Origin of the sequence: Enterobacter sp. GER_MD16_1505_Eko_090 (assembly GCF_003331015.1) — a bacterium.
Classification (GTDB): Bacteria; Pseudomonadota; Gammaproteobacteria; order Enterobacterales; family Enterobacteriaceae; genus Enterobacter; species Enterobacter roggenkampii.
In genome coordinates this window covers 1-57,671 of record NZ_PUQF01000004.1, presented here as the reverse complement: position 1 = coordinate 57,671, position 57,671 = coordinate 1, and the positions used below count along the sequence as shown (strand labels likewise).

Below are 57,671 nucleotides of genomic sequence, written 5' to 3'. Positions count from 1 at the left end.
AATGGCTGGATTGCTGCGGGGAGTTACTTTATAATTCACCGCCACGGCCCCTTAGCTCAGTGGTTAGAGCAGGCGACTCATAATCGCTTGGTCGCTGGTTCAAGTCCAGCAGGGGCCACCAAATAAAACAAGGAGTTAGATGAGAAATCATCTGACTCTTTTTTCTTTGGATGCAATTTGGGTCAGGTAATGGGTCAGGTAAGGAATTAGCCACCCCACCGTCTTCATCTCTCTGACAACATCCCCGGATAGTGCTTCGCCACAATATCATTCATCTTTTCTGTCAGGTCGGGCCGTTTAAAAGTGATGTGCGCAGTTCCCTTCTGGAAGTAACGAACACTGAAAAAATCATCTTCGTACACATCCTTTGAAGGATTGTCCCGAATATGATCCATCAACCGGGTAGTGACATCGCCACGGTTGTCGGGTATCGGTTTACCATCCAGCAGAAATAACATTCGTTCCAGGTCCGCTAGGTGATCCCGTCGCCAACCCCAGTTCAAATTAAATCCCCAGCGGTTATGCGTCACCAGATTGTTGACGATGATTTTCTTACCGAAGCTACAAGGACTATTGGTTTTGTAATCCCATGACAGGCCTTTGAAGACATTGATAATGCCACGCTCAAATACATCCATTTTGTTCCGATGTAGTTGCTCAAAAGTACTGAGGATATTCGCCTCACTGATGGCAGGCAGATCCCCCTTCTCCAGGTTCTTATGCCACTGGTCACGAGCCTGAGCATCCATCAATGCCATCATGCCAGACTTCAACATCAAGTCTCGCCAGATACTACGGTCGATATTACGGGTGATAGCAGGCAGTGCTTTATCAGTATTTTCAGTCATCCAACTGTCGTAACGGTGCCCAACTTTCATTGCCCAATCTTGCGCTGTACCACCGCCGATTTCTGAGGTTAGCCGGGAAATGCTGTCAAGCTGCTGGATAAGTTGCTCGATCTGTTTTAATGCTGTATCACGGCCTGTCACTATGCGTTCAATGCTGGTCGAGCAAATTAGCTCGCTATGATCTGTTAATACTTCAGCTTCTGTTTGCATGATAGTTTGTCCGTAAAAAGCAAACGCGCCCACCAGGTAATGGCAGACGCATTATGCAATGAATAGAAAGAGAGGAAAGTGCAGAGGTAAAAATCAGGAATGAGGCTCGAAGGATTTATGTATTCATCAGCCCGGTAGCGCGTCTGGCTCTGAGAATATCTGTAGCTGTCAGGAGCGGTGTCTGCTCCTGCCAGGTAAATCCTTTGCGATCAGTGCGCACCAGCTCATAGCGTTCCACCAAGAAATTCACTGCATCAGCAAGCGTTATTCCCGCTTCGATATATTCCTGTGTGGATGCGTCATCATGAAATGGCGTATCGTTGAGTGTGAGGCCGTAATGGCGTTCCAGTAGACACGTTAACAGTTGTTGCCGCACCTGGACGCCCCCACCGGTACTGCGCAGGCGGTATTGCCCCCGTCGATACTCCAGGTCCAGATACATCAGCCGTTCGCGAAAATCCCGTCGCAGGGTACGGACTGACACACCAAACACTGCAGCCAGCCGCGCCATGTTAAGCGTTTCACCGGCAACCAGGCGGCTGATTATCAGTGACAGCCTGACAGCCAGCCGGTCATGACGGCGCTCTGCCTGTGTCATCTTAAATCTTCGAAATAGTTAACTGACTGAATATGAAATGATTCTAAATAGGGGGGCGGACAGGGTATGGACGTGGAATGAACTATTTTTTATCTGCCTCCGGAAGCAGCCCCGACGCGGCACACCGTGAAATACGGTGAAAAAACACTTAATCCAATGGGGAGGGAAACGGACAGGGAGTGTCCTTTGTTAACATGGCGGTAAAACTATCAGGGCTGAAATCCACTCAGCATAGCTTCCGCCAAACCCAGAGAGCCCGGTTGAGCTTCACATTTCCGTCGATACCACGCACGGCGCGGGAAAGCACGAAGCCAGACGGGTCATGAGCAGACTCCTCAATATGGGTAAAACAAATAAAGAAAGCCCTGCCGCACTAGCGACAGGGCTCGGGAATGAACAGGCAGGCGTTAAACGTTCAGAAGAAGAAATTCCAGACAGCCCGGGCAACGGACACCACGGTGTTACGGACGGCCTGTATTACGGCCCGTACCGGAGCCGGTATCAGTGGGAAAGCACTTACCGTGTCCAGTACCGCGCCGACCGTTTCACCAAAATCGTCACGTGCTTTTTCCTGGACTGTCGTTGTGTGAAAGGGAGACTGCAGTTGCGCCACCACCGGGCTACTGGCCTTACGTGGCAGACACTTTATCATCCGCTCGGCCATCACCCGTAACCACCACTGCAGACGGACCGACACCGCACACACCGGATGTACAGGTTGAAACAGCTCGTGCAGCAGGCAGATTTTGCGGCTGATATTCTGCTTCTGCGCCGTGGACAATTGACCACTACCGCTGGTGGGTTCAGTCTTGTCCGACTGGCTGATAACAAACAGCACCTTATGCCGGAATGCCTCCCCAATCACCTGATGATAAAAATGCTCATCTACCGCCAGCGCCCAGTCATCTACCTTAATCAACCACAGTACCAGGTCGAGCCGGGAAAGTTGTTCGTGGTACAGCGCAGGATACTCGGTATCGCGAACGCTACTCTCCCCAGGGCCGGGCAGGTCCACCAGCGTCATATAGCGGTCGCCAACCTGCAGGCGAAAGCGCAGTGGTTCACGGGTACAGGCCTCCACATCGCTGACCGGCGATACCTCTCCAGCAAACAGGGCATTGCAAAGGCTACTCTTTCCCGCTCCGGTGTTACCCATAATGCCGATCACCGGTTCATAGTGGATTAACTGATTTATCTGCTGCGATATACGTTCAGACACCCATTGCGGCAGGTCGGAAAGCGAATTCTGCAGCGGCTGCATACTTTCAACATTTTTCATCTCAACTCCCCTGAAAAGCAAAACAAAAAAGGCAGAACCATGAGATTCCGCCGTTAATTAGCTATGTTCAGGAGAATGATATATGTCTGAAAATTTTTATAAGTTGCCGACACAGATTTGCACGCGATTTAGAATAGTAATTAACCTAAAATTTTTGGCGTAAAACTAATATCGCCATGACTCTCTAAGCCATTCAGCACGTTGTAAAATGCCCGGAATTGCATTTGTGGTCCAGAATTCAAACGATATCCAGCCACTACTCATTCCACCGTGGCTAAAGCGTTTTACAAAAACCCCATGCTCGGTTGAAAAGGTCGCATTCATTATAGACTGAGCTGAGTTGAGTAAAATCGTTTCGAGCTCAATTCGATTGTCTGGAACGGGAACTCGCGATAAAGACTGACGCATTTCACGCCACAGTGAAGGATCCCCCCGATAACCCCAGCCATCCAAATCAGGAAACATTAAGTCAGCAACAGTGATCCAACTTTTCTCCAGTGGGATAGTGTTTTTTTGTACAGAAAGTTTTTGAAGGACAGGCATAAATTGATTGAACCAAAATCTTAAATCCAGCCCAGACCTTTGTACTTCTTGATTATTATCAGCAATAACCTCATCTAACTGAATACCTGTCAGCGCAGAAAATGCAGACAAGAATCGATTTGTATCATTATGTCCCAGCTCAAATACATCATACTCATTGAATAAGAAAAGTAGTCGCTCATAAAGCACCATATTTTCATCATAAGTTTGAAAATGAATAAGCTGATCCTCAATCATTTTTCGCATCAGCTGTGAGAGTGTTCTGGGTTGAGGGTGCAGCAAATAAAGAAGATCTTTTCGGGACGGTTTTTTTTCGAGAGCAATATCTAAGGGGGTCTGCAGTTTGTTATACGTTGCGATAGTTTTGTCAGCCCCCATCCTGAGAAGTTTGCCAATAACCGGACGTTTAGCACCATGCCACGCCGCCTGATGCAAAGGTGTATAGCCTTTTTCCGAGGCAGAATTAATGAGAGAGGGATATCTTTCCAGTAGGTTTAACAGAGGCTCCCAGTGGCCCTTGTATGCTAATTCACGGATCTGTTTGGACAGAACATCATTGGCTTGTGTCATACAATCACTCGTACAGTTAACATGGAAAACTCCCGCTCATCTGAATTACCGCTTGTTGCCATCATGACCAGAATGATTCAGCAACCTAATTACACCTGGTCGTGCCAAACGAATCCGTCCGGCATGTCGTAGTACTTCCTTGAGCATCCGTTATTCGCGTAGTACCAAAGCTATCAGTGCGTGATACCGTCCCATCGCTTCCACGAGTGGTACCAAATGAATCGGTACGGTAGGTTGTATTCTCGCCGTTCGCGTTAGTTACCCTCGTTGTTCCAAAGGAGTCAGTACGTGATAAGCTTCCATTACTGCTGCGGCTAGTTCCAAAACTATCTGTCCGCCAGCTATTACCTTTATCATCGCGAGTCGTGCCGAAGCTATCAGTGCGAAAAGTCGTCGCAGTTGCACTGAAGCTGAATAGTAAAGTAGCAATTACAATCCCGTAGTTTCTCATCATTGAGATCAACCTTATTTGCAATTAATTTGTATTAGCTCGGGTAAGTACCGCTTCAAAATCAGCAGCAGTGAGATCGGTTGAAGCTTTGAGCATATCTCTTGCCAGAGCTCTGCGCCGGTTCAGTAATTCATCCAGGGTCTCTTCGAAAGTCATTAACTGACTATCACGCACAGTTGGATAGTAAACGTAGACATCTTTTTGCTGCCCTATGCGGTAAGCCCGGTCAGTTGCCTGATCTTCTTTGGCAGGGTTCCAACAGCGAGTAAAATGGATGACATGATTTGCTTTTTGTACATTGACGCCAAACCCAACGGCTATCGTCGATAGGATGATAACGTTAAAACCCGGCGATGACTGAAAGTTATCGATCAAACTCTGACGGTTTTGGTCACTTCCGGATTTCGTGCTGGTATCACCATTAATGATAAAAGGCTTGAATCCAAAATGCTGCGAGACCAGATGCTGCAATTCGCGTTGAATATCTCGCAGTTCAGTAAAGATAATGACCTTATCATCTGATGACTGGCGAATATTATTTAATGTATCCAAAAGCCATTTCACTTTCGGGGCATCGTTACGTAAGCGTAAATCAGCACTCACGGAATAAGGCCATGCACAAATCAGTTTCAGGCGGTGGAGTAGTCCAAGCATACCTGCCCCACGTTGAGCCAGACCTTCGCTGATTTCCTGTTGGTTCTGCCAACTCACTACCGAGTGAGTATAGAGGTCCCGCTGCAACGGCAACATACTAAGGTGCTTACAGGACTTATCTTCAATTTTTTCAGGAAGATCTTTCGCCACCTCTTCCTTTGTTCGACGCAAAGTCTGCGGTTCAATCAATTTTCTTAATGATTCAAGTACTTTATCATCACTCTGCTGCTCGATCGGCCGCAGGAAATCTTTGCCGAAATTATTCAGAGCTCCCAGGAGACCTGGTTGAACAAAGTCAAACAAGCACCATAGATCGACAAGCGTATTTTCAACAGGGGTTCCAGTACAGGCAACTTTGAATTGTGCCTGGATTGCCTTAGCTGACTGGGTAATAAGGGCTGCTGGATTTTTAATTTTCTGTGCCTCATCGCAAACCATGATGGACCAAGGTTGGCGAGCCAATGAAAATTCCTGATCGCGTAATGTTTCGTATGTGGTCAGTACTATCTGAGCCTCTCCAACCCAGTCATTTTGCAGCAGGTTTTTAATCCCCTTACTCTTTAGTTCGAAAGGAATGCTCTCCTTAGCGCACTTTTTCTCTCTGAGTTCATTGCCGTAAAGCTTTAAAATCGAAACCTGCTCGCGCAGGAAAAAATTACCGACCTCACGCTCCCAGTTGTCGAGTAGCGACACCGGGGCAACAATCAGAGAGGGCGGAGCATCCGGGAAACGCTCACGATGCCAGATGAGGAAGGTTAAAATCTGTAACGTTTTCCCCAGCCCCATATCGTCTGCCAGCAGGCATCCCGTCGTCTCTGTTGGGGATTTAAGGTACAACTGCTGGAGCCAGGCAACGCCTTTACATTGATGCTCACGTAGCTGAATAGAGTCCTTAAGAATCATTGGAAGCTCGGCTTCAGCCAAGTGTGCTTCTAGCAAGGAGGTTCGCCGCTGTTTGACATACAGTGCCTGCTCAATATTCTGTTCGATCAGCAGGACAGCGCGACTCACCGGCTCAGTATTCGCGGTAATACTTGTTTCAGCATCGATTTTCTTTTTCCACTTTTCGTGGAAAACCTCTGCTACTTCTCGTGGTAGAAGGTTATCGTTCCAGGGCATAGCGACTTCAGGAGCATCAGAGGCTTTTGCTTCTTCCAGACGCGTATCTAACTCATGAAAATGCTGATGATTATCCAGGTCCCAGCCCGAGAACATGGCTTCATACATCTCCTTAACGAGGTTGTCTGGAAGCCAATTTTCACTTTCACTTTTGACCAGATACGGTGAACTGATTTTCTCGAACTCTCCTATCCCTATAACTCTGTCGCTGTACTTGTTGAGATCGAGTACGTGAGAAAAATTCAATCCCGCAGCCTGTTGCTGCCAGCCTTCCAGCAATGCCTGATACTCTTGCAATTCATCCTGAGTGAATCTGGACAGCTCGAGGTCATAGCCCTGCCAGACACCAGCAGGAAGATGCGCCGCTAACTTTTGTTCCAGCTCAGTAATCAACGCTGCCAATTCAATTGGTCGGTTAAACACGTATGTTTCATCTGGCACAGGCTGTTCAGTCCTGGGGATCAGGATCAGCGAAACAGACTCAACCTGCATGTTTTCTTCAACCCGAGGCTCCAGACGGAAATCATAAAAATAGATCCCTGCATCCTGTAGATTCTGCTCATATACATCGGGATCAAGTACCTGGCTGGCGTCTTCGCCAATCCAGGTATACGGATTGCGAACAAACGAGAGCGCATCATCGCCAGCGACTCGACGGCCGGTGATGGCATGTACAGAGGTAAGCACATCTTTGACTTCAGGTGAAAGAATGACGTGGCTTAATTCACCGTCATCACCCAAAACGCGATACCGATCTTGTACCTGTTGCGTGCGATCGAAACTCTGCAGCCACTTTGCAGGCTGTTCGTCAAAAACCGGCTCAATTTCCAGAACCCGGGTATCCGCCACGAGTGATTTCCGCAACTTTAACTGCAGTGACTCGGGCCTGATAACTATCGTTTTAGCCAGGTAATCATCCAGTTTTGCTCCTGCCTTTTTTGCCTGTCGACGTATTTTTGCCCACCCGGTTTGGTTGACCGTCTCACCCGGTGTCTGTCGCTGTTGTAATCTGAGTTGTTGCAGTGAGTCCAGAAGCTGCCAGTTCTCTTCGCTAAGCACAAATGTGCCTTCCGGGGAGGAAAAACTTGCCCCCTGGCTAGTGATCTCTACGGGACGATAATCGTCAGGCAGGGTCCATTTATCAATGAAAACGCGAAAAGTGTCATCACTGATGCTCCCTGTCGCAGCAAGATGGGCGGTCAGATTACGCTGTTGAGGGAAGCTGAAAATTGCCAGACTGCTGGCATAATCTTCATTATTCAGAATACGATAGAAGTCATCCCAACTGATAAACCAGCAATCCGACCAGTGTGATACATAATCCTCTTCATGGAGTTGTTCCAGGCATGAAGTGATAAGCCAGTTATCCTGAGTGTCGGCAAGACTAAAGGGGAAAACGAAGCCCTCCGCCTTAATTGCATAAAGCGGCACAAGTGAAGCAGTAACTGCTTTATTATCATTAATAAATTTACCTAACAATTTTTTGAACACTATTTGCTCCAGTAAGTAAATTTACCCAGCACAGGTTTAAATCCGAGGCTTAACAATTTTTTGGCAGCCTCATGATCTGGTTCGTTGAACTGGATATGAATTGCTCCCCCCATACCACGTTTATCCATCACTTTACAATCGACAGACCGAATCACTTCCCTGATTTGCTGTTCTCGAGTCGTAAAATTTTGGTCTACTTTTTTAGCTTTTAAAGAAGCTGCAATAATTTTAATCTGTTCTTCTCTGTTTGACCTTGATTCATTGGCTTCTGATTTAGCCGGAGAAGATAAAGACCTGCCTCCGCTTTGAGCTGCATTAAAACGGGAGATATCGATAGTAGCTGATGGCTGATTGGAATCTTCCGCAACGTAGCTAATGCCTAGTCTACGAAGTTCTTCATCATAGCGGCTCATCCACCCTTCAATACGGTTAAGCGAATAGTGCGTTACTGGAGATAAATGCGGTAAACGCAGACGCACTTTACGCCGGTTATTACGCTTATCTTTAAGATCATAATCAATGTCGAGAATACCAGTTTCCGGATTAAATGGTGCATTATCGATATGATAAGAGTACATGGCTCCTACTTTCGAAAACTCGACAAAAAGATAATTCCCAATCCTCATGATCATGGCATTGTTGTCGCGAGAACCGGGGCCTTGTAGACGGCTTAACCGACCCGCATTTTTTGCCCGAAACTCAACATAATCGGTATCTTTCGAACGCTGAGCATCTTCACCCAATACAATTCGCGTATAACTCATCTGATTAGCATATCGTAGCCAGTAGAACAGACGTGCCTGATCGACATCCCGGTTACCTTTAAGCAACTCAAAGAACAGTTTCAGGTCATCTTTAGCGAACCACCCCTGTACCATAAGCAGCACCGCGTTATCGACATGAACCTGCCAGCCTTTATTGCGGCTAGTTAACTGAGGGTTTCCCCAATACTCCAGGGCTAACAGCTTAAGTTCAAGGTGAGTCCGGTGTTTAAATATTGACTGGTAATAACGGGTAAGTGCAGCTGCCAGGATATTATCTTTAAAACGAGAAAGCTGACGGCTCAACGCGATCAGTTCATTAATTTTTTGTTCAAACTCATCGTCAGTCTGACGAAAAATCTCGCTCACCAGATGGTTAACAATTTTGCGCCATAGCCAACTGGTCTGGGGGATCTGTGCCACTTTTTCCAGCACGGATATATCGGTTATTTCCCCACGGCCGAGCTGTTGCCCAAGAAGAAAACCCGCATTGTCGGTAAAAATATCGCCATAAGTGTCGATTACCGTCATCCATGACAACGGGCGAGGCGAACTCTCTTTTAACAGTTTAAACCCAGCAGCAATCTGCTTGCGTAACTGAAGCCACTGCGGATTTTCTTCGGGAGTATCGCTGACATGTCCAAAGTAGCTGGTACACAGCGCCAACCACTCCCTACGCGTTAATCGTTGTTGTGCAATTTTGCTCTGAATTTCAGCCGATATTTTGGCAAAGTTTACCGCATCATCAATGAGTGCGGTATCAAACAGGTCTCCCTCTGCCACGTCATTGAGGCCAAAAAAGATCATCTTCCACTCAGATGGCTGTGGCGTGTCTCCCGAACGCAATCGGGAAATTGCCTGCCTGCGTTTCTCCGTAGGGGGCACCATCTGTACTGCGCGAGCATCTACCTTTCTTTCAAGTTGGTCGATGGTGCGTTGTAGATAGATAAACGAGTGACCCACAACCGGATCTACACTCTTTTCCCGGTAAGGAAGAAGGCGTGATTTTAGCTTCTCTATTGCGGACGTCATTGCACTGCACCCAGTTGGCAGGTTTCCTGACTAATACCGGGGACGACATCCATACTCTCGTCCTGTTTTTTATCTTTCAGGCCAAAGAACTGCATACGCAACTCGACACGACGGCTGGCTTCTTTACTCTCTTTCGCGTTGTTGAACGACACGCCACCCGCCAAAAATAATTTTCGAATCTGGATTTGCTGATCTGCAGTAATTCTTTGCTGCAGCGCACTTCTGCTATCCAGCAGACTGCACATCACCCATTCCGAGCGCTGAAGAGAGAGATGCAGGTTGTAGAGATACGAACCATCCGTGTCAGTAAACCCTTCAATAACGATCTGTTTAAACCATTTCTTACCTTCGTCGCTATTTGCCGCATCCAGGACCAACGGCACCACATCCTGCAAAGCCTGCTGCCCTTCTGAGGTGAGCGAAAAGCGGTTATGTTCAAAACGCCCTGCTTCGCCAAAACTAATACGGTTATCGTGGCAATCGACATGTATCGTTTTATTCAGATTCTTTGCCTGCAGCTCAAGTCGTTCACACAGACGGGCGATATCATGCCCTCGGGACTTTTCCCCTGCTTCAGCCTGCTGGATCCTCTGCGTGACGGAGCTAAGCGATGCCACCATGACGACTAAAAATAGCACCATCATGGCGGTCATCAGGTCGGCATAGGAAATCCAGAATGGTTTTTCCGCTTCATCACTACGACGCTGCCTGCTATTGAATGCCCGGTTAAACATCAGCCTGTTCCTTACGCGCGACGACTACGGAGCACAGTTTCCAGCGTATCCACGCTTTCACCGATGATTTCAACAGAAGAACTTAAGGCGCCAGCCGCTTTTGTCAGTTGTGTATCCATCTCCTGGAGCGAACGGTTCAGACCGCTTTCTACCCCGGTGGTGAAGGACTCAAAGCTGGTGCCCATCACCTCAGCGACGTTGTGGAGAAACTCTTGGGCTTCACGGTTGTATTGCTGCAGACGTTCGGAATACGACTTCAGATCTTCCACAAACCGGCTGCGGGATGTTTGCTCGTCATGGCTGCTATTGATGAGTGTTTCCAGTGCGCTAATGGCATTCGCCACCACCTCGCGGGTATTGCGGTAGTCAGCGATCAATGCGCCCAGCTCAGAGCTGGCACTGGAAAGAGTTCTACCTGCCTGCTGAGTGCCATTCAGAACTTCTGCAGTCAGATGATTAGCTTCGGCGACACGATTCCCCGCTGTTTCAAAGCGATCGGCAGCCACCCGCATTTTATCGGCACCAGTCTGAATTTCTTCCAGGTGACGCGTCGTGTTTTGCGCCATCCGTTGCAGTAAATCACCTGATGCGGATTGCTGCTCACGCAGCATCTGCATTAACGCCTGAACCTGACTCTCAAGCTGGCCAATGATTCGCTGAGCTTCCTGTTGCAGAGCATTCTGAGCCGATTGCTGTTGCTGGCTAAGGGATTTCTGACCTTCTTCCAGTTGCCCAAACAGGGTGCCCAATTGGCTACCTAATTGATCGATACCGCTGGTCATTTTCTCACGTAGGGCATCCTGGCCGGAGTGCATAGTATGTTGCAGAGCAGCCATAAAATCTTGCTGTTGCTCGGCGGCCGCCTGTTCGCGAGCTTCACTACGGGCTAATAGTTGTTGGGTCTCTTCATACAGAGCACGCTGACCTTGTTCCTGGGTCTGGCTCATCTGTTTTTGTCCGGACTCAAGCTGACTAAATACACCTGCCAGGTTTTGAGTCAGATCTTCAACACCTTTGCTCATATTGCTCATCAACAGATTTTGTGCCTGATTTTGCTGCTGATTAAGTTGTTGCTGACCATTTTCCAGTTGTGCGAACAAGGTTGCCATATGGCTGCCAAGCGTATCCACAGAGGCCGCCATTTTCTCCATAGTTTCATTTTGTCCCTGTTGAACACTGGACTGAATGGCTTCAATAAAGGCACGCATCTGTTCCGCCATCGCTTTTTCACGCGCTTCACTGTCGGCAAAGATTTTTTCCAGCTGTTGGGCCATGCGTTCGCCAGCGCCTTCACCTTCTGCGCCAATGCGGGCTACAGATTCCTGCAGGCTTCGTAGCATGTCATTCATACCTGCCTGCATCTCTTGCTGGCCGCTTTTCATTTCGCTGAGTAACTGAGAGATCAGTTGGGCGCTGCCCTGACGTGAATCATCCCCAGCCTGACGCATATCCTGCAGCAGGGTAGAGAAACCGCTTTGCATGCTCTGGATCGCTTCCACGGAACGGCCCATCATCTCCTGCATCGTGGTGAACTGCTGACCAAACGTGTTATCCATTTTGTTCATAAAAGCAGTAAGGACGTTCTCAAGCATCGACTGCACTCGATGGCTCTGATCGCCGGAGGCGGTTTGCACCACGCCCGCAATTTTGTCCAACGGGCTTTTCAGACTGGTTTCAATAGCGCCGCTAACCTGCTCCGCAATCTGCTGGCCTGATTCCCGATAGGTGGAAGACAACGTCTCTGCCAGTTTCTGATTTTCTCGCACCTGACTGTCCACCAGGTTCTGTAGCATCTCTCTTAAATCACTGACCAAACCATCTTTCAGTTGTTTGGCATGAGTGGTGTTTTCTTTGGTACTGGAGAGGAGCTGCGAAAGGTAATCTTCGCCGACGCCACCTTCAAAAAGCTGGTCGATGCTGGCTGTCAACGACTCAAGATTTTTATAGCATCTCGCCAGCCGCCATTTTTCAAACATGGTGACCAGGATGGAGAAAGCAATGGCAAAGGCGGAACCTAAAAACGCGTAAAGGACATCACGCAAAAGGTTAGCTACGCTGGCGCTCACTTGTTCTGGCGTGCTGGGGTCAAAGTGGTGCAAACCGATCATTAGGCCTGAGAAGGTCCCGATTATCCCAATCCCAGTCAGGATACCAGGCAAATGCTTAAAGGCTTCCGTATAGAGTGGAATTTCCACCAGTAAAGGTTCAGAGAACCAGGCGGAAGCTGGGGCGGTAGAACGAATGCTATGGATCCGTTTCTGCCCGCTGTCTTCATCTAACTCAAACTGACGATGCAGCGACTCTTTAAACTCGCTCCAGGGATGTGCAAAAAACTTCCCGGAAAATAATGCATCCAGTTTTTCCAGTTGCTGGGCCGGTTTATCTTTGGCAATCAGTTGAATCGCCCTCGCTTTCTGTTTAAAGCGGGCTGAAATCACAAAAGAAGGAATGGCATAGCGGGCAATGAAGCACACCAGCAGCACCGCAACAACAAGAGCAACATATTTCGGCACATTTTCTGGATTAACAGAGGTTAACGTGTCGAGGAACGAGGTCAGCGAAAACATCTACACACCTTGAGTGAAGAAAAAGACATTTGCAGGGGGAATCACCAGCAAAGAAAAACCGCCCGCTCAGTATAGGAAAAATCTGAGCTTTGGCGCTATAAAACGTTATCTGAGCCACAAAAACATTGATCGACCGCATGAGTAATAAATTTAAATTCCTTGATGTAAATAATTCATCAGGTTTATGATTGGCAACACCACGACAATGTAATTTAAATTTATTCGGATTGCAGGATGACGCGAAGCTACAAAGATATCGCCCACTTTACGGCAGGCTCGCACATTAGCCGTATCCAGCAAAACACAGATGGGTCCGCCTTTCGTTTCTATGCAACCGAGCAGTTTTTGCTAGATGACTGGCAGTCAGGTCTTGCGTCAGCAGAGAAAGAGCAGTGGGTGAAAACGCATCAGGATGTTGTGATTACGCAAAAAGGAGATGTTGTCATCAGTCTGATCCACGGCAAGGCTGTTCGTGTGAGTGCCGAAAATGCCGGGCGTATCTTAGGTAATAACTACGTCAAAGTGGATGTTGATGACAGCCAGATTAATGCAACGTGGTTTCTCTGGCATTTCAATGAAAGCCCAGAGGGGCGACGCCAGCGAATTCAGGCCACCCAGGGTTCCACCGTCGTACAGCGTATCGCGGTTAACGAACTGAAAAATTTTACCGTTACCTTCCCGCCACTCGCACAGCAAAAAGCGATGGGGGGGCTCTATCTGGCGGCGCGAGAAAAACGCTTTTATCAGCAGCAAATTGCCGCCCTGAGTGAACAACAGATCCTGAGCCTGCTCAGTGGTATGATTTGACTTATTACGTCACCCCTTTGTGACGAAGAAAAACAACAGGAACAACTATGTCTCCCCAGATTGAAGCGCAAAATTTAAGTGAACTGCAAGGCCGCCTGTGGAATATTGCCGATACCCTGCGCGGTAAGATGAATGCTGGCGAATTCCAGGACTACTGTCTCGGCTTTATTTTCTACAAATATCTCTCAGAAAAATTTGTCGCGTACGCTAACAAGATCCTCGCGGAAGACGGCATTCAGTATAACGAACTGACCGCAGAGCATCCGGCGTATCAGGACATCGTTGATGCCGTAAAAGAGGACAGCATTCAGACGCTGGGCTACTTCCTGCCGCCTACCGATCTGTTCCACACCATGGCGGAACGCGTGGCCAAAGATCCAAAAGGTACAGGTACTGGGTTTATTCTGGAAGACCTTGCTACTACCCTACGCAGCATTGAACAGAGCACGCTGGGCACCGACTCCGCGGATGATTTCAGCAACCTGTTTGAGGACCTCGATTTAGGCTCAAGCAAGCTCGGCAACACGGCGAAAGCGAAAAATGAGCTGATCGGCAAAGTCGTCACAGAACTCGATAAACTGAGCTTTAACCTGAGCGAAGCGAGTTCCGACATTCTGGGGGATGCCTACGAGTACCTGATCGGCCAGTTCGCCTCAGGCGCGGGTAAGAAAGCGGGTGAGTTCTATACCCCGCAGCCGGTTTCCACTTTGCTGGCTAAAATCGTCACCACCCACAAATTGAAGCTGAAAAACGTCTATGACCCGACCTGTGGCTCTGGCTCTTTGTTACTGCGCGTGAAACGTGAAGCCTCGTCGGTGGGGAAAATCTACGGTCAGGAGATGAACCGTACTACCTATAACCTGGCGCGTATGAACATGATCCTGCACGGGGTTCATTATGCGGATTTTGAGATCATCCAGGAAGATACGCTGGAGCACCCGCAGCACACACATCTGAAGTTTGATGCCATCGTTGCCAACCCACCGTTCTCCGCCAAGTGGAGCGCCAGCCCGCTGTTTATGAACGATGACCGTTTTGCCCAGTACGGCAAACTGGCGCCATCGAGCAAAGCAGACATGGCGTTTTTACAGCATATGTTCCATCACCTGGAAGATGACGGCACCATGGCGGTGGTTCTGCCGCACGGCGTGCTGTTCCGAGGAGCCGCCGAAGGCCATATTCGTCAGTTTATGATTGAGAAGCTGAACTGCATTGATGCGGTGATTGGCCTGCCTGCCAATATTTTCTACGGCACCAGCATTCCGACCTGCGTACTGGTATTGCGCAAGTGCCGCAAGCACAACGACAGCATTCTGTTTATCGATGCTAGCAATGACTTTGAAAAGGTGAAAACCCAGAACCGCCTGTTGCCGGAACATATCGATAATATCGCCGATACCTACAACGACTGGAAAGCAGCTGAGAAGTACAGCCATATCGCGACGCTGGAAGAAATCCGTAACAACGATTACAACCTCAACATCCCGCGCTATGTCGATACTTTTGAAGCGGAAGAAGAGATTGACCTCAACGCCGTGGCGCAGGAGATTCGCGATCTGGAAGGGAAAGTGGCGGAGATTGATAAGACCATTGCTGGGTTCTGTAAGGAGCTGAGGATTGATGCACCGTTTACTCTGACGGAGGGGGGGAAGTGATGGTGCCGAAGCTAAGATTTGCGGGGTTCAATGAGCCATGGAGTGAAACCTCGCTCGGTAAAATATCATCATTTATTACCAGCGGTTCTCGTGATTGGGCACAGTACTATGCTGACGGCGGAGATAAATTTATTCGCATGACAAATCTCGTAAGAGATGGAATTACATTAAACTTGTCAGATTTAAAATTTGTTCGTTTGCCTGAAAATTCGAATGAAGGTAAACGCACAGCCTTACAGCATCATGATATTTTGATTTCTATTACCGCGGAACTGGGTAAACTGGGATGGGTTCCAGATGATTTGGGAACTGCGTATATTAATCAACATACTGCTTTAGTTAGACCTAATTTATCTATAGTTTCTTCCAAGTTCATCGCAAATCTTTTGTCGACGAAAAAATATAATAATATATTAAATCAGCAGAATGATTCCGGAGCTAAGTCTGGACTTAATTTAAGCACAATTAAAAATTTTGGATTTTATGCAACCAATAAAATAGAACAAACCAAAATCGCCGATTTTTTGTCCTCTGTTGACGAAAAAATCGCGCTACTGACCAAGCAATATGAGCAACTATGTCAGTACAAAAAAGGAATAATGCAGCAGATTTTTAGTCAGAAATTTCGGTTTAAGGAAGGTGGAGGAAAGGATTTTCCTGAATGGGGAGAGGTAACTTTAGAAAACATAGGGAGTTTTTTTTCTGGAGGAACGCCGGCGTCAACAAATAGAAATTATTATAATGGAGTTATTCCATTTATACGATCCGCCGAAATAAACTCAGATTCAACTGAGCTTTTTATTTCTGAAGAAGGTTTAAATTCATCTTCTGCTAAATTAGTTAACAAAGGTGATATTCTATATGCTTTGTATGGCGCAACAAGTGGTGAAGTTGGTATTTCTAAAATACATGGAGCAATTAACCAAGCGATTCTTTGCATCCGTTCTACATTAAACACAAGCTTCCTTTATTATTTTTTGAAAAGTAGCAAAGAGCAAATTGTATCTACCTATATTCAAGGGGGACAAGGGAATCTATCAGCAGAAATAATTAGAAAGCTGAAAGTTCCGACTCCCTCGACAGGGGAACAAATCAAAATCGCCAACTTCCTCTCTGCTCTCGACGATAAAATCACCGCAAAAAAAGCAGAACTGGACAAGTTAAAAATCTGGAAGCAAGGCCTGCTCCAACAAATGTTTGTATAAAAATCATTCGGCCCGGCTTACTCCGGGCCTGCACAATAACAAAAGGCACTACACACTGATGGCAACGCAAAGCGAATACGAGTTAGAAACACAGTTGGTGGAACAGCTGGTAGGCATGCACTACGAACGGGTGAATGTCACCGACGAAACCAGTATGAAAGCCAATCTGCGAAAGCAGATTGAAATCCATAACCGACTGGAATCTGCCCCATTAACGGACAGCGAATTTAACCGTATTTTCTTGCATCTAACCAAAGGCAATGAAGTCATCGATCGCGCTAAGATCCTGCGCGATCGCTACCAGTTATTGCGCGATGACGGCACTGAGAAGTGGCTCAGCTTTATTAATAAAGAGGAGTGGTGCCAGAACGAGTTTCAGGTGACGAGCCAGGTGAAGCAGTTCAATGCCGAGCAAAATACGCGCAAAACCCGCTTCGACGTCACGCTGCTGATCAATGGCCTGCCGCTGGTGCAGATCGAGCTTAAGCGTCGCGGCCTGGGACTGAAAGAGGCCTTTAACCAGATCGATCGTTACCATCGGGATGCGTTCTGGGTCGGCAGCGGCCTGTTCCAGTATGTGCAGATCTTTATTATCAGCAACGGCGTGGACACCAAATACTACGCTAACAACCGCGCCAGCCATTTCGAGCAGACCTTCTTCTGGACCGATGAAAAGAATAATCCGCTTAAAGCGCTGGAGAAATTCACAGACGCATTTCTGAAAGTGTGCCACATCGCCAAAATGATCACCCACTACACGGTGCTAAACGAAACCCGTAAGTGCCTGATGGTGATGCGCCCCTATCAGTTTTACGCCTGTGAGGCGATGATCCGTCATGTGAAGGAAAATCTCCACAAGCAGGGACGGCCGGAGAACGGCTATATCTGGCACACCACCGGCTCCGGTAAAACGCTGACCTCGTTCAAAGCCAGTCAGGTGATCATGGAAATGCCAGAAGTGGATCGGGTCATTTTTGTGGTCGATCGCCGGGATCTGGATTATCAGACGGCGAAAGAATTCAACGGCTTTGCGAAAGACAGCGTGGACACCACCAACAACACCGGTACGCTGATAAAACATCTCAAGCAAAGCAGCACCAAACTGACCCTGACCACCATTCAGAAGCTGAATAACGCCATCACCCATGAAGGGTATAAAGCGCAGCTCGCACACCTGCGCAAAGAGCGCATTGTCTTTATCTTTGATGAATGCCACCGGAGCCAGTTTGGTGATACGCATAAAGCGATCGTGAATTTCTTCGAGAATGCTCAGCTATTTGGTTTTACCGGGACGCCAATCTTTGCCGATAACGTCAATATCACCAACGGTGTCAAACAGACCACCGAGCTGCTGTTTGACGGATGCCTGCATAAATACGTCATTGTCGACGCCATCCGGGATGAGAACGTTCTGCGCTTTGCCGTGGAGTATGTCGGTACTTACAAGCGCAAAGAGAGCAGCAATGAGATCGATATCGATGTGGAGGATATCGACACCAAAGAGGTGATGGAAAGCGGCATCCGGTTGGGCAAAGTAACCGACTACATCCTTGCCCACCATAACGCCAAGACCCGCAATCGTGAGTTCACCGCGATGTTCTGCGTCGGGTCAGTCGATATGCTGATCACCTACTATAAACTCTTTAAAGAAAAGCAGGCCGCACTGCAAGCGGCGGATGCCAATTACAAGCCGTTAAAGATTGCCACCATCTTCACCTATGCCGCCAATGAAGCGGACAAAAGTGATAAAGAGGCGATAAATGGCCTGCTGGATGAAGAGGATATTAGCCTGCCGCAGGGGGCGAAAGTTGACACCTCGAGTCGCGATCATCTGGATAGCTTTATCGAGGATTATAACGAGCTGTATGGCACCAGCTACTCGGCCAATGATTCAAAGAGCTTTTACGATTACTACAAAAATATCGCTCAGCGCACCAAAGAGAAAGGCATCGATATTCTTCTGGTGGTGAATATGTTCCTCACCGGCTTCGACAGCCCGGCGCTGAACACGCTGTACGTCGATAAAAACCTGCGTTTTCACGGCCTGGTGCAGGCATTTTCCCGCACCAACCGCATTCTCAACGAGAAGAAAAGTCACGGGAATATCGTCTGCTTCCGTAATCTGAAGAAAGCGACCGACGATGCGATTGCCTTGTTCTCGAATAGAGAAGCTTCTTCTACGGTGCTGGTCAAACCCTTTGACGAGTACTTCGGTGATTATCAGGACGCTGTAGATCGTTTGTTAACACTGACGCCAACGGTAGAAAGCGTGGACGATTTACCTGATGAAGACGCGCAACTGGCGTTTGTAACGGCATTCCGTGATGTGATGCGTTTGAAAAACATCCTCGAAAGCTTTGCCGATTTTAACGATGCGGCGAAACCGCTGTCGGACCAGACGCTGGCAGATTTCACCAGTAAGTACCTCGATATTCACGACAAGGTGAAAAAGCACTCCAGTAAAGAGAAAGTCTCGATTCTTGAAGACGTGGATTTTGAAGTCTCGCTGATTCATCGCGACGAAATTAACGTTGGCTACATTCTGCGTCTGCTGGCAGGCATACAGGCGATGCCGCCAAAAGAGCAGCAGGAGCAGAAGAAAAAGATCATGGATATTGTCGACAGCGACGTCACGCTGCGCAGTAAACGTGAGCTTATCGATAACTTTATTGAAAAAAGCCTACTGCATGCCTCGCATGACGAAGATATCACTCAGGTGTTTGAAGCTTATGTCGAACAGGAAAAAGGTAAGGCGCTGGCAGCCTTGTGTAGCGAAGAGCGACTCGATTCGATCAAACTGACCGGCTTACTGGATAACTACCTCTTTACCGACGTGATGCCGCGAGAGGATGAAGTGGCAGAAACGCTAACCTGGACGCCAAAGATTCTGGAACGCAAGAACGTGCGGGCACGTGTCTACGACCGTGTGCGCAATGTGATTGAAACGTTTATCAATGGTATGCGCGGGTTTTAATAGATTTTAGTGACGAACATAGCAGAGGTATTTTCATGAGTGAGATAGATATCCAGGGTGATGACGCGTTGGTTCAACTGCTGTTGAACGCAGACAAAGGCGATATAGATCTGCTGATCGATTATGTCACAAACACCGGTAAGCTTGGTTTTTCCATGTCAGACAGTGTGAAGAATGTATTACAGGATGCCAAACGCCAGGATATACCTGATGAAGAAACCCTCCGTCTGCTTGTTCGGGAGTTGCAGCATTTCGGTGGTAATACGTTCGTGAATCTGTTTCGTCGCAACGGCGTCAACTACAGCGAAATTGTAGATGACGTTGCCAGCCATCTGAAGATGAAAGTCCCGGCTGATGCATCGGTAGAAGAAAAAGAAGCGCTGATTATTGACTGTGTATTTACCTCGTCATGGAAAAAAATGTCGGATGATGAGCGCCGCCAGATTCTGCGTGAGATGGGCATAAACGGCTCTGCCAGTATGGATATTCCTGTCTGGCAGAGAGCGGCACTCGTTGCCAATAGTCTTGCACAAACGACCGCAGGCAAAGTACTGCCTTTAATTGCAGGGCTTGGCATCGGGCGCGTTTTGGGCGTATTAACCGGGCCGGTTGGCCTGGCTATTACGGGTCTTTATACCGCCTATGACATCTCAAACCCTGCGTTTCGAGTGACACTGCCTTGCGTGGTGCAAATTGCCTGGATTCGCTTAAAAAACTCCCGCCAGTTCCGGCTTGCCACCGAGCCATCACCTGCCACGCTGCCTGCTCTCACATACGATCAACGCTGGGGTTTTGGGCATGATATTAACCAACCTGCGCTTACGGTTGCGACAATTCCACCTTCGGAAAGTATCAACACCGGTGCGATGCAGGAGCAGGATGTAACCGGTATTTCACGGCTGAGCCCGCTGTTGCAAACATTACCCTCGCTGGCGACCTCTGCACATGTTGCCAGCCATCAATATATGGAGGTAATTATCAATGGTCCTCTGGCGAGTGTAAAAGATGGCTCTGGTTTCCGTGGATTTAGCCTGGGAGAAAAAGGCATCAAAGAACATGCCGTTCTGCTGAACCCTGACAAACTCAGCCAGCTTGTTAACGCCGGAATGTTGTTGAATGTTGCTTCTGCCGTGCTAGCGCAAAAGCACCTGGCTGATATCAGTAAAAAATTGACGGAAATTGTTGAGGCGGTGCGTGAGGTTTCTGCATTCCAGAACAATGCACGTAAGTCAGAGATCATTGGAGCCATACAGTATCTGCAGCAAATTACCCCCACAGTCCTGGAGGGGCAATGCTCACCCGCAATACGTCAAAAATTGGAGGATATTGAAGTCCAGTTTTCCGCCCTGCAGGCACACTTATTGACTGATATTACTGCTGCTGGTGACAAAGTGTCAGCACTTAAAGACCGTGGGCTCTTTGGCAGTTCGGAAATTACGAATAAGATCCAGACCCAACAAAAGATCCTTGATGAGCGAATCCATGAATGGGACCTGGCAATGAAGGTTCGTGCGCAAGCGTTACACCTTTTGACTCATGCGGAAGGTAACACAACACTCGTCAGGCACCGCCAACAAACCATTGTTTATAACTATCAGGAGTTTGAAAGCGTTGTTGACAAAGTTGAGCGCCAGCTTCACCAGCGGATACAAGGTATCAGTGCACTGACGGAACAGAGCAATACTATCAATGCCAATAAAGTATTACTGCGGAAATGGACGACAACGACGTTAATGCAGCAAAAGATGGCTATTAAAGAGGCACATTCGTCGTTCGGGAAATTCCAACAAGGATTGTTGGCTGAGCAACCGCAATCTGCACGATTACTGGTAGAAATGCAGGACGGGAAACCGGTGAAGTGTTTTGATTTGCCGCTAATATGAACAATTCGTTTTTTTTGAGTGGGCATCTAATGGAACATGACAATTCGTCACTGGTTGAGTTGCTACCGGAATTTTTTCACCAATGGCCAAAAAACCTGGAGTGGGCCAGAGAAAAAGATAAAAAAACAAATATTGATGCATCTCAGCTAACTGAATTCTTCAGCCTTCTTTCTGAACCACTGAAAGTTGTTCAGCATCGATCTTTATCTTTTGATCCCTGGGAAGTAGCAGGCCTTGGGCGTAAAGAAGTTCGTAACACAGCTGTTCTTGCCTGGCTTCTTGATCCTGAGGGGACTCATGGTTTCGGGAGACTACCTTTACAGGCATTCCTGCAGGCAATACGACACAGCAGAAATGATATCCCTGAAGATTACCTTCACTATTGTCGGGTGCGGGTTGAAACTAATCCTACTGGCGATAATACCAATCGTGTTGATGTAGAAATCAATGCGGATAATTTTTTCCTGCTTATAGAGGTGAAAATTGATGCGTATGAACAGCCAGAACAAGTCGCCCGATACTGTTCTGATGCTAAATTGCGCGCAATGTCACGTCCTTGGGCCGTTATCTTTTTAACGCCTCGTGGCGGAAAACCGCTGACCTGTGGCTTAGATTTCAAACCAGAGGATGTTCCCTGTATTTCCTGGCAACATCTCGCTACAGCTTTAGAGTCTTCGTTGCAACAACGTTACAAAGAATTCATTTCTGCCAATGAAAACTCGCCTTCACGCCAAATGGCTGCCCATGCCGCATTTTGCTTTCTTAATCGAGTTCGTACATTTTAATTTAAGGGATTAGACATGAATCTACACAGCGATGCGGAACGTCAGGCCGGTATACTGATTCTTTCGCAGCTAAAGATGTTTAACGAAGCTGTTGTTTATTTTGAACAGCATTTAAGCCCTGCCTTCTGGAAAAGCTTTGATCAGTGTGTTGAACGATTTATGAAAGACAACAGCTGGGTAGGTAAAGCAAATTATGAACATCAGGATTATTGCTGGCTAGCCCATCCAGCCTGGGTCATTGAAGGCGTTAACTGCAAATATTGGTTTGAAAATAGTTCGACTGTTACTGAAGGGAATGATTATATTTTAGCCGTCCTGACAGGTACGGGAACCGAGCAGGGGCAGTTTGGTTTTGAGTTTAAATTGAATGCTGGATATTTTGGTGGAGTCAAAAAAATTGCTAATTATGCGAGTAATATTCAGCAATCCTATCGTGAGCAACTGCAGACACTAGGGCTATTGGAACAAGGGAAAGGTAACTATTTCCTACCTGTCACGATTAAACCTAATTTACTCACTGAGTGCTGGAAAGAGCATGGTGAGTTTCCAGTGGAACATGAAGTATTTTTTCCATTGCATACAGCTCTTGACAAGCTACTACAATCTACAAAAATTTTGGATGCTATATTTTTGTCCGAAGCGCAGAATGCAGTAAGTGAATAATTTAAATAATTAACGTTATATGGTTTGATTTGGCCTTTCTCGCACAAGAAAGGCCGTTGCAGTAAAAATTATCCCCGACTACACCCGAAACTTCTATCCCCCTCACCAAATACCTTCGTATCGAGCTTGGTCAAGTAATCCAGTCGTTCAAGCAACTGATTGTATGTGACGTCAAAATCAGGATTGTTTATGTCCAGTATGTATTTACCTTTATCGGGAAAATGAACAAGATCACGACAATCTTCAATCTCTAGTCCGAGAGCACTGTACCAAGCTCTGACTATCTGGTTGCTAAGTGTACCACTATGCTTAAGATGCCCCAGATGGTAATAAGCATCTTTGTTAAAAAATAAGCAAATATGGAAATGGCATTTTCCACTCTTTGAATATTCTCTTGCCCAGACATTACGTACAACGTTCTTGTTGACTCTGATCCCAGCAAACTTTCTGCGATGTTCATGTGCTTCCATAATCGCTTTCATCGAATCCAGAAATCGTGATATTGCACCGGGTTCAAGGTTAGGAAAACAGCATACTGTATCACCATTATCTAAAATAGGTGGGTAATGAAGATCCGCTCTTAATGCCATAGTGTAAGCACACCCGTTTTAGTTCCACGCACTTTTTGAGATTTCCGGGGTTTCAGCCATCAGCAGGTACTCTTCCGGTGTCAGGTTATTCAGAGATTCGTGGGGGCGCTCGCCGTTATATTCAGCCAGCCAGCGCTCTGTAATTTCCCGTGCTTCATTCAGTGTTCTGAACAGATAAAAATCCAGTATTTCTGTTCTGTATGTCCGGTTGAACCGTTCGATAAAGGCATTCTGTGTTGGCTTGCCGGGACTGATAAACTCCAGCATCACACCATGCTCTTCTGCCCATTGTGCCAGCGTCAGCGAGACCAGTTCCGGACCGTTATCCATCCGCATCTTCAGCGGATATCCGCGGTTTGACACGATCCTGTCCAGCACTCTCACGACCCGCTGCGCCGGGATATTCAGGTCAATTTCGATCGCCAGTGCTTCGCGGTTAAAATCATCCACCACGTCGAAGGTCCGGAAGCGTCTGCCGCACACCAGCGCATCGTGCATAAAATCGATGGACCAGCTCTGGTTCATCGCCTCTGGCGTCGCCAGCGGAGCCGGATTGCGCACCGGCAGGCGCTGTTTTCCCTTACGGCGAAAATTCAGTTTCAGCAGGCAGTAAATCCGGTGAACGCGCTTATGGTTCCAGCTGTTACCCTTCCTGCGCAGCACCTGAAAAAGCTTTTTGAATCCGTATCGCGGATAGCGTTCAGCCGCCACGCTCAGCGCCATAATGACCGGCTCATCACGTCGCGTATCCGGCTGATAACAAAATACCGTCCTGCTCAGCGATAATATCCTGCATGCCTGACGTAAGCTCATGGCAAACTGCGCGGTCAGATAGCTGACCAGCTCACGCTTTATCGCTGGTTTTAAAGCTTTTTTTCAATAACGTCTTTCAGTGCGCGGCACTCGAGACTCAGGTCCGCAAACATCTGTTTCAGCCGGCGGTTTTCATCTTCGAGGTCTTTCATCTTTTTGATATCAGAGGCTTCCATACCGCCGAACTTCGCTTTCCAGTTGTAGTGCGAGGCCTCAGAAATTCCAGCTTCGCGGCAGACATCTTTGACGGTGCGTCCGGCTTCGACGGACTTCAGAACGGCAATGATCTGGTGTTCGGTGAATCGAGCTTTGCGCATGGCGATCTCCTCCAGGAACATAATCAGTATGCCGGAAGATCTCTAAATGTGAATGGTCCGCTTTACCGGGATGCTTACAGGGTCATTGACACGACCGCAGGGGATTTTTAAATAAATAATTATCTATCGACTAAATTTCCCCTTGCCCCAGCCCTCGCCACGGGCCGTTAAGTCGATTGACGGCGCGGCAGCTATTCCCTCAGCATCATAAAAAAATGCGGACGTTGTAAAGCTGTACACGGTGCCATAAACAGTAAATGAGATATTGTTGCCTATGCCGTCAACTTTCGCACGGGCGGTGTTCGCTGTAAGCGTTGGGGCAATATGTTGTTTTTCGAGAGCCGCCAGCGGATCGCCGTCAATCTTGCTTGCTAAAAAATAACGATATACTTCCCCTGTGGTCATGTTCGAGCCGTCATATTCAGTTATATATAACCACGTACGGGGCGTAAGTTGGCGAACCTCATAAAGTTTGTCACTCACCGTTAAGCGCTGGATATGCTGAAAATAACAGTATCCCGCAATCACGATAGCCATGGTGAATGTAGCCACCCAATGCAACGCCTTAAACGCCTTAATAGTGGTGCTGCTTAACATAGTCTATGCCTTGCTTTATCCAAAATTGGTCCATCGGATCATCACCAAACGGCGGGGCCCCCGTAAAATTGCCCCATTCCGGCCTTGATGTGCCGGCCTTCCACTGCGCTGCGCCAGCGGCAATAAGCAAAATCTTTTCAGGGATGCACGCTGCATAACCCACAGCGCCGTAATGAAAATTTCCGAAGTCAGCGTAAGCCCGTTTTTGTTGTTTGTAATCCCACGTCCCACCGTTCCTTACTCGCTCATAAAACCACGTATACGTAAGCGGGGTGGCCATGTCCTGAACTCCGTGACGCGCCCGCGCAAGCCTGATGTGTTCGCGCAATATCTCCAGCCCGCGGGGCGGATAAATCGGTATACATGCCATCGTTATTCCCTTTTGCCTGGCAAAACCAGCAACATAAGAGCAACAGCACGGCGCGATACTGTTTGAGATCAATCTATTAATTTTATTTGCAACATCAATAAGTAACCCGATTAAATAACACGAATCTATAACACAATTTGTATCACCTGCGATCGGTTTTTAGCCGTTAATGAGGGTTTATTCTCTTTACATAAAATGGAGTTTTAAAAATGGCTATTCCTGCTTACCTGTGGCTTAGAGACGATGGCGGCAACGCGATTTATGGATCTGTGGATGTTCAAAACCGCGAGGGAAGCATTGAGGTGCTTTCTTTTAGTCACGGCCTGTTAGTTCCTACCGATAACAACACGGGCAAAATCACCGGTACACGCTTACATGCGCCGCTCGTAATAGAAAAGGAGTTTGATAGCTCCAGCCCATATCTTTATAAGGCCGTAGCTACCGGGCAGACGCTGAAAAGCGCGGAAATTAAGTGGTATAAAATCAACGATGCGGGGCAAGAGGTAGAGTATTTCAACATGCTGTTGGAAAACGTCCGGATAGTCAGCATTAACCCCGTTATGCATAACTGCAAAGAGCCAGGTTTACAGATGCATAATCATAATGAGGGCGTACAGCTGCGCTATGAGCGGATCACCTGGAAGTATTGCGATGGGAACGTCCAATATTCAGACGCGTGGAACGAGCGTGTAACAGCGTAAAAAAAAGGGCGGTTAATCCGCCCTATATTGTTTTTAGTGCCAATTCTTTCGCACCTTGGGTTTGCCAGCACGTAGCCTCCCTCGATGGCAATACCTCGCGCGATCACCCGGTGCCGGCTCTCCGCACTTCTTACACGTTTGGGGTATTTTAATCATGCTTAATGCTGTTAAGCATTCTCTGGCAGTTACCGCCTCTGATTTTTGCTGCACCCTATTCAAGCACATACGGAATCAATCACACATAGTCCGGCCTGCCGCTCACCCTCACAAACCCTAAAAACTAAAGAAATCCCCCATCGCGCCGATCATCATCCGTGTGTATTATTTCCTGTAGCTTTTACAACAACTAACCTTAACTCAAATACTTAAGCGCCAAAGCGAAAGGCATCATGAGCACACCGATCAAACGGCTAGAAATCATTAAAAATGCCATTGAGCTGGAAGATGACGACATCATCCAGAGCCAGCTGACACGCCTGAAAAATGAAGCGTTTGACGATGATCTACAGGCAATCGTCGTGGCGCTTGAGGAGAAGAACTACACCGCGGCCATGGCGGCCATTACCGCCTGGCTGCAGGGCCAGCGCGCCGTGACGCCGTGGCGCGATCCGCAGGTGGCGGCCAGCAAGCTGGAGCTGAAGGCGCTGGAAGAGCGTCTGCGCGATCTGATTGACCGCCGCAACGCGCGGGTGCAGCAGCTTGATGAGTTCAACGATCTCTATTTCTCCCGCCTGGGGCCGCTGATGCAGCAGATCCTCGCCCTGCGTAAAACGCTGGCGGAGCTGAACCTGCGTCGTCAGCAGGCGGAAGCGCGTCGTCGCGAGGAGGATTACCGTCGCTGCCAGCACTATATGGCGCAGGCGGTAGAGGTGCTGGCGACGCTCACCCAGCGCTGGCGCGATCTCCCGGCCGACTCCGTCCAGGCCGCTGAGGCGCGTAAGCATCTGGAGCAGCAAAGCAATCTGATTGCCAACCTGCTGGCCGAAGCGCTGGAGCTGGAGAGCGGCTTAACGCGCGAGGAGGAGCCTGCGCGTCAGGCTCGCGACGAGGCCAACGAAGAGTACGAGAAGTATCGCGAACAGCATCACGATGCCGAAGTGCGGCTGCGCAAAGGTAAGCATCTTTCACAAGAGGACCAGAACGAACTCAAGCGTCTCTGGCGGCAGGCGAGCAAGCTCTGCCACCCGGATCTGGTGGCGGACGATCTGAAAGAAGAAGCCAACAGCATGATGGTACAGCTTAACCAGGCGAAGCAGCGCGGCGATGTGAAAGCCATTCGTTCGCTGGTGGCCCGCCTGCAGCAGGGCTTCGAACCATTGATGGCAAGCGACAGGCTGAACGATCTGGAACGTATCCGCAAAAAAATGGCGCAGGTTCGCGAGCAAATCGACATTTTAGTGAACGAGCTGGCGGAGCTGGAGAAAGAGGAGTCCTGGCTGCTGGTCTCCTCGCTGAGCAATATGGAAGCGTACTTTGCTCAGCAGGAGAAAGCGCTGCACGAGGTCCGCGCCTCGCTCGAACATCAGGTGAGCGAAGCGCAGCTGGATTCGGCAGCCTGATTATTTGGCGTGCCAGTATGCGCTGGCACGCACCAGCTGTGGGTCAATCGCGTCGGTTTCAAACTGACGGCTCAGGCGTTTCACCACCTTCCCTTCCCCGGTCAGCCAGATAAAGTAATCGTCCTCCGGAACGGTCAGCGCCGCCAGATGGTCAGCGACTGCCTGCTCGCTGTGGCCCACCACCCACGTGATATTGAACGCGCTCAGGTCCGCCAGATAGTCCTGGTACGATTCATCCCCAACCGTCACGACCGCGTGTATGTCCGGGCGAACCGGCAGTTGAGCAATGCTCTCTAAGCGTCGGCGCAGCGCGGGCATGCCGGATTCATCGCACACGTAAAGCTGCCAGGCGTAATCCTCCGGCACCACCAGCGAACCGCGCGGGCCGCCAATGGTCAGCTTGTCTCCCGCTTTCGCCTCAACCGCCCAGCTGCTGGCAATGCCGCCGTCATGAATGAAGAAATCGAGCATCAGCTCATGACGGACCTCATCATAGAGCGGCGTATAGTCGCGCGCCTGCGGACGCACGCCGTCACCCCAGTCGATGCCTTCATCGGTGACCACCGGCGGCGTAAACGTTGTCCCGGGTGCCGGGAAAAAGACTTTGGTATGGTCGTCGAAACCGCGGGAGCTAAAGCCCTCCAGCGCCTCGCCGCCTAGCACAATGCGCTGAAAACCCGCGCTGACGCGCTCAACGCGGAGCACCGTCAGCTCGCGAAAACGCAGGTCATTACGAACACGCTGTGGATAACGAGTAGATGCCATTTTTAGACCCTTTTCTGGTGAATACGATATATCTAAATCAATTTTCAAATGATAATGATTACTAATAAGGAAAAATGCAAGATCTTTTAGATTGCATCTGAATATATCTTAGATATAGTTTAGATATATCAAAACAAAGGGAATACTATGCGACACGAACACGAGGGCGGCGGACGTCGGCCGCGCTTTTTCGGCCACGGCGATTTGCGGCTGGTGATTCTGGATATCCTGACCCGCAACGCGAGCCACGGCTATGAGCTGATTAAAGAGATCGAGAACCTGACCCAGGGGAACTACACCCCGAGCCCGGGCGTCATCTATCCAACCCTGGATTATTTGCAGGATCAGGCTTTTATCACCATTACAGAAGAAGAGAACGGGCGTAAGCGCATTGCGATTACCGCTGAAGGACAACGCTGGCTGGACGAAAATCGGGAACAGCTGGAACAGATCCAGGTGCGTATCAAAGCGCGCAGCGTCAGCTTTCAGCTACGCAAAAACCCGCAGATGAAGCGGGCGCTGGATAACTTCAAGGCGGTATTAGACCTGAAGGTGAATCAGGGAGAGCTCAGCGACGCGCAGCTTAAGCAGATTATCGGCGTAATCGACCGCGCGGCGCTGGAGATCTCCCAGCTGGATTAAGCCGGTGCGTGCTCGCTCACGCGGAAGACGCGTACCAGCTCTTTCAGGTGCATCGCCTGTTCGTTAAGCGATGCCGCCGCCGCGACGGATTCCTCCACCAGCGCGGAGTTTTGCTGGGTAGTGGCATCAATCAGGCCAATCGCGCTGTTGATCTGCGAGATCCCCTCCGTCTGCTCATGGCTGGCCTGACGGATCTCGCGCAGGATCGCATCCATCTCCTCCACGTTGCCAACCATGCCGTTAATCAGCCCACTCGCTTTTTCGACCAGGTTCATCCCGTCCTGGGTCTGGCTGGTGGAGCTCTCAATCAGCTCGCGGATTTCGCTGGCAGACGACGCGCTCTTCTGGGCAAGCTGGCGCACCTCTCCGGCCACTACCGCAAAGCCGCGGCCGTGCTCACCGGCGCGCGCCGCTTCCACCGCCGCGTTCAGCGCCAGAATATTGGTCTGGAACGCAATAGCATCGATCAGGTCGATAATGTCGGACATCCGGTTGGAGGTCTCGTTAATCAGGCGCATTTTGCTGGTCACCTGCTTCATCATCTCACCGTTGTTTTTGACCACCGTGGCGGCATCGGCAGAAAGGTTGGTCGCTTCACCGGTATGCGAGGCGGTATTTTTCACCGTGGCGGTGATCTGCTCCATCGAGGCGGCAGTCTGTTCAACGGAGCTGGCCTGCTCTTCCGTGCGTGCGGCCAGATCCTGGTTCCCGGCGACAATCTGCGCGGCAGCGCTGGAGATATTCTCCGAGCCGGTCTGCACCTGCTGCACAATGTCCAGCAGACGCGTCTTCATCTCCATCAGGGCATGCAGCAGCAGGCCCGTTTCGTCTTTGCCGTGTGGCGTAATGCTGCCCGTCAGATCGCCCTCTGCAATGGCCTTTGCAAAATTCACCGCCTCACCGAGCGGGCGGGTGATGGCGCGCACGATAAACCAGCCAATCAGGCTGCCTGCCCCAACGCTAAAGAGCGTGAGGAGGATCAGCAGCAGACGGTTAGACCTGAAATCCCCTTCCACCTGCGTGCCCGCACGCTGCATTTCGCTGTTCTGAATGGCGATCAGCTCCTTCACCTTCGCTTTATAAGCCTGCTGTACGGCGAGGGTGGTAGTCATCATTTCCTGTATGGCGCCCGCACGGTTGTTGTTCTGCACCGCCTGCAGAATGCGGTAGCGTGAATCCAGGTACTGCTGGCGCACGCTGCGGATATCCGCCAGCACCTGCTGAGACTGTTGATCCTGCAAGGCGTTGTTCAGCTCGCCCAGGATCACCGTGATATGCTCGCTGATCTCTTTCAGGCGCTGCTGAGATTGCCCCGTGTAGGTACCCTGCTCGTCCAGCAGCATCAGCTGTTGAGTGCTAATAAATTCCTGGAAGTTATCAATTAACTGGTTCGCTTTTACCGTGGTCGGATAGTCATGGGTAACAATGGACTGCATCCCATTATTTGCCCGGTTCAGGCTCAGCAAAGACACACTTGCGCTGATCGCCATCAGGACAATAAAGAACCCAAACGCCAGAAATAATTTCGTGCCGATCTTTACGTCATGAAAGAACATATTTTCTCCATCGATGTGATTATTTCTCAGACGATCGCTGTTATCGGTAACGGATTGGCTAACTTTATGAGTTTGATCGTTTTTTTATTTCATAACCCTCACAATACATAGGTGCAGGCTATTAATATGGCTTCATCGATCGTTACCAGACCGCCAAACGGGGTATTTTCGAAATAGCATTCTGAAGAACTGACTTAGGCAGGAATAAATAACTGACGCACTTTCTTTAGTTATTTAATATTAAATTAACAATAAACCCCATTAATAGTCACAATCAGAAAAATAAAAAGCCGTTTATTCCCTACGGTATAAACGGCTTTTTTGGAACATGACTGACTCAATGGAGCACGGTCACCGCATCCTTAAGGCGTCCGGCGCGGTGCTTCACCATGGCCGAAATGTGCGCGCTCTCCTCGACCAGATCGGCGTTTTTCTGCGTGATGCTGTCGAGTTCAGCTACCGCACGGGTTAGCTCTGATAAGCCGGTTGCCTGCTCGGAGGTCGCGTGGCTGATCTGGGCGATAAGCTGGGTCACGTTTTTCACCTGCACAACGATATCATCCATCGTACGGCCCGCGGCGTGAACCTGCTCAGAGCCGGACTGCACCTTGCTGGCGCTGGCATCAATGAGTTTACGAATATCGTTAGCGGCACTGGCGCTGCGGCTGGCGAGATGACGGACTTCGCCCGCGACCACGGCAAACCCTTTACCCTGCTCCCCTGCCCTTGCCGCTTCAACTGCCGCGTTCAGCGCCAGAATATTGGTCTGGAACGCGATATCGTTAATCAGGGAGGTGATCGAGCCAATGCGCTGCGTGCTGTCGGCAATGTCATCCATCGTTTTAACGACGGTCTGCATCGCGTTGCCCCCTTTCGTTGCCGCGCTGCTGGCGGCCACGGAGAGTTTGTCCACCTCGGCGGCGGTCTCGGAGTTACTCTGCACGGACGCGGCCATCTGGTTCATTGTCGCGACGGTCTGCTGCACGTTCGCGACGGTCTGACGGGTCCGATCGTTCAAATCGTCATTCCCCTGCGCCAGCCTGTCGCTGCCGTCACGGACGCTCACCACCTGGCTCGACACGTCATTGATCAACCAGCGGCACATCAGGCCAAGCTGTCCTACCGCGCGCAGCGTCAGGCCCAGCTCATCGCTGCGGTTAAGATGCTGCACGCTGTTGCGCTCGCCGGTGGCGACCTTCAGCGCCTGTCGCGCCACATTCTCTATCGGGCGGACAATCTGTTGCTCAAACAGCAGCGTTCCCATCAGCATCACCACCGCAGCGGCGGTAAGCGGTAACCAGCCTGCGGAGGTGGCGGCCAGCGTGGCGGCGAGTCCGGCAAAGAGCACCGCCATCACGCTGCGCACGCGCCAGCGCAGCGGCATGGCCGGGAGTTTACCCAGCCAGCCCTTTCCCACCACCAGCCCTTTGTGAATACGTTTTTTACAGCGCCCGTCGTTCAGCGCCCGGTAGAGCGGCTCCACGGCGGCGATCTCTTCCGCTGTGGCTCTGGTGCGAATCGACATATAGCCCGTCACCTGCCCGCGACGCACCATCGGCACCGCGTTAGCACGCACCCAGTAGTGGTCACCGTTTTTGCGCCGGTTTTTGACAATCCCGCTCCACGGCTCGCCCTGCTGCAGCGTGTACCACATATCGGCAAACGCAGCTTTTGGCATATCGGGATGGCGCACCATATTGTGCGGCTGGCCCGTCAGCTCATCGAGCTGATAGCCGCTCACCTGAACAAAGGTGTCGTTGGCGTGGGTGATGTAGCTGTGGACGTCTGTGGTAGACATTAAGGTGGTGTCATCGTCCAGAGGATATTCATTCTGGGTGACATAGGTTGGAGAGGACATCGTGAGCATCCCTTGCAGGTTATTTGAATGTTAATTTTGTGGGTCAATGTTTTTTCGGCGGTAAACAATTTATCTTTAGTTGTTAAACTTGATGAAGATCGCAGATTTGACTTAAACCATACTTTTTGTACGATATTTTAATTCATTGATTTCAAATACTTTCGTAGAGAAATTACCGACAAAGCATGACCTGTTAATGCCCGCTTAAGTTGCAGCGTATGCACCTCTTTAGTGCAGCGACGCTCTTCCCCCTTTCTTTATACTTGCTGCCCCGTACCGCTAAATCCCGTTTGGCTTCTTTCGGCATGATTAAATATTGTGCAACATTATTTTAACCTGGCGTTTATCCCGATTTTCGTTAAGGCCTCTGAAGTGGCGTAATCCCTGCAATACTTAAACCAGTATCATGTGATACGCGATCCCCGGGAGCACATTTTGAACAGGTTACCTTCCAGCGCCTCGGCTCTTGCCTGTACCGCGCACGCACTGAATCTCATTGAGAAGCGAACGCTTGATCATGAGGAGATGAAACAACTTAACCGTGAGGTCATCGATTACTTTAAAGAGCACGTCAATCCAGGGTTTCTGGAGTATCGCAAATCTGTTACCGCCGGCGGGGATTACGGAGCCGTAGAGTGGCAAGCGGGAAGTCTCAACACGCTTGTCGACACCCAGGGACAGGAGTTTATCGATTGCCTGGGAGGTTTTGGAATTTTCAACGTGGGGCACCGTAATCCAGTTGTGGTTTCCGCCGTACAGAATCAACTTGCGAAACAACCTCTCCATAGCCAGGAACTGCTCGACCCGCTTCGCGCCATGCTCGCGAAAACGCTGGCGGCCTTAACGCCCGGCAAACTGAAATACAGCTTCTTCAGCAACAGCGGCACAGAATCGGTCGAAGCGGCGATTAAGCTCGCCAAAGCGTACCAGTCGCCGCGCGGGAAATTCACCTTTATCGCCACCAGCGGCGCGTTCCACGGTAAATCTCTCGGCGCACTGTCGGCGACCGCGAAATCCACTTTCCGTAAACCGTTTATGCCGCTGCTGCCGGGCTTCCGCCACGTGCCGTTCGGCGACATTAACGCCATGCGCACCGTGCTGAGCGAATGCCGTAAAACCGGCGATGACGTGGCGGCGGTGATCCTGGAGCCCATTCAGGGTGAAGGCGGCGTCATCCTCCCTCCGCAGGGTTATCTGCCTGCCGTGCGTCAGCTGTGCGACGAGTTTGGCGCGCTGCTGATCCTCGACGAAGTCCAGACCGGCATGGGGCGTACCGGCAAGATGTTCGCCTGCGAGCATGAAAACGTGCAGCCGGACATTCTGTGCCTGGCGAAAGCGCTCGGCGGCGGCGTGATGCCGATTGGCGCGACGGTCGCCACCGAAGAAGTTTTCTCGGTGCTGTTCGACAATCCGTTCCTGCATACCACCACCTTTGGCGGTAACCCGCTGGCCTGTGCGGCGGCGCTGGCGACCATCAACGTGCTGCTGGAGCAAAACCTGCCTGCGCAGGCGGAGCAAAAAGGCGACATGCTGCTGGACGGCTTCCGCCAGCTGGGCCGGGAATACCCTGACCTTGTGCAGGAGGCGCGCGGCAAAGGGATGCTGATGGCGATTGAGTTCGTTGATAACGAAATCGGCTACAGCTTCGCGAGCGAGATGTTCAGGCAGCGTGTGCTGGTGGCCGGGACGCTTAATAACGCAAAAACCATTCGTATTGAACCGCCGCTTACGCTGACCATTGAGCAGTGTGAGCAGGTGCTAAAAGCGGCACGTAAAGCGCTGGCAGCACTCAGAGTGCGCGTAGAAGAGATCTGATTAATCCCCCCTCTTAACCGAGGGGGATTTCATTTTTCTGGTATAAATATTACAAATTGAAATAAAAGTATTATATTTCAGACATACATTTATACTTTTAAAATTATAAAGTTCCTTTTCTCTTACATGATTTTTTTTGCAACCAAACCGATATCCATACACCACCTTTATCTATTTGACCGCAAACAGGCCGCCCATTGTTAAAATCCGGTAAAAACACCACTACTTACATCATTTAAAAATATTAATTAATTCTAATATTATACCTAAAAAAAACTAACGGCATATTATACCACCATACATTGAAATAATATTTCACGACTCCTAGAATACCTGCCGCGGAACATCATAAACATGATGAAAAGAGCTTTTCAATAAGCCCGTCCATTATGCGAAATGCATATTCTAAATAACGGAACTTGTTAAACGTTATTCAAGTTCACGCTGTGAAAGCATATAGCTTTTACTCAATTTCAATTTGACAGAAAGATGTTTATTTAAAAGGATTTGTATGAAAAAGCACATTTTAGCAATGGTCATTGCAACGGCAATGGTAAGTGGCGTAGCGATGAACGCACAGGCAGACACCGTCACGGTTTCTGGCGGTACGGTTAACTTCGTTGGCCAGGTTGTTAATGCTGCATGTTCGGTCGCAGCTGACTCCGTAGATCAGACTGTAACGCTGAGCCAGGTTCGTACTGTGAAATTGACGACAAAAGGAATGCAGGCGAACCAGAAAGAAGATTTCAAAATCGTTCTGGAAGATTGTGACACCACGGTAAGCCAGAACGCCGCTGTGATTTTCAACGGTCAGCAAGACGCAGCACTGGCAGGTTCACTGGCTAACACAGCGGGAGCTGGCTCAGCAACTAACGTCGCACTGCAACTGTTCGGACCGGATGGTAACGTACTCAATATCGGTGATACCTCCTCCAACGTGAAGCTGATCAATGGCGAGAACACCATCCCGCTGAGCGTTGACTACATCGCTACCGGTGCGGCCACGCCGGGTAACGTATCCTCGACTGCAACATTCCAGATGGTTTACTCCTGATTCGTTAGCAGCAGTAACACCCTCGGAATCTGATTCGGGGGTGTTTTGCCGATCCATCGAAACGGAGTCACTATGCGACAGGTCACCAGGCAATCAGTGCTGTTTTTCAGCGTATTGCTGTGCGTTGCACTGCCCGCCTCGGCAATTGACGACGGAAGCGTGCATTTTCAGGGGCAAGTCGTCAACACCGGCTGTTCCGTCAGTGCAGAAAGTCAGGACCAGATTGTGCGTATGGGCCAAATACGCAATAACGAATTTGCCGCAACGGGCGATTGGGCAGCACCGACAGCCTTTCAGATAACGCTAGAAGACTGCGATACCAGCGTCAGTCAACGTGCGGGCGTACTGTTCAGCGGCGAGTCCGATGCAAAAGACCCGCAAATTTTTCGCGCAGGTTATGGCGCAGGCGCAGCGCAGGGGATTGGTGTGGGAATATTTGACGCAACCGGCCATCTACTTATTCCGGATACAGCCCCGCCCTGGTACGCCCCCTTGCAGAACGGCGCCAATGTTCTGCGTTTTATGGCGAAATACCGCTCCACACAACCGCACGTTCAGGCTGGTACGGCCGACGCCCAGGTATGGTTTAACGTCGTCTACCAGTAAAACACTCAGAGGCCCGAGTGCCTCGTCATGAGAATTGAGGGAACAATGCAAATGAACACATCACCTACGTCTTTGTCTCGCCTGATGATGGCTGGTACGTTGCTGCTGACAATGGGTCTGGCAACGAATGCCTCTGCAGGTGGAATTGCTTTAGGGGCTACCCGCGTCATTTATCCGCAGGGGGATAAACAGGTTTCATTACCGGTGATCAATTCGTCGGCAGACAATACGTTCTTAATACAATCATGGGTAGCCAACGTTGAGGGTATCAAGTCACCAGACTTTATCCTTACGCCACCGTTGTTTGTTATCCACCCTAAGAAAGAGAACACGCTGCGTATTATGTATATCGGCCCCGACCTTCCTGCCGATCGCGAAACTGTTTTCTATCTGAACAGCAAGGCTATTCCGTCTGTCGATAAAAATAAGCTTCAGGGCAATACGCTGCAAATAGCAACACAGAGTGTGATTAAGTTATTCATTCGCCCTAAGAAATTAACATCCCTTTCCGTGGATGCGCCCAAAACGCTGACGTGTCGGACAGAAAATGGAAAAGTCATCATAACGAATCCATCACCGTATTACGTATCGTTGGTGCAGTTCTTTGTTGGGGGAGCCCGTCTTCCCAATTCAATGGTCGCACCTAAAAACACGCTGACGGTGGATATCCCCGGCGGCGGTTCCGGCAGTGTGAAATTCCAGACAGTGAATGATTTCGGCGCAAATACCCCTACGCAGATTTGTTCCCATTAACAACCTGAAATGAAATAGCAGACCTGCATTTTGTCTTCAAGGAAGGAAGTACTTAGCATTTACTGCAGGGAAAAGAGATGAAACGTAATACTTCACTGATTTTTAGCACATTTTCTTTAACATCCCTTACGCCAGTGGCGATGGCGATAGCAGGATTGCTATCGCCATCAGATGCAAGTGCAGAATATTTTTTCAACCCGGCATTTTTGTCTAGCGATCCCTCTGCCGTTGCTGACCTGTCGCGGTTTTCCACCAATGGCCAGGCACCAGGCGTTTATCGTGTCGATCTCTGGCTTAACGGGGCGTTTGTGGCGACTCGCGATATCACCTTTACGGCAAGAAATACGGCGTCGACGGCACAACCGCAGGCGGATGATACCGGTCTGACCGCCTGTTTATCAGCAAAAGCGCTGGAAAACCTGGGCGTTAACCTTCAGGCGTTTCCTGCGCTGACGGCGGAAAAAACGGACAGCTGTATTGATATTGCGTCAATCATTCCCGCCTCATCAACCACCTTTGATTTTGAGCATCAGCGGCTGGATATCAGTATCCCGCAAGCCGCCCTGAGGAATAGCGCACGCGGATATATTCCGCCTGAACAATGGGATGAAGGCATTAATGCCCTCCTGCTGAATTATAACTTCACCGGCTCTCGTAGCCGCGATCGGGGGGAGAGCAACTCAACCAGTAAAAGCTATTTCCTCGGGCTTAACAGCGGGTTGAACCTTGGCCCGTGGCGGTTAAGGGATTACTCAAGCTGGAATTATCACAACAGCGATGACTCACGCAGCGACAACTGGCAGCACATTAATACCTATGTTGAACGCGCGGTCATTCCGCTGAAAGGAAGACTGACGCTGGGTGACAGCTACACCCCATCAGACGTGTTTGACAGCCTCCCTTTTCGCGGTGCGCAAATCGCCTCTGATGACAATATGCTGCCCGATAGCCTGAAGGGTTTCGCGCCCACGATCCGTGGTATAGCAAAAAGCAATGCTCAGGTAACCATTAAGCAAAATGGCTACACCATTTATCAAAGCTATGTTCCACCGGGTGCATTTGCGATTAGCGACCTGTTTCCCACGTCCTCAAGCGGTGACCTCAGTGTTGAGGTAAAAGAATCTGACGGTAGCATCAACAGCTATTCCGTGCCTTATTCCACCGTCCCCGTACTCCAGCGTGAAGGCCGCGTAAAGTACGCATTAACAGCGGCCGAATACCGCAGCAGCAGCGATCAACAGGACGAGGTTAATTTCGTTCAGGGGTCCCTAATCTGGGGGCTTTCGCATGGCTTCACGCTGTATAGCGGATCGCAGATAACCAACAATTACCACTCGCTGGCATTCGGCACCGGCCTGAATATGGGTGAACTGGGCGCTATCTCTGCGGATGTGACTCACGCGAAGAGCACGCTGGCGGATGACAGCACGCATTCAGGGCAATCGATCCGTTTTCTGTATGCAAAATCCCTTAACGGCCTCGGCACTAACTTTCAGCTGCTGGGCTACCGGTACTCGACCTCGGGATTCTATTCCCTGGATGAAACAGCCTATAAGCAAATGCGCGGCTACACGGGTGACCACGAGGACAACGATACCGAACAGCAAAATCCCTGGATGGATTATTACAATCTGTACTACACCAAGCGAGGAAAGGTTCAGTTCAACATCTCTCAGCAGCTTGGTCATGCTGGTTCGCTCTTTGTCACGGGCAGCCAACAGACCTACTGGCATACCGATGAAAAAAATACGCTACTCCAGGTAGGCTTTAGCGGGACCATTAAAGATGTGTCCTACAGCCTGTCCTACAACTACAACAAATCACCGGGCATGTCGAAAAGCGACGAGATTTACGCGCTGAATTTGTCGCTGCCATTGAGCCTGTGGCTGCGTCCACAAAACGATGTCAGCCAGAAGCATAACTATGCTTATGCCACCTACAACATCAGCACCGACAAAAAGGGTGAAACCTCGCAAAATGCCGGGATCAACGGCACATTGCTTGAGGATAACAACCTGAGCTACAGCGTTCAGGAAGGGTATTCAAGCCAGGGGACAAAATCACAAGGCTCCAGCAGCCTTGAATACGATAGCGCCTATGGCAATGCGAACGTGGGCTATAACTACAGCGGAAACGGCGACTACCAGCAGGTGAACTACGGTTTGAGCGGCGGCGTCATAGCTCACCGGAATGGCATCACCCTTAGCCAGCCACTGGGTGATACCAACGTGCTGATTGCCGCTCCGGGCGCGAGTAACGTCAAGGTCGAGAACGAGCCGGGTATTCATACCGACTGGAGAGGCTATGCCGTGGTTCCCTACGCATCCTCGTATCATCTCAACCGCATGGCACTGGACATCAACTCACTGGCTGACGATATGGATATCGATGATGCCGTAACCAATGTGGTCCCAACCCGTGGCGCGGTTGTGCGTGCAACCTTCAAAGCCCGGCCTGGTACGCGTGCGTTAATGACCTTAACCCATCGGGGCAAACCCGTTCCTTTCGGTGCCATGGTGTCACGTGATGACAATGGCAGCGATACGATTGTGGGTGAAGACGGAGAGGTCTATCTCTCTGGCCTGAGCCCGGCGGGAACGCTGAAAATTCAGTGGGGTGAAGGGTCAGACAAGCAATGTAGCGTGAAGTATCAATTACCTGAAAGTAAACAGCCGCTGCTGCGGTTGAAAATGGAGTGTATATAAATGAAATTATGGATGATTTTATTTTATGTGGTCGGGCTGGCATTCTCACCTTATGGAATAGCCGATATTTGTAAAAATGCTAACGGTGGTATCTCGATTGTTAACTATGATTTGACCACCACGCTGAACACCAATCAGAACATTAAAGGTGGCTCCACAGAGCTGGAAAAAAATCAGGATGTGCAGGTTAACGCCACCTGTCCACCGGGTGAGTGGGAAAAACGCACCTATCGCTCCTATTTGAGCCCTTTTCCGGTCGTCAAAACGGATGGTGAATGGAAATATCTCCAGCTTGACCCGGATTATATTATTGGCGCCATGAAAATAAATGACGCAACCATTGGTGAGTTTTATCCCCCCATTGAGTACGTTCACATGGGCGGCCACGATGAAGTGGATACCGGCGGCGTTTTCCCGGTCAACGATAATGACCTGATCTTTAAATTACAAATTGTCAGGCCTTTTATCGGCACCGTGGTTATCCCGCCAAAATTGATGTTCAATGTGTACGTCACCACGACGAATAACGATCGCCTGACCAATATTGTCTACCAGATTACCTACAGTGGCGTTATTACCGTGCCGCAAAACTGCGTCATTAATGCCGGGCAAACCGTAACGGTGGATCTGGGTTCTCTTTATCACGGTGATTTTACGCGCGCCGGGCAGATGCCGGACAACGCTCAGCCCAAAACCTTCAATGTGCCCATTGAATGTAATGCTGACGTGAACTCGCCAGCACAATTAACCTTGCGCGTTATGGGCACATCGGACCCTCGCTACCCGGAAGCGCTGGCATCGGATAATCCTGATGTTGCCGTCGTGGTTACCAGTGAGCAAGACAACATACTGAAACCGAATGTCTTTTCAAGTAGCGCACCTTTTACGACTGATGAGGCGGGCAAGGCCAACGTGACGCTGAAAGCATATCCAATCAGCACAACGGGCAATTCCCCGGAACTGGGCGTGTTCACCGCTCTGGCCTTGTTACGCGTTGATTTCGCATAAGGATTGGGTGATGAAAAAGCGCTATTTTCTCCTGTTTCTGCTGGCAAATCTGGCGTTGTCCTTACAGACAGCCCGAGCAGATAATGACAGTTTCAATGTTCAGTTTATCGGCACCATCGTGGGGGAGTCCTGCAACGTCGACACAGGCAGCGTTGAGCAGACGGTCGAACTCGGTGACTTTACCGCGGATGATTTCCCGTCGGTTGGCACCACAACGCCGGATACAAAGTTTGATATCACGTTGAAAGGTTGCACCCGCGCCATTACCGGTACCAAAGTTTGGTTTACCGGGAATGTGGATGCGAACAACCCGACATTGCTGGCACTTTCTGATAACGGAAAGGGAACGCCTGGCAGGATGGCAACGGGCCTCGGCGTTGAGCTACTGGATTCCAATCGCACCCCAATACCGATCAATAATACGGAGTCCTCGCTTTATCCGCTGCTGCCGGGGGATAACACGCTCACGTTTTATTTGCACTATAAATCCACGCTGCCCGTTGTGACGTCAGGAAATGCGACTGCCGTTATGTATTTTGACCTGCTTTATCAGTAAGGAATATGAATGAAACCGTTTCTCCGGTTATTTTTCTTCTGCATCATCCTGATGCACCTGGGCAGTGCGAGTACAATGGCGCACGACGGGACCGTTTATATTGTAGGCACCGTAAAAAGCAAAACCTGCATCATATCGCCTGATTCGGAAAATCTTATCGTTCGTATGAGCGACGTCGCCACAGGGCAATTTACGAACCAGAAAAATAATACGCCATGGGAACATTTTGCTATCAATCTTGAAAACTGCGGCGCAGGGTTGAATAACATCAGTACCCATTTTGAAGGCACACCCAATCAGGGCAACGCAGATTTGCTTTCGCTGACAGGCGGTCCGGGTTATGCCAGCGGCGTGGCTATCGGTATTTATAATCCGGACAAAACGCTTATACCGCTGGGCGATGAAAGCCAGCTGTTTACGCTGTCAAATAACCAGCTTACTGCCACCCTTGATTTTTATGCCCGTTATCTTGCTGACGGAGGCGCTGTATCGCCCGGAACAGCCAATGCTGCAGCAACCTTTATTTTGACTTATGCCTGATAACACCGTGATGAAACTGCGCATCCTGATCCCTGTTTTAGCCATCTTAACGTTCATCTCTTTTGCGCATGCAGGCGTCGTGATAGGGGGGACACGCTTCGTCTATCCTGAAAAACAGCACTCCATTACCGTTTCAGTGCGCAATAAATCCACGCTTCCCTGGCTGGTCAGCGCAAAAATTTATGCTGGCGGAAACTGGCCAGGGGCAACCTCTGCCCCACAGGCGACCTCGGCGCTTGTTGCAACGCCCGCGCTTTTTGCACTACAGGGCGGACGCGAAAATAGCATCAGGATTTTTCGTGCCGATGAGGGGTTGCCTGCTGACCGTGAAACGCTTTTCACCCTCAGCATCTCAACCATTCCAGCCAGTAAGACCAGCAGCGACAACGTGCAAATGGCCGTACGTTCGAGCTTCAAAGTGTTCTATCGCCCTGAGGGATTAAACGGCAATCCAGAAAACGCGTATCGGGAAATCCTCTGGTCATATTCAGCAAACCAGCTCGTGGTGAAGAACCCGACCCCCTACTACGTGACGCTCTTCCAGACGCGTATTAACAACAAATCCATTGATAACGCGGGCATCATTGCCCCTTTTAGCCAGCGAACAATGGACGAGTGCCAGAAGGCGCCTCGCTGCGAAATACGCTGGCAAACCATAAACGACTATGGCCGGGTTATGCCGCCCGTGGTTAACATCCTTAATCTGAAATGAGTACCCATCATGTTTTTCATAAAGCACCCCTTCCTCGTTCTGACCGTTTTCGTCACACTGACCGCACCGGCGCTGAGCCAGGCCGCTGAGTTTACCGCTGAGCAGAAGACGGAAATCGGCAAAATCGCCGAGGATTACTTTACCGCCCATCCGGAAAAAATGGGTGAAGCGATATCTATCTACCTGGCTAATCATCCTGAGTTTCTGGTTGCCGCGAGCGAAAACCTACGCCAAAGCCAGCAAGCGGCCGCGCAAAAAATGAAAGAGATGCAGGACGCAGCCAAAAAAGCGCAGTAAAGCAAAATCTAAAGCCGGGCGGACTACGCTCATCCAGCCTACAAAACCATTCCACCTTTTCCCCAAAAGCCCGGTAAGCGCAGCGCCACCGGGCAAGACCATTACTCCGGCAATAACCCGACAAAGCTGCGTTTTTTGCGCGGCTCCGACATCAGCTCCTCCAGCTTATCCACGCACGCGAGATAGTGCGGGGTTTGCTTATGCGCCAGCACCGCCTCTTCGTCTTTATAGGCTTCGTAGATAAAGAACCGGGTTTTCACCCTCGGGTCCTGCAATACGTCAAAACGCAGGTTCCCCGGCTCCTGGATTGCGCCCTCGTGGTTGGCGCGAAACACCTCCAGAAACTCGTCCACCCGCTCGGGCTTAATGTTGATCTCTACCAGCGTCACGTTCATTTTGCTTCTCCCTGTTTCTCTTCCTGCCAGAACTGGAACGCATCACGGGCATTCCAGTTATCGTGCACCACTTTCTTCACCGCCTTCAGCATGGCGAGCGGCGCGCTGGACTGGAAGATGTTGCGCCCCATGTCCACGCCGGACGCGCCCTGGTCTATCGCGCGCCAGCACATCTCCAGCGCCTCGTGCTCCGGCAGCTTTTTGCCCCCCGCGATAACGATCGGCACCGGGCAGCTGGCGGTGACTTTTTCAAAACCCTCATCCACGTAGTAGGTTTTGACGAACTGCGCCCCCATTTCGGCGGCGATGCGGCTTGCCAGCGAGAAATACCGAGCGTCACGCGCCATCTCTTTCCCCACGCCCGTTACCGCCAGCGTCGGCATGCCGTAGCGCGCCCCTGCATCGACAAGCTTGATGATGTTGTTGATCGACTGATGCTCAAACTCGCTTCCGATGTACACCTGCGCCGCCACCGCGCAGACGTTCAGGCGCAGGGCGTCTTCCATCGCCACCGCCACGCACTCGTTGGAAAGTTCGCCCAGAATCGAGTTACCGCCGGAGGCGCGCAGCACCACCGGTTTGTTCGTCGCGGCGGGCACCTGGCTCCTGAGGATGCCGCGGGTACACATCAGCACGTCGGTTTCACCAAACAGCGGCGCGATAGAGAGGTCGATACGCTCAAGGCCGGTAGTCGGCCCCTGAAAGTAGCCGTGGTCAAAGGCCAGCATCACCGTACGGTTGCTCTGCGGATTGAAGATGCGCGCCAGCCGCGACTGCATGCCCCAGTCCAGCGAGCCGCAGCCCTTCAGGGTGAACGGCACATTTTGCTGCGGCGTGCCGATGCCAAAATCCTTGCCGTCTTTGATGTCGTCTAAATCAGCCATTTGCTCCCCCGTCAGAAATCGTATTTGCTGATGTTCTCTTTGGTGAACACCACGCGTTCCGGCAGCAGCACGATGCCGTTGCCCTTCGCCTCATACTGGTAGCCCTGCACGCTGTTCGGCTCGACCTTCAGCGCCCCGATATCTTTTACGTCCACGCTGTCGCCAACGTTAAGATCGCCTTTTTTCAGTAAACGATCGGCGACATTGACCGCAATTTTGCCCTGTTGCACCACGTCCCACAGGCCGAAGGCCTTCACCGTGCCGCGCTCAACGTACGGGCGCATCACGTTCGGCGTGCTGAACCCGACAATCGCCACGCCTTCCCGCTTCAGGTTTTCTGCCGCCTGCGCGGCAGCAGGAAGCGCGTTGGCGTCCGGGGCGACGATCGCATCCAGATCCGGATAGGCTTTTAAGATCCCTTCGGCGGTCTGCAACGATTTGGTGGCGTCGTTATAGCCAAACTGGGTGGTGACAATCTGCCACTGGGGATGGTCTTTCTCGATTTTGGCCTTCGCCTCTTTCACCCACTGGTTCTGGTCGGTGACGGTCGGGCTGGAGTAGAAGAACGCCACTTTCGCGTTCGGTTTGGTGACCTGCTTGCCCGCCATCTCCACCAGCAGGCCGCCCAGCTGTTCCGGCGTCCCCTGATTGATGTAGATGCTGCGGCACTCCGGTTTGGTGTCGGAATCCCAGGTCAGGACCTTGACGCCGCGCTGCATCGCGCGCTTCAGCGCCGGACACAACCCATCCGGCGACACGGCGGAGACGATAATGGCGTTATAGCCCTGGTTGACGAAGTTATTGATGAGCTGCACCTGGCCGGAGACGCTCGGCTCGGTGGGGCCGTCGTAGGTCACGTCCACGCCAAGATCTTTCCCCGCCTCTTTCGCACCGTTGCCGCCGCTGGTGAAGAAGCCGACGCCCACCAGCTTCGGGATAAAGGCAATGCGGTCCGCCGCCTGCGCCGAAGCGAAGCTGAGGGCCATTGCCAGGACGAGCAGTTTTGTTTTCATCTTACGCTCCGGATAGTTTTCTAAAGAGAGTTCGCACCCATTGGCGGTGCAGACTCAGCGAACGCCCCATCACCACCACAACCAGCAGCGCTCCCGACAGCGCGCTCGACACCTGGTTGGGGATGCCGACCATCTGTAAACCCTGTTGCAGGTACCCCACCAGCAGCGCCGCCAGCGCCGTACCGACAACCGAACCTGACCCGCCGTAGATATTGGCTCCGCCGAGCACGGCGGCGGTGAGCGCAGGCATTAATAGATCGCGCCCCAGATCCGAACGCGCGGAGCCGAAATAGGAGACCATCACCAGCGCGGCAATCGCCGAGCCCACGCCCACCAGGCCGTACAGCACGTAGGGCATGCCGTTCACCGGCAGCGCCGCATAGCGCGCCGCGCGCGGGTTCTGCCCAATCAAAAACAGATGACGGCCAAAGCGCCCGCGGTGGGTAATAAGCCAGAAGAAGACGGTGATTACCGCGAACAAGACCAATGGGATCGGCAGACCCAACACCGTGAGGTTAGCGAACGCCGTGAAGCTGTCCGGGAAGCCGCCGATGCCCTCGTAGCCCGTCGCGCCCGCTATGCCGGAGAGCAGCAGCGCGCCGCCACCGTAGAGGTAGAGCGTGCCGAGGGTAATGACCAGCGGGCTGATGCCGGTGTAGTGGATCAGCGCCGCATTCACCAGCCCGCACAGCAGACCCAGCAGCAGCGTAAGCGGAACAGCGACCGCCATCGGCCACCCGGCCTGCATCATCACCCCCAGCGCAATCGCGCACAGGCCGATGGTCGAGCCGAGGGAGATGTCGATCCCGCCGCTGACGATCACCAGCGTCAGCGGCAGCGCCACAATGCCGATGCAGATGAAGTCGCTGGTGCTGAACAGCAGCATGTTGACGTCGAGCATGCGCGGGTTGATGGCGCCAAAGAACAGGATCTCCAGCACCAGCAAAATGAGCAGCGCGCTTTCCCAGTTAAGCCTCATTTACGCCACCTCTTTTTTACGTTTGGGAAAGGGGGTGACGTGCTTTCCCCCTCTGTTGCCCGGCTGGAAACGACCGTACTTCAGCGCCCGCTGATGCCGCGCCAGCGCCTGACGCAGACGCCCGTCGAGCACCAGCACGCCCAGCAGCACCAGCCCGGCGATAAAGTCGTTCCACCAGGCCGGAAGCCTGAACAGCACCAGCACGGTGTCGATTTGCGTCAGGAAGAACGCACCGAGCAGCGCGCCGATCAGCGTGCCCGTTCCGCCCAGCAGTGAAATGCCCCCCAGTACGCAGGCGGCGATGGCCTTCATCTCCAGCCCGCTGCCGGTCTGGTTGGGCACGAAGCCAATCTGTGCGGCAAAGACAATCCCGGCGCAGGCCGCCAGCATGCCGTTGAGGGTAAAGGCGATCATGCGGGTGCGGTTCACCGCCACGCCCAGCTGGCGCGCGGCGGCGAGGTTATCCCCCACCGCGTAGAAATCACGCCCGAACGCGGTGCGCGACAGCGTCCACGCGCCGGTGACCACGATAATCAACACCACCATGCCAAGGGGCGACACGCCGATGGCCGCAGGCTCAGAGAGGGATTTCAACCCCGGCGGCAGCCCTTCAATCCACTTTCCGCCCGTCCAGAGCAGCATCGCTCCACGGTACAGCCCCAACGTGCCGAGGGTGGCGACAATCGCCGGTATGCGTAATCCCACCACCAGAAAACCGTTGAATGCCCCCGCCAGCGCGCCAACTGACAGCGCGAAGAGAATGGAAACGGGCAGGCTGTAGCCACTGTTCAGCGCCACGCCGACGGCGATGGCGGACAGCCCGACGGTCGACCCCACGGAGACGTCGATATTGCGGGTCAGCATCACCAGCGCCGCGCCGATCGCCAGCAGGATCAGGATCTGCGAGCTGGCGAAGATCATCCCCAGCGTCTGCAAACTCAGGTACGACGGATTGAGCGCCACCAGCACGGCGAACAGCGCCAGAATGGCGAGAAACGCGCTCAGCTCGCGGTTTTTCAGTAAGGTCTTCATGCTTGCCCTCCAAACGCCAGCGCCATCATGCGATCGAGGCTGACGGCATGGCGCGGCAGCTCGCCGCTGAGTACGCCCTGATGCATCACCAGCACGCGATCGGCAAGGCCGGGAAACTCATCGAGATCGCTTGAGATCATCAGCACCGCCACGTTCTGCGCCGCCACGCTTTTGATAAGCTGGTAGATATCGGCGCGCGCCGAGACGTCCACGCCGCGCGTCGGTTCATCGACGATCAGCAATAAAGGATTGGCCTCCAGACAGCGCGCCAGCAGCACCTTCTGCTGATTGCCGCCGGAGAGCGTGCGCACGGTTTGATCCGCATGGTTGAGCTTGATCCCCAGCGCCCGGTGATAGCGCTCCACCACCGCGGACTCTCTTTTCCGCTGCTGCCAGAGCGACGGCTCGTTCAGCGCCACGGTGTTCCAGCGGATCGGCGCGTCGAGGAACAGGCCGGACACCTGCCTGTCTTCCGGCAGGTAGACCAGGCCTTTGTCCAGACGTGAACTTACCGGTGCGGCGGTGATGTCCTGGTTCTCCAGCAAGACGCGCCCCCCGCGCACAGGCCGCAGGCCATAGAGCGTTTCGGCAAACTCGGTGCGCCCGGAGCCTACCAACCCGGCCAGGCCGACGATCTCCCCGGCGTAGATCTCAAGGCTGAGATCGATAAACCCTTCCCCGGTAAGATCCTCCACCCGCAGCACCGGAAAGTCCTGCGGCTGGGTGCGACGGTTGCCCGGCAGCGCCAGCCACAGCTTTTGCGTATCGCTCAGGGATTTCTCGCGGCTTACCGGCGTCATGGCGGCGATCAGGGCGCTATCGTCAAACTGCGCGGTTTCACCGCTGAGCACCACCGCGCCGTCGCGCATCACCGAGACGTGGCTCGACAGCATGCGAATTTCCGGCAGCTTATGCGAGATAAACACGATCCCGACGCCGAGCGCCTGCAGGGCGTGGATCTGACGAAACAGCCGTTCGGTTTCGCCCGGCGTGAGGGAGGCCGTGGGCTCGTCGAGGATCAGGATCCGGGCGTTGCGCATTAATCCGCGCAGGATCTCTACCATCTGCTGATCCGCCACTTCCAGGGTGCTGGCGGCGGCGTCGAGGTTCAGCCGGCACTGCAGCTGCTCAAGTTTCTCCGCCAGCCGCTTTTCCCGATCGTGTTCGCGCGGCAGGCGGAACAGGATGTTTTCCCGCACCGTCAGGTTGGGGAACAGCAGTGGCTCCTGCGGCACGAGGTAAATGCCGAGCCTGTGCGCCTGCACGGGCGTCAGCCGCGCATATGACTGCCCCTCGACGGAAAGTTCACCCTCATCCGGCGTCTCGACTCCGGCGATGATCTTCATCAGCGTCGATTTTCCCGCGCCGTTCCCGCCCATCAGCGCGTGCACCTGGCCCGCAAGCAGCGTGAAATCAATGCCTTTTAGAACCGGTACGCCTGAGAACTGCTTGCTGATACTTCGCGCGTCGAGAAGTGGGGTCATCATCGCTCCGCTATTGAACAAATGATTTTTAGATTTAATAATGTTCAAAAGCGTAGACGGTGAACTATATTTACAACCGTGCAGGGATCACAGTTTTATCGATTGAGATTCAGATAAACCAGAAACGATCGAAATGATCCGTTTTGTCGCGTGGCTCACACTTTCCCTCCGCGTCATCACGAACATATGATCTAAATTTTTATAAGAGTTCAACTATGAGCGATAAACGCACTGCGGAAGAAGGACGGTTTGCCGGGCTGGCGCTGGCGGAAGAGGAGCTGGTGGCGCGCGTGGCCTGGTGCTACTACCACGACGGGCTGACCCAGAACGATATCGGCGAACGCCTCGGGCTGCCGCGATTAAAAATCTCCCGCCTGCTGGAGAAAGGCCGCCAGTCCGGGGTGATCCGCGTGCAGATTAACTCCCGCTACGAGGGCTGCCTGTCGCTGGAAACCGAGCTACAGCAGCGCTTTGGCCTGAAGCTGGTGCGCGTGATGCCTGCCCTAAATACGCCGCCGATGAACGTGCGGCTGGGCATTGGCGCGGCGCAGTCGCTGATGGGCGTGCTGGAGCCCGGCCAGCTGCTGGCGGTGGGGTTCGGTGAAACCACCATGAGCAGCCTGCAGCACCTGAGCGGCTTTATCAGCTCGCAGCAGATCCGCCTCGTGACGCTCTCCGGCGGCGTCGGGCCGTACATGACCGGTATCGGCCAGCTGGACGCGGCCTGCAGCGTCAGCATGATCCCCGCCCCGCTTCGCGTGTCTTCCGCCGAAGTGGCCGGGATCTTAAAACGCGAGACCAGCGTGCGGGACGTGATCCTCGCCGCCACCGCCGCCGACGTGGCGGTAGTTGGTATTGGTTCAGTAAACCAGCGCCGTGACGCCACGATCCTGCGCTCCGGCTATATCAGCGAAGGTGAACAGCTGATGTACGCCCGCAAAGGGGCGGTCGGCGACATTCTCGGCTATTTCCTCAATGCCGAAGGGGAGTGCGTTGAGGAGCTGGAGATCCACAAAGAATTACTCGGCGTCTCGCTTGATGAGCTGGCGCAGCTGCCCACCATCGTTGGCGTGGCCGGCGGGGAAGAGAAAGCCGATGCGATTTATGCCGCACTGAAGGGTCGCCGTATCAATGGCCTGGTGACGGAAGAGACGACAGCCCGCGCGGTGCTGGCTCTGGCCAAATAAGAGCCCGCCCTGCGCTAACAGCGAGGCAAGCTCATGAGTTACCTTTTAGCGTTAGATGCAGGGACCGGCAGCGTTCGCGCCGTGATTTTCGATTTGCAGGGCAACCAGATTGCCGTCGGCCAGGCCGAGTGGAAGCACCTGAGCGTGGAGAACGTGCCGGGCTCGATGGAGTTCGACCTCGACACCAACTGGCAGCTGGCCTGCCGGTGTATTCATCAGGCGCTGACGCGCGCGAATCTGGGCGCGGCGGATATTCAGTCCGTCGCCTGCTGTTCGATGCGCGAAGGGATCGTGCTGTACGACCGTAACGGCGAGGCCATCTGGGCCTGCGCCAACGTCGACGCCCGCGCCAGCCGCGAGGTGGCCGAACTCAAAGAGATCCACGATGACCGTTTTGAATCCGAAGTGTATGACGTCTCCGGCCAGACGCTGGCGCTGAGCGCCATGCCGCGCCTGCTGTGGCTGGCGCACCACCGTCCGGACATCTACCGCAAGGCCGCGACCATCACCATGATCAGCGACTGGCTGGCGGCGAAGCTCTCCGGCGAGCTGGCGGTCGACCCGTCGAACGCGGGCACCACCGGCATGCTGGATCTCTTCTCCCGCGACTGGCGTCCGGCGCTTCTCGACATGGCCGGGCTGCGCGCCGATATTCTCTCTCCGGTAAAAGAGACTGGCACCGTACTGGGTGCTATAACCCGGGAGGCCGCGCAGCAGAGCGGCCTGCGCGAAGGCACGCCGGTGGTGATGGGCGGCGGCGACGTGCAGCTGGGCTGTCTGGGGCTGGGCGTGGTTCGCGCCGGACAAACGGCGGTGCTGGGCGGCACCTTCTGGCAGCAGGTGGTCAATCTGCCGCAGGTACGCACCGACCCCGACATGAACATCCGCGTGAATCCGCACGTCATCCCCGGCATGGTGCAGGCGGAGTCGATCAGCTTCTTTACCGGGCTGACCATGCGCTGGTTCCGCGACGCCTTCTGCGCGGAGGAAAAGCTGATTGCCGAGCGGATGGGGATGGACACCTATTCCCTGCTGGAAGAGATGGCCAGCCGGGTGCCAGCGGGCTCCCACGGGGTAATGCCAATCTTCTCCGACGCAATGCATTTCAAGCAGTGGTACCACGCCGCGCCGTCGTTTATTAACCTCTCCATCGACCCGGAAAAATGCAATAAAGCGACGCTGTTCCGCGCCCTGGAGGAGAACGCGGCGATTGTTTCGGCCTGCAACCTGGCGCAGATTTCACGCTTTTCCGGCGTGACGTTTGAGAGCCTGGTGTTTGCGGGCGGCGGGTCAAAAGGTGCCCTGTGGAGCCAGATCTTAAGCGACGTCACGGGCCTGCCGGTGCGCGTGCCGGAAGTGAAAGAAGCCACGGCGCTGGGCTGCGCGATTGCCGCGGGTACGGGCGCGGGGCTGTTTGCCGATATGGCCTCGACGGGCGAGCGGCTGGTGAAATGGAGCCGCGAGTTCACGCCAAACCCGGCGCACCGCGAGCTGTACGACGGCATGATGCAGAAATGGCAGGCGGTATACGCGGACCAGCTCGGGCTGGTGGACAGCGGACTGACCACGTCGATGTGGCAGGCGCCGGGGCTGGTGCGGGCAGCAGCGCCGTAAATAACGCCGGATGGCGCTACGCTTATCTGTCCTGGGGTTTTGTAGCCCCGGTAAGCGCAGCGCCACCGGGGAAGTTCTTTGAGATCTATCACAATCATTCGATCCCGCTTTTACCTTTCCGCTGCCGCTGGCTAAATTAGTAACTCATCCGACCACATAACAATAATTTTACACTGGAAGAGACTATGAGCCGCTACCCGTCGTTATTCGCCCCTCTCGATCTGGGGTTCACCACACTCAAAAACCGCGTGTTGATGGGCTCGATGCACACCGGGCTCGAGGAGCATCCGGACGGGGCCGAGCGTCTGGCAGCTTTCTATGCCGAGCGCGCGCGCCACGGGGTGGCGCTGATTGTCACCGGCGGCGTGGCCCCTTCCCCTTCCGGCGTCGGCATGGAGGGCGGTGCTGTGCTGAACGATGCAGCACAGCTGCCGCATCATCGCATTGTGACCGACGCGGTACACAACGAGGGCGGTAAAATCGCCCTGCAAATTCTGCACACCGGACGCTACAGCTACCAGCCGAATCTGGTTGCGCCATCGGCCATTCAGGCGCCGATTAACCGCTTCACTCCGCATGCTCTGAGCCACGACGAGATCCTGGCGCTGATTGACGACTTCGCCCGCTGCGCCGCGCTGGCGCGTGAAGCGGGCTATGACGGCGTCGAGGTGATGGGCTCCGAAGGCTACCTGATTAACGAGTTCCTCGCCGCCCGCACCAACCAGCGCGACGACGAATGGGGCGGCGACTATGCCCGCCGGATGCGCTTTGCCGTGGAGGTGGTGCGCGCGGTACGTAAACGTGCGGGTGCGGACTTTATTATCATCTTCCGCCTGTCGATGCTCGACCTGGTGGAGGGCGGCGGGACGTTTGACGAAACCGTACAGCTGGCGCAGGCGATTGAAGCCGCGGGCGCCACGATTATCAACACCGGCATCGGCTGGCACGAGGCGCGCATTCCCACTATTGCCACGCCGGTGCCGCGCGCGGCGTTCAGCTGGGTAACGCGCAGGCTGAAAGGAAAAGTCTCTGTTCCGCTGGTCACCACCAACCGCATTAACGATCCGCAGGTGGCGGACGATGTGATTTCACGCGGCGATGCCGATATGGTGTCGATGGCGCGGCCGTTCCTCGCCGATGCCGAGCTGCTGTCGAAAGCGCAAAGCGGCCGTGCGGATGAGATCAACACCTGCATCGGCTGTAATCAGGCGTGCCTGGATCAGATCTTCGTCGGGAAAGTGACCTCCTGCCTCGTCAACCCGCGCGCCTGCCACGAGACCAAAATGCCGGTGATCCCGGCGACAGCGAAAAAACGCCTGGCGGTTGTCGGCGCAGGGCCTGCGGGCCTGGCGTTTGCGGTCAATGCCGCCTCGCGCGGGCACGGCGTGACGCTGTTTGATGCGCTGGGGGAGATTGGCGGGCAGTTTAATATCGCCAAACAGATCCCCGGCAAAGAGGAGTTCTACGAAACGCTGCGCTACTACCGCCGGATGATCGAGCTGACGGGCGTCGAGCTGCGGCTTAACCAGTTTGTCCACGCGGCGGATCTGACTGATTTCGATGAGGTGATCCTGGCGAGCGGGATCGTACCGCGCACGCCTGCGATCGAGGGTATCGATCATCCAAAAGTGCTGAGCTATCTCGACGTGCTGCGTGACAAAGCGCCGGTTGGCGAGAAGGTGGCGATTATCGGCTGCGGCGGGATCGGTTTTGACACCGCGATGTATTTAAGCCAGCCGGGCGAAGCCACCAGCCAGAACATTGCCGAATTCTGCGTGGAATGGGGTATCGACACCAGCCTCAGCCAGTCCGGCGGCCTGCGACCCGAAGGGCCACAGCTGCCGAAAAGCCCGCGCCAGATCGTGATGCTGCAGCGTAAAGCCAGCAAACCGGGCGAAGGGCTGGGGAAAACCACCGGCTGGATCCACCGCGCCACCCTGCTCTCGCGCGGGGTGAAGATGATCCCGGCGGTGAGCTACCAGAAGATCGACGACGACGGGCTGCACGTCACGATCGGCGGCGAGCCGCAGCTGCTGCACGTGGATCATGTGATTTTGTGTGCCGGGCAGGAGCCGAAGCGGGATCTGGCGGATCCGCTGCGCGAGGCCGGTAAAACGGTGCATCTGATCGGCGGGTGCGACGTGGCGATGGAGCTGGATGCGCGGCGCGCGATTGCGCAGGGAACGAAATTAGCTCTGATGATCTAGAACATTGCCGGGCGGCGCTGCGCTTGCCCGGCCTACGGGTTCGAGGCCATTGTAGGCCCGGTAAGCGCAGCGCCACCGGGCAAAACAATCTTACCGACGACGTCCCAGCTTCACCGCCTTCAGCACCACGAACTTGTTATTGGTCGCAATGGTGACGCAGTTGCCGAAAATCTTCTTCAGCTTGTGGAAGTAGTCCAGGTGGCGGTTCGCCACGATGTACAGCTCGCCGTTAATCTTCAGGCAGCGGCGCGCGTGGTGGAACATCTCCCAGGCGACGTTATCCGTCAGGGCGTGCTTCTGGTGGAACGGCGGGTTACAGAACACGGCGTTGAAGCGGAACGGCTCTACGCCAGACAGCGCGTTGTTGATCATAAACTCGCAGCGGTCCAGCGCTTCCGGCATGTTGGTTTCCACGTTCAGACGGCTGGAGGCCACCGCCATCGGCGACTCGTCGCTGAACACCACGCTGGCTTCCGGGTTCTTCGCCAGCAGCGTCAGGCCGATCACACCGTTGCCGCAGCCCAGGTCGACAATTTCCCCTTCCAGATTTTCCGGCAGATGTTCCATAAAGAAGCGCGCGCCGATATCCAGACCGGTGCGGGAGAAGACGTTCGCGTGGTTATGGATGGTCCAGTCTGTCCCTTCCAGCTTCCAGCTCAGCGTGTCCGGCGCGTCGGCCAGCCCGGGTGCGGCGAACGTACAGTTGATCAGGCGCGCTTTTTTCCAGGCCAGCGTCGTGGTGGTTGGGCCAAGGACCTTCTCAAACAGCTCCAGCGTCGAAGTGTGAATATCACGCGCTTTGGCACCCGCGATGATGCGGGTTTCTGGCGTGACGACCTTACGCAGCGCGCGCAGCTGTTGCTCCAGCAGCGCCATGGTTTTTGGCACTTTGATGAGCACCACGCCCGGCGCCTGCGGGTAGTCCGCGGTGCTGTCGAGGAACTTCACGCTGGATTCGTCGATGTCGTTATGGCGCAGGTTTTCACGCGTCGCCAGCTCGCTTAAGTAGGAATCGCCGATGCTGTACGGCGTGTGCTCCGCCAGGGCGCAGCCCAGCGCGCCGAAGGCGTCATTCAGGATCAAAACCGGGCCGCGGATTTCAGTCTCATCCAACTGCTGCAGCAGATATTCATCCGCCGCTTCCCACGCCTGAAGCGGGTTAACGTCGTCCGTCTCCGGGAAACGTTTAAGGTTGAGTGAACGGAAACCGTTGTCTAAGTGGCTCATCGGCCCTCCTGAATGGTAAAATTTGGCGTATCCCTGAAAAGGGTGCGTGAGTATACCCGTTTTATTGTCGATTTGGGGCGTTGATGAACCAACTTACTTATCTCCAGGGCTACCCGGAGCATTTACTTTCTCAGGTTCGCAGCCTGATTGCCGAGCAGAAGCTCGGCGCGGTGCTGGAAAAACGCTACCCCGGCACCCACGATTTCGCGACCGATAAAGCCCTTTGGCAGTATACGCAGGATCTGAAAAACCGGTATCTGAAGAGCGCGCCGCCGATCAACAAGGTGATGTACGACAACAAGATCCACGTGCTGAAAAACGCGCTCGGCCTGCACACCGCCGTCTCCCGCGTGCAGGGCGGCAAGCTGAAGGCGAAGGCCGAAATCCGCGTCGCGACGGTTTTTCGCAACGCGCCGGAAGCCTTTCTGCGGATGATTGTGGTGCACGAGCTCGCACACCTGAAAGAGAAAGAGCACGACAAAGCGTTCTATTCTCTGTGCTGCCATATGGACCCGCAGTACCACCAGCTGGAGTTTGATACCCGGCTGTGGCTTACGCATTTATCGTTAAAAGGTAATGCGGAATAGCGCACGCGAATTGTCATGATGACGTGCTACAGTGGCTAAAAGTTCCCCGCTACGGAGTACGTAAACGTTTATGATACGTTTCGCAGTCATTGGAACGAACTGGATCACGCGCCAGTTCGTCGACGCCGCCCACGAAACCGGCAAACTGAAACTTACCGCAGTCTATTCCCGCAGCCTTGAGCAGGCGCAGAGTTTTGCCAACGATTACCTCGTCGAGCATCTCTTCACCTCGCTTGATGACATGGCGCAAAGCGACGCCATTGACGCGGTCTATATCGCCAGCCCGAACGCCCTGCACTTCCCGCAAACGAAGCTGTTCCTCAGCCATAAAAAGCATGTGATTTGCGAGAAGCCGCTGGCGTCGAACATCGAAGAAGTGGAAGCCGCCATCGCGCTTGCCCGCGAAAACCAGGTGGTGCTGTTCGAAGCGTTCAAAACCGCCAGCCTGCCGAACTTCCTGCTGCTGCAGCAGTCCCTGCCGAAGGTGGGCAAAGTGCGCAAAGCGTTTATCAACTACTGCCAGTACTCGTCGCGCTACCAGCGCTATCTCGACGGCGAGAACCCGAACACCTTTAACCCGGCCTTCTCGAACGGCTCGATTATGGATATCGGTTTCTACTGCCTGGCCTCTGCCGTGGCCCTGTGGGGCGAGCCGCACGGCGTCACGGCCACCGCCAGCCTGCTGGAGAGCGGCGTGGATGCGCACGGTGTCGCGGTGCTGGATTACGGTGATTTCAGCGTGACGCTGCAGCACTCCAAGGTGAGCGATTCTGTCCTGCCGAGCGAAATTCAGGGCGAAGCGGGCTCGCTGGTTATCGAGAAGATCTCCGAGTGCCAGAAGGTGAGCTTTGTCCCGCGCGGCGGCAAAGCGCAGGAGCTGACGCAGCCTCAGCATATTAACACTATGCTCTATGAGGTAGAGGTCTTCGCCCGTCTGGTGGAAGACAACGAAGTGAATCACCCAGGCCTTGCGGTGAGCCGCACCACGGCGAAGCTGCAAACGGAGATCCGCCGTCAGACCGGCGTGGTATTCCCGGCAGACGGCGTGAGCGCGGAAGTTATCGCGTAAAGCTGTGTAATGAAACGGCGCAGACCATTGACGAAACCGATGGTCTGACATATTTTGTTACCTGCAAAGGGGAGTAACTTCTTCGCCGGTGGATCGTCATTACGATGCGTGCAATACCGCATCCGGTCGCCGGGCAACCCTCGTGGTTGTAAGTGAGACCTTGCCGGAAGGCGAGGTCTATGCATAAAAAGCTAACGGCTATCGTCTTCTGACCATGGCCGTTTTTGTTTTTTATGTGTAAGGAAAATAGTATGCATTCTGTCGGCACTCCAATGTTGTGGGGCGGATTCGCGGTTGTCGTGCTCATCATGCTGGCGATCGACCTCTTTTTGCAGGGCCGTCGCGGCGCGCACGGCATGACCATGAAACAGGCCGCCGCCTGGTCGCTGGTCTGGGTTACTCTCTCCCTGCTCTTCTGCGCCGCCTTCTGGTGGTATCTGGCCTCGACCGAAGGCCGCGCGGTGGCCGATCCTCAGGCGCTCGCCTTCCTCACCGGCTATCTGATTGAAAAAGCCCTGGCGGTTGATAACGTCTTCGTCTGGCTGATGCTGTTCAGCTACTTCGCCGTGCCTGCGGCTCTGCAGCGTCGCGTGCTGGTGTATGGCGTGCTGGGCGCAATTATCCTACGTACCATCATGATCTTCGCTGGCAGCTGGCTGATTACCCAGTTCGAATGGCTGCTGTACGTCTTCGGCGCGTTCCTGCTGTTCACCGGGGTCAAAATGGCGCTGGCAAAAGAGGACGGCTCCGCGATTGGCGATCGTCCGCTGGTGAAGTGGATGCGCGGCCATCTGCGCATGACCGACAAGATCGAGAGCGAGCACTTCTTCGTGCGCAAGAACGGCCTGCTGTTTGCCACCCCGCTGCTGCTGGTGCTGATTCTGGTTGAGCTGAGCGACGTAATTTTCGCCGTGGACAGCATTCCGGCCATTTTCGCGGTGACCACCGACCCGTTCATCGTCCTGACCTCTAACCTGTTCGCCATCCTCGGCCTGCGCGCGATGTACTTCCTGCTGGCGGGCGCGGCGGAGCGCTTCTCCATGCTGAAGTACGGCCTGTCGGTGATCCTGGTGTTTATCGGTATCAAGATGCTGATCGTCGATTTCTACCATATCCCGATCGCCATTTCGCTCGGCGTGGTGTTTGGCATTCTGATCGTGACGCTGATTATCAATACCTGGGTTAACCGCCAGCACGATAAGAAGCAGCAGGCTTAATGCGTTTTGCCCGGTGGCGGGGGGGGGGGGGGGGGGGGGGGGGGGGGGGCCCCCCCGCGGGGGGGGGGCCACCCCCCCCCCCCCCGGGGGAAGAAAAATAAAAAAAAAAAAAACACACACAAAAAAAAAACAA

48 protein-coding genes, 1 tRNA gene and 2 pseudogenes are annotated in these 57,671 nt (G+C 52.7%); 27 read left to right on the top strand and 24 right to left on the bottom strand.

What is annotated here, in order from left to right:
- The first annotated feature begins 45 nt into the window (after positions 1-45).
- Positions 46-121: transfer RNA gene (locus C6A40_RS05830), tRNA-Ile, on the top strand.
- Positions 122-224: 103 nt separating this feature from the next.
- Here the strand turns inward: C6A40_RS05830 and C6A40_RS05825 are convergent.
- From C6A40_RS05825 to zorA1, 10 genes and pseudogenes are all read right to left on the bottom strand, one after another.
- Positions 225-1,058: a DUF4942 domain-containing protein gene (locus C6A40_RS05825; protein ID WP_021242327.1), complete on the bottom strand. Its 834-nt coding sequence runs from the start codon at positions 1,056-1,058 to the stop codon at positions 225-227.
- Positions 1,059-1,173: 115 nt separating this feature from the next.
- Entirely contained in the window at positions 1,174-1,500 is a 327-nt protein-coding gene (locus C6A40_RS05820; RefSeq protein ID WP_045334606.1) for a TA system toxin CbtA family protein, read from the bottom strand.
- 18 nt (positions 1,501-1,518) lie between these two features.
- Positions 1,519-1,656, bottom strand: a pseudogene (locus C6A40_RS25595) (transcriptional regulator); the annotation flags it as partial.
- Between the two features lie 209 nt (positions 1,657-1,865).
- Positions 1,866-1,957 (bottom strand): annotated as a pseudogene (locus tag C6A40_RS25525) (DUF932 domain-containing protein); the annotation flags it as partial.
- Between the two features lie 114 nt (positions 1,958-2,071).
- Complete coding sequence (locus C6A40_RS05810; protein WP_021242329.1) at positions 2,072-2,935, bottom strand: GTPase family protein; 864 nt, start codon at positions 2,933-2,935, stop codon at positions 2,072-2,074.
- A gap of 165 nt (positions 2,936-3,100) precedes the next feature.
- Positions 3,101-4,048, bottom strand: coding sequence for an ankyrin repeat domain-containing protein (locus tag C6A40_RS05805; RefSeq protein ID WP_021242330.1), 948 nt, complete (start codon positions 4,046-4,048; stop codon positions 3,101-3,103).
- A gap of 475 nt (positions 4,049-4,523) precedes the next feature.
- Positions 4,524-7,763 carry a type I Zorya anti-phage system protein ZorD gene (zorD, locus tag C6A40_RS05795; protein WP_045334509.1) on the bottom strand — a complete coding sequence of 1,080 codons (3,240 nt, stop codon included), beginning with the start codon at positions 7,761-7,763 and terminating at the stop codon, positions 4,524-4,526.
- Complete coding sequence (gene zorC / locus C6A40_RS05790; protein ID WP_058657820.1) at positions 7,763-9,556, bottom strand: type I Zorya anti-phage system protein ZorC; 1,794 nt, start codon at positions 9,554-9,556, stop codon at positions 7,763-7,765. The genes zorD and zorC overlap by 1 nt, the downstream gene beginning before the upstream one ends.
- Positions 9,553-10,290, bottom strand: a complete 738-nt coding sequence (gene zorB1 / locus C6A40_RS05785) for a type I Zorya anti-phage system protein ZorB1 (RefSeq protein WP_045334513.1) — start codon at positions 10,288-10,290, stop codon at positions 9,553-9,555. Before zorB1 ends, zorC begins: the two co-directional genes overlap by 4 nt.
- A gap of 11 nt (positions 10,291-10,301) precedes the next feature.
- A complete protein-coding gene (gene zorA1 / locus C6A40_RS05780) occupies positions 10,302-12,857 on the bottom strand; it encodes a type I Zorya anti-phage system protein ZorA1 (RefSeq protein WP_045334515.1) in 2,556 nt (851 codons plus the stop codon).
- Positions 12,858-13,091: 234 nt separating this feature from the next.
- Between zorA1 and C6A40_RS05775 the strand changes: the two genes are divergently transcribed.
- The 7 genes from C6A40_RS05775 to C6A40_RS05745 are packed head-to-tail and all read left to right on the top strand — an operon-like array spanning position 13,092 to position 22,829.
- Positions 13,092-13,664: a restriction endonuclease subunit S gene (locus C6A40_RS05775; RefSeq protein WP_045334516.1), complete on the top strand. Its 573-nt coding sequence runs from the start codon at positions 13,092-13,094 to the stop codon at positions 13,662-13,664.
- A gap of 47 nt (positions 13,665-13,711) precedes the next feature.
- A complete protein-coding gene (locus C6A40_RS05770; protein WP_045334518.1) occupies positions 13,712-15,319 on the top strand; it encodes a type I restriction-modification system subunit M in 1,608 nt (535 codons plus the stop codon).
- Positions 15,319-16,524 (top strand): restriction endonuclease subunit S, encoded by a 1,206-nt coding sequence (locus tag C6A40_RS05765; RefSeq protein WP_045334520.1) that lies wholly within the window; start codon positions 15,319-15,321, stop codon positions 16,522-16,524. Before C6A40_RS05770 ends, C6A40_RS05765 begins: the two co-directional genes overlap by 1 nt.
- A gap of 58 nt (positions 16,525-16,582) precedes the next feature.
- Positions 16,583-19,498 carry a type I restriction endonuclease subunit R gene (locus C6A40_RS05760; RefSeq protein WP_045334521.1) on the top strand — a complete coding sequence of 972 codons (2,916 nt, stop codon included), beginning with the start codon at positions 16,583-16,585 and terminating at the stop codon, positions 19,496-19,498.
- Between the two features lie 35 nt (positions 19,499-19,533).
- Positions 19,534-21,381 carry a YaaW family protein gene (locus C6A40_RS05755; RefSeq protein ID WP_045334522.1) on the top strand — a complete coding sequence of 616 codons (1,848 nt, stop codon included), beginning with the start codon at positions 19,534-19,536 and terminating at the stop codon, positions 21,379-21,381.
- Between the two features lie 29 nt (positions 21,382-21,410).
- Positions 21,411-22,166, top strand: a complete 756-nt coding sequence (locus C6A40_RS05750) for a PDDEXK-like family protein (RefSeq protein WP_071788993.1) — start codon at positions 21,411-21,413, stop codon at positions 22,164-22,166.
- A 15-nt stretch (positions 22,167-22,181) separates the two neighbouring features.
- Positions 22,182-22,829, top strand: coding sequence for a hypothetical protein (locus C6A40_RS05745; protein WP_021242341.1), 648 nt, complete (start codon positions 22,182-22,184; stop codon positions 22,827-22,829).
- A 68-nt stretch (positions 22,830-22,897) separates the two neighbouring features.
- On the opposite strand, the gene C6A40_RS05740 is transcribed toward C6A40_RS05745, so the two are convergent.
- From C6A40_RS05740 to C6A40_RS05725, 4 genes are all read right to left on the bottom strand, one after another.
- The gene (locus C6A40_RS05740; protein ID WP_071788994.1) at positions 22,898-23,419 is read right to left on the bottom strand and encodes an inovirus Gp2 family protein; all 522 of its coding nucleotides are present in this window, start codon (positions 23,417-23,419) and stop codon (positions 22,898-22,900) included.
- Between the two features lie 18 nt (positions 23,420-23,437).
- Positions 23,438-24,549, bottom strand: a protein-coding gene (locus C6A40_RS05735; RefSeq protein ID WP_102135197.1) for an IS3 family transposase whose coding sequence is annotated in 2 segments (ribosomal slippage) — positions 23,438-24,288 and positions 24,288-24,549 — 1,113 coding nt in all. Because the reading frame shifts where the segments join, the coding sequence is not laid out codon by codon here.
- 123 nt (positions 24,550-24,672) lie between these two features.
- Positions 24,673-25,146 carry a hypothetical protein gene (locus tag C6A40_RS05730; protein WP_008503181.1) on the bottom strand — a complete coding sequence of 158 codons (474 nt, stop codon included), beginning with the start codon at positions 25,144-25,146 and terminating at the stop codon, positions 24,673-24,675.
- Positions 25,124-25,426, bottom strand: a complete 303-nt coding sequence (locus C6A40_RS05725; protein ID WP_223861868.1) for a polymorphic toxin type 44 domain-containing protein — start codon at positions 25,424-25,426, stop codon at positions 25,124-25,126. Before C6A40_RS05725 ends, C6A40_RS05730 begins: the two co-directional genes overlap by 23 nt.
- A 299-nt stretch (positions 25,427-25,725) precedes the next feature.
- Here C6A40_RS05725 and C6A40_RS05720 point away from each other — a divergent pair, with 299 nt between their 5' ends.
- Positions 25,726-26,217 carry an Hcp family type VI secretion system effector gene (locus C6A40_RS05720; RefSeq protein ID WP_045334526.1) on the top strand — a complete coding sequence of 164 codons (492 nt, stop codon included), beginning with the start codon at positions 25,726-25,728 and terminating at the stop codon, positions 26,215-26,217.
- Positions 26,218-26,606: 389 nt separating this feature from the next.
- Positions 26,607-27,776, top strand: coding sequence for a DNA repair protein (locus C6A40_RS05715; RefSeq protein ID WP_032653488.1), 1,170 nt, complete (start codon positions 26,607-26,609; stop codon positions 27,774-27,776).
- Here the strand turns inward: C6A40_RS05715 and C6A40_RS05710 are convergent, their stop codons facing one another.
- Complete coding sequence (locus C6A40_RS05710; protein WP_045334528.1) at positions 27,777-28,541, bottom strand: siderophore-interacting protein; 765 nt, start codon at positions 28,539-28,541, stop codon at positions 27,777-27,779. It abuts the gene before it with no gap.
- 147 nt (positions 28,542-28,688) lie between these two features.
- Here C6A40_RS05710 and C6A40_RS05705 point away from each other — a divergent pair, with 147 nt between their 5' ends.
- Positions 28,689-29,183 (top strand): PadR family transcriptional regulator, encoded by a 495-nt coding sequence (locus C6A40_RS05705; RefSeq protein ID WP_045334530.1) that lies wholly within the window; start codon positions 28,689-28,691, stop codon positions 29,181-29,183.
- Here the strand turns inward: C6A40_RS05705 and C6A40_RS05700 are convergent.
- Both C6A40_RS05700 and C6A40_RS05695 read right to left on the bottom strand, forming a co-directional pair.
- Positions 29,180-30,739 carry a methyl-accepting chemotaxis protein gene (locus C6A40_RS05700; protein ID WP_045334533.1) on the bottom strand — a complete coding sequence of 520 codons (1,560 nt, stop codon included), beginning with the start codon at positions 30,737-30,739 and terminating at the stop codon, positions 29,180-29,182. The genes C6A40_RS05705 and C6A40_RS05700 overlap by 4 nt on opposite strands.
- 337 nt (positions 30,740-31,076) lie before the next feature.
- On the bottom strand, positions 31,077-32,597 hold the full coding sequence (locus C6A40_RS05695; RefSeq protein ID WP_045334536.1) for a methyl-accepting chemotaxis protein: 1,521 nt from the start codon (positions 32,595-32,597) through the stop codon (positions 31,077-31,079).
- Between the two features lie 435 nt (positions 32,598-33,032).
- Here C6A40_RS05695 and ygjG point away from each other — a divergent pair, with 435 nt between their 5' ends.
- From ygjG to C6A40_RS05645, 10 genes are all read left to right on the top strand, one after another.
- The gene (gene ygjG / locus C6A40_RS05690; RefSeq protein WP_008503172.1) at positions 33,033-34,412 is read left to right on the top strand and encodes a putrescine aminotransferase; all 1,380 of its coding nucleotides are present in this window, start codon (positions 33,033-33,035) and stop codon (positions 34,410-34,412) included.
- Positions 34,413-34,923: 511 nt separating this feature from the next.
- Positions 34,924-35,466 (top strand): fimbrial protein BcfA, encoded by a 543-nt coding sequence (locus tag C6A40_RS05685; RefSeq protein ID WP_045334538.1) that lies wholly within the window; start codon positions 34,924-34,926, stop codon positions 35,464-35,466.
- A gap of 72 nt (positions 35,467-35,538) precedes the next feature.
- The gene (locus C6A40_RS05680; RefSeq protein ID WP_021242352.1) at positions 35,539-36,072 is read left to right on the top strand and encodes a fimbrial protein; all 534 of its coding nucleotides are present in this window, start codon (positions 35,539-35,541) and stop codon (positions 36,070-36,072) included.
- A gap of 45 nt (positions 36,073-36,117) precedes the next feature.
- Entirely contained in the window at positions 36,118-36,825 is a 708-nt protein-coding gene (locus C6A40_RS05675) for a fimbria/pilus periplasmic chaperone (protein WP_102063277.1), read from the top strand.
- Positions 36,826-36,902: 77 nt separating this feature from the next.
- Entirely contained in the window at positions 36,903-39,530 is a 2,628-nt protein-coding gene (locus C6A40_RS05670) for a fimbrial biogenesis usher protein (protein ID WP_045334542.1), read from the top strand.
- Positions 39,531-40,538, top strand: a complete 1,008-nt coding sequence (locus tag C6A40_RS05665) for a fimbrial protein (protein WP_008503167.1) — start codon at positions 39,531-39,533, stop codon at positions 40,536-40,538.
- Between the two features lie 10 nt (positions 40,539-40,548).
- Positions 40,549-41,094 (top strand): fimbrial protein, encoded by a 546-nt coding sequence (locus C6A40_RS05660; RefSeq protein WP_023326134.1) that lies wholly within the window; start codon positions 40,549-40,551, stop codon positions 41,092-41,094.
- Between the two features lie 9 nt (positions 41,095-41,103).
- Positions 41,104-41,634: a fimbrial protein gene (locus tag C6A40_RS05655; protein WP_023294617.1), complete on the top strand. Its 531-nt coding sequence runs from the start codon at positions 41,104-41,106 to the stop codon at positions 41,632-41,634.
- A 10-nt stretch (positions 41,635-41,644) separates the two neighbouring features.
- A complete protein-coding gene (locus C6A40_RS05650; protein ID WP_032635836.1) occupies positions 41,645-42,346 on the top strand; it encodes a fimbria/pilus periplasmic chaperone in 702 nt (233 codons plus the stop codon).
- 9 nt (positions 42,347-42,355) lie between these two features.
- Positions 42,356-42,643 (top strand): hypothetical protein, encoded by a 288-nt coding sequence (locus tag C6A40_RS05645; RefSeq protein WP_021242358.1) that lies wholly within the window; start codon positions 42,356-42,358, stop codon positions 42,641-42,643.
- Between the two features lie 101 nt (positions 42,644-42,744).
- On the opposite strand, the gene lsrG is transcribed toward C6A40_RS05645, so the two are convergent.
- From lsrG to lsrA, 6 genes are read right to left on the bottom strand one after another with little or no spacing between them, the layout of a single operon-like run.
- Entirely contained in the window at positions 42,745-43,038 is a 294-nt protein-coding gene (gene lsrG / locus C6A40_RS05640; protein WP_008503162.1) for a (4S)-4-hydroxy-5-phosphonooxypentane-2,3-dione isomerase, read from the bottom strand.
- Positions 43,035-43,922: a 3-hydroxy-5-phosphonooxypentane-2,4-dione thiolase gene (lsrF, locus tag C6A40_RS05635; protein WP_032675525.1), complete on the bottom strand. Its 888-nt coding sequence runs from the start codon at positions 43,920-43,922 to the stop codon at positions 43,035-43,037. Before lsrF ends, lsrG begins: the two co-directional genes overlap by 4 nt.
- An 11-nt stretch (positions 43,923-43,933) precedes the next feature.
- Entirely contained in the window at positions 43,934-44,935 is a 1,002-nt protein-coding gene (gene lsrB, locus C6A40_RS05630; protein ID WP_032653517.1) for an autoinducer 2 ABC transporter substrate-binding protein LsrB, read from the bottom strand.
- Between the two features lies 1 nt (position 44,936).
- Positions 44,937-45,914, bottom strand: coding sequence for an autoinducer 2 ABC transporter permease LsrD (gene lsrD, locus C6A40_RS05625; protein ID WP_114191249.1), 978 nt, complete (start codon positions 45,912-45,914; stop codon positions 44,937-44,939).
- Positions 45,915-46,946, bottom strand: a complete 1,032-nt coding sequence (gene lsrC, locus C6A40_RS05620) for an autoinducer 2 ABC transporter permease LsrC (protein ID WP_045334547.1) — start codon at positions 46,944-46,946, stop codon at positions 45,915-45,917.
- Positions 46,943-48,430 carry an autoinducer 2 ABC transporter ATP-binding protein LsrA gene (gene lsrA / locus C6A40_RS05615; protein ID WP_045334548.1) on the bottom strand — a complete coding sequence of 496 codons (1,488 nt, stop codon included), beginning with the start codon at positions 48,428-48,430 and terminating at the stop codon, positions 46,943-46,945. Before lsrA ends, lsrC begins: the two co-directional genes overlap by 4 nt.
- Before the next feature lie 215 nt (positions 48,431-48,645).
- Here lsrA and lsrR point away from each other — a divergent pair, with 215 nt between their 5' ends.
- The 3 genes from lsrR to C6A40_RS05600 all read left to right on the top strand — a co-directional run bounded on the left by lsrR (position 48,646) and on the right by C6A40_RS05600 (position 53,438).
- The gene (lsrR, locus tag C6A40_RS05610) at positions 48,646-49,617 is read left to right on the top strand and encodes a transcriptional regulator LsrR (RefSeq protein ID WP_008503156.1); all 972 of its coding nucleotides are present in this window, start codon (positions 48,646-48,648) and stop codon (positions 49,615-49,617) included.
- A gap of 33 nt (positions 49,618-49,650) precedes the next feature.
- Positions 49,651-51,231, top strand: a complete 1,581-nt coding sequence (gene lsrK, locus C6A40_RS05605; protein WP_045334551.1) for an autoinducer-2 kinase — start codon at positions 49,651-49,653, stop codon at positions 51,229-51,231.
- 185 nt (positions 51,232-51,416) lie between these two features.
- Complete coding sequence (locus C6A40_RS05600) at positions 51,417-53,438, top strand: NADPH-dependent 2,4-dienoyl-CoA reductase (protein WP_045334554.1); 2,022 nt, start codon at positions 51,417-51,419, stop codon at positions 53,436-53,438.
- A 90-nt stretch (positions 53,439-53,528) separates the two neighbouring features.
- Here the strand turns inward: C6A40_RS05600 and rlmG are convergent, their stop codons facing one another.
- The gene (gene rlmG / locus C6A40_RS05595; protein ID WP_045334556.1) at positions 53,529-54,665 is read right to left on the bottom strand and encodes a 23S rRNA (guanine(1835)-N(2))-methyltransferase RlmG; all 1,137 of its coding nucleotides are present in this window, start codon (positions 54,663-54,665) and stop codon (positions 53,529-53,531) included.
- 83 nt (positions 54,666-54,748) lie between these two features.
- Between rlmG and C6A40_RS05590 the strand changes: the two genes are divergently transcribed.
- The 3 genes from C6A40_RS05590 to C6A40_RS05580 all read left to right on the top strand — a co-directional run bounded on the left by C6A40_RS05590 (position 54,749) and on the right by C6A40_RS05580 (position 57,538).
- Positions 54,749-55,252 carry a M48 metallopeptidase family protein gene (locus tag C6A40_RS05590; RefSeq protein WP_045334558.1) on the top strand — a complete coding sequence of 168 codons (504 nt, stop codon included), beginning with the start codon at positions 54,749-54,751 and terminating at the stop codon, positions 55,250-55,252.
- Between the two features lie 70 nt (positions 55,253-55,322).
- The gene (locus C6A40_RS05585) at positions 55,323-56,321 is read left to right on the top strand and encodes a Gfo/Idh/MocA family protein (RefSeq protein ID WP_045334561.1); all 999 of its coding nucleotides are present in this window, start codon (positions 55,323-55,325) and stop codon (positions 56,319-56,321) included.
- Between the two features lie 251 nt (positions 56,322-56,572).
- The gene (locus tag C6A40_RS05580) at positions 56,573-57,538 is read left to right on the top strand and encodes a TerC family protein (protein ID WP_114191248.1); all 966 of its coding nucleotides are present in this window, start codon (positions 56,573-56,575) and stop codon (positions 57,536-57,538) included.
- Positions 57,539-57,671: the final 133 nt, after the last annotated feature.

Excerpts from the sequence above, each read along its gene's own strand:
- C6A40_RS05825 (WP_021242327.1), bottom strand. The coding sequence starts at position 1,058 with ATGCAAACAGAAGCTGAAGTATTAACAGATCATAGCGAGCTAATTTGC.
- C6A40_RS05820 (WP_045334606.1), bottom strand. The coding sequence starts at position 1,500 with ATGTATCTGGACCTGGAGTATCGACGGGGGCAATACCGCCTGCGCAGT.
- C6A40_RS05810 (WP_021242329.1), bottom strand. The coding sequence starts at position 2,935 with ATGAAAAATGTTGAAAGTATGCAGCCGCTGCAGAATTCGCTTTCCGAC.
- C6A40_RS05805 (WP_021242330.1), bottom strand. The coding sequence starts at position 4,048 with ATGACACAAGCCAATGATGTTCTGTCCAAACAGATCCGTGAATTAGCA.
- zorC (WP_058657820.1), bottom strand. The coding sequence starts at position 9,556 with ATGACGTCCGCAATAGAGAAGCTAAAATCACGCCTTCTTCCTTACCGG.
- zorB1 (WP_045334513.1), bottom strand. The coding sequence starts at position 10,290 with ATGTTTAACCGGGCATTCAATAGCAGGCAGCGTCGTAGTGATGAAGCG.
- zorA1 (WP_045334515.1), bottom strand. The coding sequence starts at position 12,857 with ATGTTTTCGCTGACCTCGTTCCTCGACACGTTAACCTCTGTTAATCCA.
- C6A40_RS05775 (WP_045334516.1), top strand. The coding sequence starts at position 13,092 with ATGACGCGAAGCTACAAAGATATCGCCCACTTTACGGCAGGCTCGCAC.
- C6A40_RS05770 (WP_045334518.1), top strand. The coding sequence starts at position 13,712 with ATGTCTCCCCAGATTGAAGCGCAAAATTTAAGTGAACTGCAAGGCCGC.
- C6A40_RS05765 (WP_045334520.1), top strand. The coding sequence starts at position 15,319 with ATGGTGCCGAAGCTAAGATTTGCGGGGTTCAATGAGCCATGGAGTGAA.
- C6A40_RS05760 (WP_045334521.1), top strand. The coding sequence starts at position 16,583 with ATGGCAACGCAAAGCGAATACGAGTTAGAAACACAGTTGGTGGAACAG.
- C6A40_RS05755 (WP_045334522.1), top strand. The coding sequence starts at position 19,534 with ATGAGTGAGATAGATATCCAGGGTGATGACGCGTTGGTTCAACTGCTG.
- C6A40_RS05750 (WP_071788993.1), top strand. The coding sequence starts at position 21,411 with ATGGAACATGACAATTCGTCACTGGTTGAGTTGCTACCGGAATTTTTT.
- C6A40_RS05745 (WP_021242341.1), top strand. The coding sequence starts at position 22,182 with ATGAATCTACACAGCGATGCGGAACGTCAGGCCGGTATACTGATTCTT.
- C6A40_RS05740 (WP_071788994.1), bottom strand. The coding sequence starts at position 23,419 with ATGGCATTAAGAGCGGATCTTCATTACCCACCTATTTTAGATAATGGT.
- C6A40_RS05730 (WP_008503181.1), bottom strand. The coding sequence starts at position 25,146 with ATGTTAAGCAGCACCACTATTAAGGCGTTTAAGGCGTTGCATTGGGTG.
- C6A40_RS05725 (WP_223861868.1), bottom strand. The coding sequence starts at position 25,426 with ATGGCCACCCCGCTTACGTATACGTGGTTTTATGAGCGAGTAAGGAAC.
- C6A40_RS05720 (WP_045334526.1), top strand. The coding sequence starts at position 25,726 with ATGGCTATTCCTGCTTACCTGTGGCTTAGAGACGATGGCGGCAACGCG.
- C6A40_RS05715 (WP_032653488.1), top strand. The coding sequence starts at position 26,607 with ATGAGCACACCGATCAAACGGCTAGAAATCATTAAAAATGCCATTGAG.
- C6A40_RS05710 (WP_045334528.1), bottom strand. The coding sequence starts at position 28,541 with ATGGCATCTACTCGTTATCCACAGCGTGTTCGTAATGACCTGCGTTTT.
- C6A40_RS05705 (WP_045334530.1), top strand. The coding sequence starts at position 28,689 with ATGCGACACGAACACGAGGGCGGCGGACGTCGGCCGCGCTTTTTCGGC.
- C6A40_RS05700 (WP_045334533.1), bottom strand. The coding sequence starts at position 30,739 with ATGTTCTTTCATGACGTAAAGATCGGCACGAAATTATTTCTGGCGTTT.
- C6A40_RS05695 (WP_045334536.1), bottom strand. The coding sequence starts at position 32,597 with ATGTCCTCTCCAACCTATGTCACCCAGAATGAATATCCTCTGGACGAT.
- C6A40_RS05685 (WP_045334538.1), top strand. The coding sequence starts at position 34,924 with ATGAAAAAGCACATTTTAGCAATGGTCATTGCAACGGCAATGGTAAGT.
- C6A40_RS05680 (WP_021242352.1), top strand. The coding sequence starts at position 35,539 with ATGCGACAGGTCACCAGGCAATCAGTGCTGTTTTTCAGCGTATTGCTG.
- C6A40_RS05675 (WP_102063277.1), top strand. The coding sequence starts at position 36,118 with ATGCAAATGAACACATCACCTACGTCTTTGTCTCGCCTGATGATGGCT.
- C6A40_RS05670 (WP_045334542.1), top strand. The coding sequence starts at position 36,903 with ATGAAACGTAATACTTCACTGATTTTTAGCACATTTTCTTTAACATCC.
- C6A40_RS05665 (WP_008503167.1), top strand. The coding sequence starts at position 39,531 with ATGAAATTATGGATGATTTTATTTTATGTGGTCGGGCTGGCATTCTCA.
- C6A40_RS05660 (WP_023326134.1), top strand. The coding sequence starts at position 40,549 with ATGAAAAAGCGCTATTTTCTCCTGTTTCTGCTGGCAAATCTGGCGTTG.
- C6A40_RS05655 (WP_023294617.1), top strand. The coding sequence starts at position 41,104 with ATGAAACCGTTTCTCCGGTTATTTTTCTTCTGCATCATCCTGATGCAC.
- C6A40_RS05650 (WP_032635836.1), top strand. The coding sequence starts at position 41,645 with ATGAAACTGCGCATCCTGATCCCTGTTTTAGCCATCTTAACGTTCATC.
- C6A40_RS05645 (WP_021242358.1), top strand. The coding sequence starts at position 42,356 with ATGTTTTTCATAAAGCACCCCTTCCTCGTTCTGACCGTTTTCGTCACA.
- lsrG (WP_008503162.1), bottom strand. The coding sequence starts at position 43,038 with ATGAACGTGACGCTGGTAGAGATCAACATTAAGCCCGAGCGGGTGGAC.
- lsrF (WP_032675525.1), bottom strand. The coding sequence starts at position 43,922 with ATGGCTGATTTAGACGACATCAAAGACGGCAAGGATTTTGGCATCGGC.
- lsrB (WP_032653517.1), bottom strand. The coding sequence starts at position 44,935 with ATGAAAACAAAACTGCTCGTCCTGGCAATGGCCCTCAGCTTCGCTTCG.
- lsrD (WP_114191249.1), bottom strand. The coding sequence starts at position 45,914 with ATGAGGCTTAACTGGGAAAGCGCGCTGCTCATTTTGCTGGTGCTGGAG.
- lsrC (WP_045334547.1), bottom strand. The coding sequence starts at position 46,946 with ATGAAGACCTTACTGAAAAACCGCGAGCTGAGCGCGTTTCTCGCCATT.
- lsrA (WP_045334548.1), bottom strand. The coding sequence starts at position 48,430 with ATGACCCCACTTCTCGACGCGCGAAGTATCAGCAAGCAGTTCTCAGGC.
- lsrR (WP_008503156.1), top strand. The coding sequence starts at position 48,646 with ATGAGCGATAAACGCACTGCGGAAGAAGGACGGTTTGCCGGGCTGGCG.
- lsrK (WP_045334551.1), top strand. The coding sequence starts at position 49,651 with ATGAGTTACCTTTTAGCGTTAGATGCAGGGACCGGCAGCGTTCGCGCC.
- C6A40_RS05600 (WP_045334554.1), top strand. The coding sequence starts at position 51,417 with ATGAGCCGCTACCCGTCGTTATTCGCCCCTCTCGATCTGGGGTTCACC.
- rlmG (WP_045334556.1), bottom strand. The coding sequence starts at position 54,665 with ATGAGCCACTTAGACAACGGTTTCCGTTCACTCAACCTTAAACGTTTC.
- C6A40_RS05590 (WP_045334558.1), top strand. The coding sequence starts at position 54,749 with ATGAACCAACTTACTTATCTCCAGGGCTACCCGGAGCATTTACTTTCT.
- C6A40_RS05585 (WP_045334561.1), top strand. The coding sequence starts at position 55,323 with ATGATACGTTTCGCAGTCATTGGAACGAACTGGATCACGCGCCAGTTC.
- C6A40_RS05580 (WP_114191248.1), top strand. The coding sequence starts at position 56,573 with ATGCATTCTGTCGGCACTCCAATGTTGTGGGGCGGATTCGCGGTTGTC.